52 protein-coding genes and 1 pseudogene (2 of these 53 cut by a window edge) are annotated in these 57397 nt (G+C 62.8%); 21 read left to right on the plus strand and 32 right to left on the minus strand.

Going from position 1 to position 57397, the window contains the following annotated elements:
• Window positions 1–566: the final stretch of a pyridoxal phosphate-dependent aminotransferase gene (locus tag H5V43_RS09515; protein WP_025549720.1), read on the plus strand. 604 nt of this gene lie to the left of the window's left edge; only the last 566 of its 1170 coding nucleotides appear in the window; its start codon lies beyond the left edge, outside the window; the stop codon is at window positions 564–566.
• A gap of 288 nt (window positions 567–854) precedes the next feature.
• On the opposite strand, the gene H5V43_RS09520 is transcribed toward H5V43_RS09515, so the two are convergent.
• From H5V43_RS09520 to H5V43_RS09540, 5 genes are read right to left on the minus strand one after another with little or no spacing between them, the layout of a single operon-like run.
• Window positions 855–1322, minus strand: a complete 468-nt coding sequence (locus tag H5V43_RS09520; protein ID WP_025552103.1) for an SRPBCC domain-containing protein — start codon at window positions 1320–1322, stop codon at window positions 855–857.
• Entirely contained in the window at window positions 1319–1810 is a 492-nt protein-coding gene (locus H5V43_RS09525; protein WP_025552101.1) for a VOC family protein, read from the minus strand. Before H5V43_RS09525 ends, H5V43_RS09520 begins: the two co-directional genes overlap by 4 nt.
• Window positions 1811–1821: 11 nt before the next feature.
• Window positions 1822–2625: a VOC family protein gene (locus H5V43_RS09530; RefSeq protein WP_025552099.1), complete on the minus strand. Its 804-nt coding sequence runs from the start codon at window positions 2623–2625 to the stop codon at window positions 1822–1824.
• 38 nt (window positions 2626–2663) lie between these two features.
• The gene (locus tag H5V43_RS09535; RefSeq protein ID WP_025552097.1) at window positions 2664–3026 is read right to left on the minus strand and encodes a DUF1428 domain-containing protein; all 363 of its coding nucleotides are present in this window, start codon (window positions 3024–3026) and stop codon (window positions 2664–2666) included.
• A gap of 28 nt (window positions 3027–3054) precedes the next feature.
• Window positions 3055–3495: a VOC family protein gene (locus H5V43_RS09540; RefSeq protein ID WP_025552095.1), complete on the minus strand. Its 441-nt coding sequence runs from the start codon at window positions 3493–3495 to the stop codon at window positions 3055–3057.
• A gap of 125 nt (window positions 3496–3620) precedes the next feature.
• Between H5V43_RS09540 and H5V43_RS09545 the strand changes: the two genes are divergently transcribed.
• Window positions 3621–4292, plus strand: a complete 672-nt coding sequence (locus tag H5V43_RS09545) for a winged helix-turn-helix transcriptional regulator (RefSeq protein WP_025552093.1) — start codon at window positions 3621–3623, stop codon at window positions 4290–4292.
• 48 nt (window positions 4293–4340) lie between these two features.
• Here the strand turns inward: H5V43_RS09545 and H5V43_RS09550 are convergent, their stop codons facing one another.
• The gene (locus H5V43_RS09550; protein ID WP_025552092.1) at window positions 4341–5081 is read right to left on the minus strand and encodes an SDR family oxidoreductase; all 741 of its coding nucleotides are present in this window, start codon (window positions 5079–5081) and stop codon (window positions 4341–4343) included.
• A 99-nt stretch (window positions 5082–5180) separates the two neighbouring features.
• Here H5V43_RS09550 and H5V43_RS09555 point away from each other — a divergent pair, with 99 nt between their 5' ends.
• Window positions 5181–5615 carry a winged helix-turn-helix transcriptional regulator gene (locus tag H5V43_RS09555; RefSeq protein WP_025552091.1) on the plus strand — a complete coding sequence of 145 codons (435 nt, stop codon included), beginning with the start codon at window positions 5181–5183 and terminating at the stop codon, window positions 5613–5615.
• A 4-nt stretch (window positions 5616–5619) separates the two neighbouring features.
• Here the strand turns inward: H5V43_RS09555 and H5V43_RS09560 are convergent, their stop codons facing one another.
• The 3 genes from H5V43_RS09560 to H5V43_RS09570 form a co-directional block, all read right to left on the minus strand.
• Window positions 5620–6459, minus strand: coding sequence for a hypothetical protein (locus tag H5V43_RS09560; RefSeq protein ID WP_025552089.1), 840 nt, complete (start codon window positions 6457–6459; stop codon window positions 5620–5622).
• A 254-nt stretch (window positions 6460–6713) separates the two neighbouring features.
• Window positions 6714–7724 (minus strand): NAD(P)H-dependent flavin oxidoreductase, encoded by a 1011-nt coding sequence (locus H5V43_RS09565; protein WP_025552087.1) that lies wholly within the window; start codon window positions 7722–7724, stop codon window positions 6714–6716.
• A 130-nt stretch (window positions 7725–7854) separates the two neighbouring features.
• Window positions 7855–9120 (minus strand): aspartate kinase, encoded by a 1266-nt coding sequence (locus H5V43_RS09570; protein ID WP_025551431.1) that lies wholly within the window; start codon window positions 9118–9120, stop codon window positions 7855–7857.
• Window positions 9121–9300: 180 nt separating this feature from the next.
• Here H5V43_RS09570 and H5V43_RS09575 point away from each other — a divergent pair, with 180 nt between their 5' ends.
• The 3 genes and pseudogenes from H5V43_RS09575 (at window position 9301) to H5V43_RS09585 (ending at window position 10896) form a co-directional block, all read left to right on the plus strand.
• Window positions 9301–9528 carry a hypothetical protein gene (locus H5V43_RS09575; protein WP_044660055.1) on the plus strand — a complete coding sequence of 76 codons (228 nt, stop codon included), beginning with the start codon at window positions 9301–9303 and terminating at the stop codon, window positions 9526–9528.
• Window positions 9529–9560: 32 nt separating this feature from the next.
• Window positions 9561–10298, plus strand: coding sequence for a bifunctional 2-polyprenyl-6-hydroxyphenol methylase/3-demethylubiquinol 3-O-methyltransferase UbiG (gene ubiG, locus H5V43_RS09580; RefSeq protein ID WP_025551427.1), 738 nt, complete (start codon window positions 9561–9563; stop codon window positions 10296–10298).
• Between the two features lie 5 nt (window positions 10299–10303).
• A pseudogene (locus tag H5V43_RS09585) lies at window positions 10304–10896 on the plus strand (YdeI/OmpD-associated family protein).
• A gap of 114 nt (window positions 10897–11010) precedes the next feature.
• Here H5V43_RS09585 and H5V43_RS09590 read toward each other — a convergent pair.
• Together H5V43_RS09590 and H5V43_RS09595 are read right to left on the minus strand one after the other, a co-directional pair.
• Entirely contained in the window at window positions 11011–11721 is a 711-nt protein-coding gene (locus H5V43_RS09590; RefSeq protein ID WP_244968609.1) for a hypothetical protein, read from the minus strand.
• A 202-nt stretch (window positions 11722–11923) separates the two neighbouring features.
• On the minus strand, window positions 11924–12739 hold the full coding sequence (locus H5V43_RS09595) for an HpcH/HpaI aldolase/citrate lyase family protein (RefSeq protein ID WP_025551425.1): 816 nt from the start codon (window positions 12737–12739) through the stop codon (window positions 11924–11926).
• Between the two features lie 80 nt (window positions 12740–12819).
• Here H5V43_RS09595 and H5V43_RS09600 point away from each other — a divergent pair, with 80 nt between their 5' ends.
• Both H5V43_RS09600 and H5V43_RS09605 read left to right on the plus strand, forming a co-directional pair.
• Complete coding sequence (locus tag H5V43_RS09600) at window positions 12820–13791, plus strand: SPFH domain-containing protein (protein WP_025551423.1); 972 nt, start codon at window positions 12820–12822, stop codon at window positions 13789–13791.
• Window positions 13788–14234, plus strand: coding sequence for an NfeD family protein (locus H5V43_RS09605; RefSeq protein WP_025551422.1), 447 nt, complete (start codon window positions 13788–13790; stop codon window positions 14232–14234). Before H5V43_RS09600 ends, H5V43_RS09605 begins: the two co-directional genes overlap by 4 nt.
• Window positions 14235–14552: 318 nt before the next feature.
• On the opposite strand, the gene H5V43_RS09610 is transcribed toward H5V43_RS09605, so the two are convergent.
• The 5 genes from H5V43_RS09610 to kce (H5V43_RS09630) form a co-directional block, all read right to left on the minus strand.
• Window positions 14553–15314 (minus strand): SDR family NAD(P)-dependent oxidoreductase, encoded by a 762-nt coding sequence (locus H5V43_RS09610; RefSeq protein WP_025551421.1) that lies wholly within the window; start codon window positions 15312–15314, stop codon window positions 14553–14555.
• A 14-nt stretch (window positions 15315–15328) separates the two neighbouring features.
• Window positions 15329–16513, minus strand: coding sequence for an acetyl-CoA C-acyltransferase (locus H5V43_RS09615; protein WP_099186029.1), 1185 nt, complete (start codon window positions 16511–16513; stop codon window positions 15329–15331).
• Window positions 16514–16623: 110 nt separating this feature from the next.
• Window positions 16624–17919, minus strand: a complete 1296-nt coding sequence (locus tag H5V43_RS09620) for a pyruvate dehydrogenase complex dihydrolipoamide acetyltransferase (RefSeq protein WP_099186030.1) — start codon at window positions 17917–17919, stop codon at window positions 16624–16626.
• Between the two features lies 1 nt (window position 17920).
• Window positions 17921–20260, minus strand: a complete 2340-nt coding sequence (locus H5V43_RS09625; RefSeq protein ID WP_025551420.1) for a transketolase — start codon at window positions 20258–20260, stop codon at window positions 17921–17923.
• 86 nt (window positions 20261–20346) lie between these two features.
• Complete coding sequence (gene kce, locus H5V43_RS09630; RefSeq protein WP_037483882.1) at window positions 20347–21273, minus strand: 3,5-dioxohexanoate:acetyl-CoA acetone transferase; 927 nt, start codon at window positions 21271–21273, stop codon at window positions 20347–20349.
• Between the two features lie 391 nt (window positions 21274–21664).
• On the opposite strand from kce (H5V43_RS09630), the gene H5V43_RS09635 reads away from it, so the two are divergent.
• The 5 genes from H5V43_RS09635 (at window position 21665) to H5V43_RS09655 (ending at window position 28255) form a co-directional block, all read left to right on the plus strand.
• Window positions 21665–22258, plus strand: a complete 594-nt coding sequence (locus tag H5V43_RS09635; protein WP_025551417.1) for a VOC family protein — start codon at window positions 21665–21667, stop codon at window positions 22256–22258.
• Window positions 22259–22648: 390 nt separating this feature from the next.
• Entirely contained in the window at window positions 22649–23590 is a 942-nt protein-coding gene (locus H5V43_RS09640) for an IS110 family RNA-guided transposase (RefSeq protein WP_099186995.1), read from the plus strand.
• A 201-nt stretch (window positions 23591–23791) separates the two neighbouring features.
• Window positions 23792–26209 (plus strand): TonB-dependent receptor, encoded by a 2418-nt coding sequence (locus H5V43_RS09645; RefSeq protein WP_025552259.1) that lies wholly within the window; start codon window positions 23792–23794, stop codon window positions 26207–26209.
• A gap of 116 nt (window positions 26210–26325) precedes the next feature.
• Window positions 26326–27807 (plus strand): amidohydrolase family protein, encoded by a 1482-nt coding sequence (locus tag H5V43_RS09650; RefSeq protein ID WP_157846868.1) that lies wholly within the window; start codon window positions 26326–26328, stop codon window positions 27805–27807.
• Window positions 27808–27874: 67 nt separating this feature from the next.
• Complete coding sequence (locus tag H5V43_RS09655; RefSeq protein WP_025550317.1) at window positions 27875–28255, plus strand: nuclear transport factor 2 family protein; 381 nt, start codon at window positions 27875–27877, stop codon at window positions 28253–28255.
• Window positions 28256–28297: 42 nt separating this feature from the next.
• On the opposite strand, the gene H5V43_RS09660 is transcribed toward H5V43_RS09655, so the two are convergent.
• Together H5V43_RS09660 and H5V43_RS09665 are read right to left on the minus strand one after the other, a co-directional pair.
• Entirely contained in the window at window positions 28298–29299 is a 1002-nt protein-coding gene (locus tag H5V43_RS09660) for a zinc-dependent alcohol dehydrogenase family protein (RefSeq protein WP_025550315.1), read from the minus strand.
• Between the two features lie 94 nt (window positions 29300–29393).
• Window positions 29394–30155 carry an SDR family NAD(P)-dependent oxidoreductase gene (locus tag H5V43_RS09665; RefSeq protein WP_025550313.1) on the minus strand — a complete coding sequence of 254 codons (762 nt, stop codon included), beginning with the start codon at window positions 30153–30155 and terminating at the stop codon, window positions 29394–29396.
• Between the two features lie 370 nt (window positions 30156–30525).
• Between H5V43_RS09665 and H5V43_RS09670 the strand changes: the two genes are divergently transcribed.
• Window positions 30526–30918, plus strand: a complete 393-nt coding sequence (locus tag H5V43_RS09670) for a nuclear transport factor 2 family protein (protein WP_052816751.1) — start codon at window positions 30526–30528, stop codon at window positions 30916–30918.
• Here the strand turns inward: H5V43_RS09670 and H5V43_RS09675 are convergent.
• The 5 genes from H5V43_RS09675 to H5V43_RS09695 all read right to left on the minus strand — a co-directional run bounded on the left by H5V43_RS09675 (window position 30883) and on the right by H5V43_RS09695 (window position 38329).
• Window positions 30883–31878 (minus strand): LysR family transcriptional regulator, encoded by a 996-nt coding sequence (locus H5V43_RS09675; protein ID WP_061939446.1) that lies wholly within the window; start codon window positions 31876–31878, stop codon window positions 30883–30885. The two genes, H5V43_RS09670 and H5V43_RS09675, sit on opposite strands and share 36 nt — an antisense overlap.
• 260 nt (window positions 31879–32138) lie before the next feature.
• Entirely contained in the window at window positions 32139–33302 is a 1164-nt protein-coding gene (locus H5V43_RS09680; RefSeq protein WP_061939444.1) for an acetyl-CoA acetyltransferase, read from the minus strand.
• 107 nt (window positions 33303–33409) lie between these two features.
• The gene (locus H5V43_RS09685; protein ID WP_025550306.1) at window positions 33410–35641 is read right to left on the minus strand and encodes a TonB-dependent receptor; all 2232 of its coding nucleotides are present in this window, start codon (window positions 35639–35641) and stop codon (window positions 33410–33412) included.
• A gap of 197 nt (window positions 35642–35838) precedes the next feature.
• A complete protein-coding gene (locus H5V43_RS09690) occupies window positions 35839–36657 on the minus strand; it encodes an alpha/beta fold hydrolase (RefSeq protein WP_025550304.1) in 819 nt (272 codons plus the stop codon).
• A gap of 34 nt (window positions 36658–36691) precedes the next feature.
• A complete protein-coding gene (locus H5V43_RS09695) occupies window positions 36692–38329 on the minus strand; it encodes an FAD-dependent monooxygenase (protein ID WP_025550302.1) in 1638 nt (545 codons plus the stop codon).
• A gap of 248 nt (window positions 38330–38577) precedes the next feature.
• Here H5V43_RS09695 and H5V43_RS09700 point away from each other — a divergent pair, with 248 nt between their 5' ends.
• Window positions 38578–39183, plus strand: coding sequence for a VOC family protein (locus tag H5V43_RS09700; RefSeq protein WP_099186033.1), 606 nt, complete (start codon window positions 38578–38580; stop codon window positions 39181–39183).
• A gap of 69 nt (window positions 39184–39252) precedes the next feature.
• On the opposite strand, the gene H5V43_RS09705 is transcribed toward H5V43_RS09700, so the two are convergent.
• Entirely contained in the window at window positions 39253–40218 is a 966-nt protein-coding gene (locus H5V43_RS09705) for a LysR substrate-binding domain-containing protein (protein WP_025550298.1), read from the minus strand.
• 371 nt (window positions 40219–40589) lie between these two features.
• On the opposite strand from H5V43_RS09705, the gene kce (H5V43_RS09710) reads away from it, so the two are divergent.
• The 3 genes from kce (H5V43_RS09710) (at window position 40590) to dld (ending at window position 44178) form a co-directional block, all read left to right on the plus strand.
• Complete coding sequence (kce, locus tag H5V43_RS09710; protein ID WP_025550296.1) at window positions 40590–41522, plus strand: 3,5-dioxohexanoate:acetyl-CoA acetone transferase; 933 nt, start codon at window positions 40590–40592, stop codon at window positions 41520–41522.
• Between the two features lie 75 nt (window positions 41523–41597).
• Window positions 41598–42377: an SDR family NAD(P)-dependent oxidoreductase gene (locus tag H5V43_RS09715; protein WP_037483385.1), complete on the plus strand. Its 780-nt coding sequence runs from the start codon at window positions 41598–41600 to the stop codon at window positions 42375–42377.
• A 94-nt stretch (window positions 42378–42471) separates the two neighbouring features.
• Window positions 42472–44178: a D-lactate dehydrogenase gene (gene dld / locus H5V43_RS09720; RefSeq protein ID WP_099186035.1), complete on the plus strand. Its 1707-nt coding sequence runs from the start codon at window positions 42472–42474 to the stop codon at window positions 44176–44178.
• Between the two features lie 68 nt (window positions 44179–44246).
• Here the strand turns inward: dld and lldD are convergent, their stop codons facing one another.
• Together lldD and H5V43_RS09730 are read right to left on the minus strand one after the other, a co-directional pair.
• Window positions 44247–45410, minus strand: a complete 1164-nt coding sequence (lldD, locus tag H5V43_RS09725; protein WP_037483382.1) for an FMN-dependent L-lactate dehydrogenase LldD — start codon at window positions 45408–45410, stop codon at window positions 44247–44249.
• A 190-nt stretch (window positions 45411–45600) separates the two neighbouring features.
• Window positions 45601–47841, minus strand: coding sequence for a TonB-dependent receptor (locus H5V43_RS09730; RefSeq protein WP_025550290.1), 2241 nt, complete (start codon window positions 47839–47841; stop codon window positions 45601–45603).
• Between the two features lie 247 nt (window positions 47842–48088).
• On the opposite strand from H5V43_RS09730, the gene H5V43_RS09735 reads away from it, so the two are divergent.
• A complete protein-coding gene (locus H5V43_RS09735; protein ID WP_193666646.1) occupies window positions 48089–49213 on the plus strand; it encodes an amidohydrolase family protein in 1125 nt (374 codons plus the stop codon).
• Window positions 49214–49479: 266 nt separating this feature from the next.
• On the opposite strand, the gene H5V43_RS09740 is transcribed toward H5V43_RS09735, so the two are convergent.
• The 6 genes from H5V43_RS09740 to H5V43_RS09765 form a co-directional block, all read right to left on the minus strand.
• Complete coding sequence (locus tag H5V43_RS09740; RefSeq protein WP_025550349.1) at window positions 49480–50397, minus strand: LysR substrate-binding domain-containing protein; 918 nt, start codon at window positions 50395–50397, stop codon at window positions 49480–49482.
• Window positions 50398–50494: 97 nt separating this feature from the next.
• Window positions 50495–51907: an MFS transporter gene (locus H5V43_RS09745; RefSeq protein ID WP_128830811.1), complete on the minus strand. Its 1413-nt coding sequence runs from the start codon at window positions 51905–51907 to the stop codon at window positions 50495–50497.
• The gene (locus tag H5V43_RS09750; RefSeq protein WP_025550345.1) at window positions 51820–53490 is read right to left on the minus strand and encodes an FAD-dependent oxidoreductase; all 1671 of its coding nucleotides are present in this window, start codon (window positions 53488–53490) and stop codon (window positions 51820–51822) included. The genes H5V43_RS09745 and H5V43_RS09750 overlap by 88 nt, the downstream gene beginning before the upstream one ends.
• 292 nt (window positions 53491–53782) lie before the next feature.
• A complete protein-coding gene (locus H5V43_RS09755; RefSeq protein ID WP_025550343.1) occupies window positions 53783–54637 on the minus strand; it encodes a fumarylacetoacetate hydrolase family protein in 855 nt (284 codons plus the stop codon).
• A gap of 194 nt (window positions 54638–54831) precedes the next feature.
• A complete protein-coding gene (locus tag H5V43_RS09760) occupies window positions 54832–55074 on the minus strand; it encodes a hypothetical protein (RefSeq protein ID WP_025550341.1) in 243 nt (80 codons plus the stop codon).
• A gap of 28 nt (window positions 55075–55102) precedes the next feature.
• Complete coding sequence (locus tag H5V43_RS09765) at window positions 55103–55414, minus strand: hypothetical protein (RefSeq protein ID WP_025550339.1); 312 nt, start codon at window positions 55412–55414, stop codon at window positions 55103–55105.
• A gap of 832 nt (window positions 55415–56246) precedes the next feature.
• Here H5V43_RS09765 and H5V43_RS09770 point away from each other — a divergent pair.
• Together H5V43_RS09770 and H5V43_RS09775 are read left to right on the plus strand one after the other, a co-directional pair.
• A complete protein-coding gene (locus tag H5V43_RS09770; protein WP_128830810.1) occupies window positions 56247–56783 on the plus strand; it encodes a hypothetical protein in 537 nt (178 codons plus the stop codon).
• Between the two features lie 131 nt (window positions 56784–56914).
• A protein-coding gene (locus H5V43_RS09775; protein WP_146001615.1) for a hypothetical protein crosses the window boundary here: on the plus strand, window positions 56915–57397 show its 5' portion. It continues 90 nt past the right edge of the window; 483 of the gene's 573 nt are visible here — the first part of the coding sequence; it begins with the start codon at window positions 56915–56917; its stop codon lies beyond the right edge, outside the window.

Here is a 57397-nt window from a genome sequence, read left to right on the forward strand (position 1 = left end):
GGCTGCTGGCGAACAAGCCCAAGGATTCGTTCCTGCTGGTCGACGAAGCCTATATCCACTGGTTCGACGGCCCGAACGCCGCGAAGCTGGTGGCGGGTCGCAAGGACCTGATCGTCATGCGCACCTTCTCCAAGCTGTTCGGCATGGCGGGCGTGCGCCTCGGCCTGACCTTCGCGGACCCCGAAGTGCAGAAGCGCATCAGCCTGTTCGGCCCGACGGCGGGCGGTCTGTCGATCACCGCCATGGCCTGCGGCAATGCGGTCTATCCCGAAGCCGGCCTCATCAAGGCACGCCGCGCGGAAATGATCGCGAACCGCGAGGAAACCATCGCCTGGCTCACCAAGAAGGGCATAGAGGTGCACCCCGGCAGCGAGGCCAATATGTTCATGGTCGACTGGAAGACCAAGCCGGCCAAGGAGATGCAGGCCGCCCTGATCGCCACGCCGGAAAAGGTGCAGATCGGGCGCAACTGGCCGATCTGGCCCACCGTCTCGCGCGTGACAGTGGGTTCAGCCGACGACATGGCGAAGTTCCGCGCCGCGGTGGACAAGGTGTACAAGGCCTGATTTCCTTCCCCCGGGTCGCACAAAGGGCGTCCGGTATATCCGGGCGCCCTTCTTTCCATCCTTGGGCAATCCAAGGCATTTCCATCCCGTAGCCGGGAGGGCGATGTCCGCTCTGCGGCCCGACCTAGAGCCAATCGACATTCAGAAGATGACGAACCGAGCCGAAGGCCACCGAAGGTAAAATGGTGATTTTCCGTGACCCGGAGCGCAGCCTGCTCAAAGTAGGTGAGCACCGGAAGCACGGAAAAGCGTCATTTGCAGGCCGTCAGGGCTGAATGTCGATTGGCTCTAAGCCATGCCCGCCGAAGTCTCGCACAAAGCCCTGAACTGCTCGGCCATCTGGTCCCAGCCGGGGTGGAATCCCATCTCCTCATGCTTCGCCATCGCTCCGGCATCCCAATGCCGGGCCGTCGCGGTGAAGCGCGTCCCCTCCCCCTCCACGGCAAAGCTCCAGATCGCCGTCATGAAGGGCGTTTGCGGTATCCAGCCGGAGGCATAGGCGTCGGTCGTCACCACCTTCTCCTGCGGCACCACCTCCAGCACGATGCCTTCCATCGGCCCCGTGTCCTCGCCATTCGGGCCGAACATCCGCACCGCGCTCCGCCCGCCGGGCCGCAGATCCTCCTCGATCACCTCGGCGCGCCAGGGCTTCGGGCAGAACCATTGGTCCTTGAGGTCCGTCCATACCTTCCACACGATTTCGCGCGGGGCGGCGATGTGACAGGTCACCGATAGTTCGAATTCCGCCGCGCTCATGCCGGCCTCCCCTCGAAAGCCGCCTTCATCCGAGCGGTATCCAGCTTCTGCATGGTCATCATCTCGTTCATCATCCGCTGGATGCCCGGTCGGTCGCCGGTCTTGTAAAGGTCCATGATCTCCTGCGTCACCAGCTGCCAGGACAGGCCATATTTGTCCTTCAGCCAGCCGCACGGGCCCGGTGAACCGCCGTCGGCGGTCAGGGCATCGAAATAACGATCGATCTCCGCCTGATCCCGACAGGCGACGGACAGCGAGACCGCCTCTGTGAAAGGAAATTTCGGCCCCCCGTTCAGCGCCTGATAGCTTTCCCCGAACAGGGTGAATTCCACCAGCAGCACGTCCCCGCCCTTGAACGGACTGGGGCTGGGATTATCGTCGGGATAGCGGCTGATGAAATCCACCGATCCCCCGAACAGGGAGGTGTAGAAGCGCGCGGCCTCCTCCGCCTGCCCGTTATACCACAGGCAGGGTGAAATCTTCGACATGGTTCCTCTCCTTATGCCGTGCCGGATCGCATGCCCACCAGCGCGAACATCGCGCCCTGGGGGTCGGTCGCCTGGATGATCCAGGCCCCGCCCGGCACCTCCATCGGGCCGTTCAGCACGGTTCCGCCGCCGGCGTTCACCTTCTCCGTCGCGATGTCGATGTCCGGCACGACGAAGTAGAAGAGCCAGACCGGCACCGGCACCTCCGGGGGACGGGCCATGATGCCGCCCGTCATGCTCTGGAAATCGGTGCCGCCGGTCTGGGAGACGAGCTGATAGCTGCCCATTTCCCCCATATCCATCGCCTCGCCCTTCGCCCAGCCGAACTGCCCGGTGTAGAAGGCCAGGTCGGCGTCGAAAGCGCCGCTGTAAAGTTCATGCCAGCCGACATGACCGTTCGCCATTGGTGGCGCGGGCTCCATCCCGTCGGGACTGGACCCCTTGAGCAGCATGAACGCCGCCCCGCCCGGATCGCTCATCACCGCGAAGCGCCCGACGCCCGGAATGTCCTCCGGCGCGCGCTTCACGCTGCCGCCCGCCCCGGCCAGCCGCTTCGCATCCGCATCCACATCGGCCGAACCGACATAGCCACCCCACCAGGGCGACATGCCGCGATCCTTCGCTTCGGCCGGAATGGACATGATCCCGCCCATCGGCCCGGCGCTGCCCGACACGACATGATAGGGATCATCGGTCCGCTCCCCGCCAAAGGGTTGCGCGGTCCAGCCGACGATGTCGCCATAGAAGGCGATCGCCGCCTGCGGATCGCTGGTCATCAGTTCATACCAGAAGAATTTGCCGTTCAGGTCGGTCATTTCCAGCCTCCCTCAAGCCCAGTTTTCGATCCCCGCCCTCAGGCCCTTGCGTCGAGCAGCACCTCGAACCCGCCATAGATCAGCCGCGCACCGGCGAAAGGCATGTCTTCCCCTTCCTTCGGCTCCATCCGCGGATCGTTCATGACCTTCTCCGCCCCTGCATCGCGAGTCGCCTTGTCGGGCCATTCGATCCAGGAAAAGACGACCTCCTCATCCTCCTCCGCGATCACGGCGGTGCGGAAATCGTTGACCTTGCCTAGCTTGACGTCGTTCGCCCAGCATTCCACGACCCGCAGCGCGCCATGTTCGATGAAGATCGGCGCGGCATAGGCCGCCACTTCCCTGTACCGCTCCTTGTTGCCCTTGGGCACGGGGATCACGAAACCGTCCATATAGCTCATCGTTTCTCTCCTTAAGGAAAGGCGGAGTTCAGGCAGCGGCTTCCTTGTTCACCGCCAGCGCCGCTTCCATATCCATCCACGCCACTTCCCAGATATGGCCGTCCAGGTCGGCAAAGCTGCGGCCGTACATGAAGCCATGGTCCTGCCGGGGATTGGGCTCCGCACCGCCCGCCGCCAACGCCTTCTCCGTCGTCCGGTCGACATCGGCGCGGCTCGCCTCGCTAAGGGCAAGCAGCACCTGCGCCGTTTCATGCGCGTCCGGAATGCGACGCGGCGTGAAGCCGGCAAACCGCTCCCGCGTCAGCAGCATCACGTGGATATTGTCGGAAAAGCTCAGCATCTGCGCGCTGTCGTCCGCAAAATCATTGTTCCGGACCGCGCCCACCGCCTCGTAAAAGGCGATCGAGGCAGCCAGGTCCTTCACCGGCAGGTTGACGAAAATCATTTTCGGAGCGGGGGCGTTCGGCATCACACATCTCCTTGGGATCATCCTGGCCTGTGGCCTTTTCCCGACTCACCGGCTTGAACTTTATGCACTGGCAGATTATATTATACAACCTATAAGTTAGGAAAAATAACCAAGGACTTCCTCTCGTGAAAAAGCGGGCCTATCAGGATGGTTGTGCAACGGCCCATGCGCTGGACCTGATCGGGGATCGCTGGGCCATGCTGATCATGCGGGAATTGATGCTCGGTCCCAAGCGTTTCACCGATTTGCGCGCCAGCCTGCCCGGAATCAGCGCCAATGTGCTGACGCAAAGGCTAGAGGAGCTGGAAGCGGCCAGCATCCTCATCCGCCGCCGCCTGCCCCCGCCCGCCGCCAGCCAGATTTATGAGCTGACGGAATGGGGCCGCGAGTCGGAGATATTGTTCCAGGTGCTGGGACGCTGGGCATCCCGCTCTCCCACGATGCAGCCCGGCATGCCGATGAGCAATGCGTCGGTGATCCTGTCGATGCGCACGATGATCGACCGCGACCGCATAGGCGATCTGGACGCCACCATCGGCCTGCGCTTCGGGGAGGAGGAGTTCCGCCTGACCCTGAAGGATGGCGATTTCACCGCCGTGCGCGGCGAAGCGGGCGGTGCGGACGCGATCTTCTCCGGCGACCAAAATGGGCTGGCCGCCGTGATCTATGGCGGCCTGACGTTCGAGGACGTGGCCGACTCGCTTCAGGTGGAGGGGGACATGGCCCTTGCGGCACGCTTCGTCCGGCTCTTCCCCTTGCCGCCCAAGGCGCCTTCGACGGCCACGCCAGCGTCATGAGGCCCCATAATCCTCCCCATGCCGGGCATGGGGAGGATTCATCTCCGCTCAATGCCCGGCGTTCAAAATCCCGAACACCTGCTCAAACTCCCCGCGCCGCTCCGCTTCGCGCAGGAACTTCACCCGTTCGACGCAGATTTCCTCCAGCGGCGGCTGCTGCGCCAGCAGCCCCATGACTTCCGCTATGAATTCGTCCAGCGGCATCATCTGCGGATTTTCCGCATGGCCGGGCATCAGGTCGGTCTGCACTCCCGGCGGCGCCAGTTCGATCACCTCGACATTGCTGCCCCTGAGCTGATGCCGCATCGACTGCGACCAGCTATGGAGCGCCGCCTTGGTTGCGCTGTAGGTGGGAGTGGCCGCCAGCGGGACGAAGGCCAGACCCGACGTCACCGTCATCAGCGTCGCCGCCTCCAGCCCCAGCAGATGCGGCAGCAACGCATGGGTCAGGCGGATCGGCCCCAACAGGTTCGTGGCGACGGTGGCCTCCGCTATGGCAAGGTCGATCCGCTCCTCCACAACCATGATCCCGGCATTATGGATCACGACATTGAGCGCGGGGAAGTCCGCGACCAGCTTTCCGGCGAAGGCCGCGATCGCCGCCGCGTCCTCCATGTCGACGGTCAGGGCTGCCATGCCCGGATGCTCCGCCGCCACGGCGTCCAGCGCCGCCTGCCGCCGCCCGGCGATGATGACCTGATTGCCGGCCGCATGGAATTCATGCGCCAGCGCCGCGCCGATGCCGGAACCGCCGCCGGTGATGAGGATGGTGTTGCCGCTCTTACGCATGGTCTTCTCCTTTTGCGATGGTGTGACCGGCAATCTAGAGCTACACTCTCTTTTTGAAAGAAGGCACCGAAAAGTGCCATACGCACCAAGAGGTGAGAAATGGAAAATCCGTTGCAAAAACGTTTTGCCCCGGCTGAAATCGCCGAAGCGGAAGCCTTTATCGACACCAATCCCGAAGCGCCGCTGGACCCGCGGATCGAACGACTCGTCAACGATCTGATCGGCCGCGTCGCGGATAAATGGACGCTGCTGGTCCTCGAACTGCTGGAGGAAAGGGGCACGCTCCGCTTCACCCGCATTGCCGAACAGGTGGAAGGCATCAGCCAGAAGATGCTGACCCAGACATTGCGTCAGATGGAGCGCGACGGCCTCGTCATCCGCACCGTCCATCCCGTGGTGCCGCCGCGCGTCGAATATGCGCTGACGCCGCTCGGCAACAGTCTCAGCGCCGCTTTTTGCGGCGTCTGGGTCTGGGCGGAGCGCAATCTGGAAGCGGTGGAGGAAGCCCGCCGCCGTTTCGACACGCGCGACTGAGGGATTATTGCGCGGGAATGAAGGTTTCCCGCATGGGCGTCAGCGGGAATGTCGGCACCTCGACCCGCACCGGAGCGCCGGGCACCAGGGCCGACGGTTGCGTCCCCGGCGCACCGGGCGCAAAACCGGCCGCGATCTCCCTGGGTGGGGTCGGCGGCGGCGGCAGCGGCGTTGGCGACACCACCACGCTCACCGTCCCGCCGAAGCGCGACTGCCATTCGGCCAGCCGCCGCAGATAATCGGCATAGGCGGCGTAGAATTCCTGGAACGGCTTTTCCAATTGGGTGAGCGCTTCGGGCGCATAGGCCAGCAGCTGGTTCGACGGCATGGCCAGTATCTTCGCCCCCACCTCTATGGCCACGGGGCAGAAGCTCTTCGTCACCGGCGGCAGTGCAAAGAAATTATAGACGACGGTGTTGAGCAGTTCCCGCGCCTTCAGCCCGCCCTGACCGTAAGCGACATAATAATTACGGTCGACCGCCGCGTTCGCTTCGCGCAGGGCCGCCTCATGCACATGCAATATCCGGTTATACTGGATGCGCGCCGGTTCGTTCACGCCATGACAGGAAAGCGCCGCGACGTTCAGCGCCATGCGCACGTGCCACAGCGCCGTATTGGCCGTCACGCCGCGATTGGGCGTCAGATATTTGCCGTCCTCGCCCACTTCCGGAATGCCCATTTCCTCGACCGCCCCCATCGGCGGCAGGGGCTTTATCGTCGGCACCACCGGGGGTGGCGGCGTGGGCGGCGCCTTCCTCTCGGGCGTGGAACAGCCTGCGATCAGCGCGAGCGCGGTGACAGATGCAAACTCACAGAAACGGCGAACGACGGTACGCGGCGGCACCCTGGCATCCCTTTGATCATTATCCGGACGTCACAACTCATCGCAGAGCGAAGCGTTCCTGACGACCAAAGCGGGCTCGGCTCGTCCGGGGAGGGATTCGGTTCGTCCCATTTGTCCTGCGACGCGCACCTGCGAAGACAATGCGATATGCCCGGGGCGCGCTGCTTTAAATCGGACGCCGGTCGCGCGCTTCGATTTTCTGTTGCCGCATCCTTTGAAGCAGAAAACCGGTTCCCGCTTTTCTGCACGATACCCTAGATGCGCCGTTCCAGCGCCGCCGCCGCTTCGTCCATCAATTGCGCGATGATGTCGGCCACCGGCTCCTCCTTCGACACCATGCCCACCGACTGCCCGGCCATCAGCGAACCGCCCTCGACATCGCCGTCGATCACAGCGCGGCGAAGCGCACCCGCCCAATAATGTTCGATCTGAAGCTGCGCCTCGCCCATGTCGACCGCGCCGCTGTCGAGCAGATTGGCGACCTCCCGCTGCTTGGCCGTAAAGGCCTCGGTTCCCGCGTTTTTCAGCGCCCGCACGGGGATGACCGGCAGGCGCGGGTCGATCTGCACGCTGGCGATCGCATCGCGGGCCGATGCACGGAAAAAGGCCTTCTTGAAGTTCGGATGGGCGATGCTCTCGACCGCGCAGGCAAAGCGGGTGCCCAGCTGCACGCCCGCCGCGCCCATTTCCAGATAGCCGGCGATCAGTTCGCCACGCCCGATGCCGCCGGCGACGAAGACGGGAAGCTGCGACGCCATTTCCGGCAGGATTTCCTGCGCCAGCACGCTGGTCGACACCGGGCCGATATGTCCGCCCGCCTCCATGCCCTCGATCACCAGCGCATCCACGCCGGAACGCGCCAGCTTCTTGGCCAGCGCCAGCGCGGGAGCGAAGCAGATCAGCTTCGCGCCCTTCTCCTTGATCGCCTCGATACTGCCCTTGGGCGGCAGGCCGCCGGCGAGGACGACATGGCCGACCTCATGTTTCGCGCAAACCTCGATCAGCTCGAAAAGCTGCGGGTGCATGGTGATGAGGTTGACGCCGAAGGGCTTGCCCGTCAGCGCCTTGGTCGCCGCGATTTCCCTGTCGAGCAGCTCGGGAGTCATGGCACCGCAGGCGATCACGCCGAAGCCGCCCGCATTGGAGATGGCCGCAACCAGATTGCGCTCCGACACCCAGCTCATCGCCCCGCAGAGGATCGCAACCTCGCAGCCCAGAAATTCAGTGCCGCGAGCCATCAGGGAAGCGAGTTTGGCGTTGGTCATGTTCAAGCCCTTAGAATCATAAAGCCCCTCCCCTTCAGGGGAGGGGTTGGGGTGGGGGTTCTCCCCACGCGCTATTTTGTGGGGCGTTCCCCACCCCCGGCCCCTCCCCTGAAGGGGAGGGGAGAAAAGGTCAAGCGACCGGTGCGTCCAGGCCATAGGCCGTGTGCAGCACACGCACCGCCAGTTCGGTCTCATCCTCGTCGATCAGCACCGAAACCTTGATCTCGCTGGTCGAGATGGCGAGGATATTGATGCCGCGATCGGCCAGCGACTTGAACATGGTGCTGGCGACGCCCGCATGGCTCTTCATGCCGACGCCGACGACCGACACCTTCGCCACCTTCGTATCCGGGATCACCCGGTTGAAGCCGATCACGTCCTTCTGGCTTTCCAGCACGTCCAGCGCCCGTGCAAGATCCGCGCCCGGCACGGTGAAGGTCACGTCCGTCTCGCCCTTGTCGCGGCCGACATTCTGGATGATCATGTCCACGTTGATCGCGGCGTCGGCCAGCGGCCCGAAGATGTGCGCCACCGCGCCCGGACGGTCCGGCACGCGGGTCAGGGTGATCTTCGCCTCATTCTTGTCATGGGCGATGCCGGTGATGAGCTGACGTTCCATCTTGTCTTCCTTGAGCTTGGCTTCCAGTTCCTCTTCGCTGACGATCAGCGTGCCGGGGAGGTCGTCCTGGGTGGGATCATCGAAGGAGGAAAGCACCTGCACGACCACGCCTTCCTTCATGGCGAGGCCGACCGAGCGGGTCTGGAGCACCTTGGCGCCGACCGAAGCCAGTTCCAGCATTTCCTCATAGGTAACGAGGTCGAGCTTGCGCGCCCGCGCCACGATGCGGGGATCGGTGGTGTAGACGCCGTCGACGTCGGTATAGATGTCGCAGCGGTCCGCCTTCACCGCCGCCGCGACGGCAACGGCCGAGGTATCGGACCCGCCGCGGCCGAGGGTGGAGATGCGGCCATCCTCCATCATGCCCTGAAAGCCGGGGATGACCGCCACCGTGCCCGACCGCATCGACGCCAGCAGGTCGATCGTGTCGATGTCCCCGATGCGCGCCTTGGCATGGGCTTCGTTGGTGCGGATCGGAAGCTGCCAGCCGAGCCAGCTCCGCGCATCCACGCCCATCGCCTTCAGCGTCATGGCGAGCAGGCCGCTCGTCACCTGTTCGCCGGAAGCAACGACGACATCATATTCCGCCGGATCGTAGAGCGGCGAGGCTTCCTTGCAGAAACCCACCAGCCGGTCGGTCTCCCCCGCCATGGCGGATACGACGACGGCGACCTCATGCCCCTGTTCGACGACATGTTTGACCCGTGCGGCGACGTTGCGAATTCGCTCCATCCCCGCCATGGAGGTGCCGCCGAATTTCATCACGATGCGCGCCATTTGCCTGTCGAACCCGCCTGCTGAAAAGAAATAAAATGCCCCGGAGGGGCGCGAAAACGGCGCTCCTATTAGCAGCAGCGGCGAATATGGCAAGCAAAGCGACAGAGTAGCGGGAGCAGCGGAAGGAACCGACCCGCCTGCCGGTCATTGCCCGTCCGGGGACCAGGAACGGAGGATGCGATGGAAAGCAGCTTATGGGCGATGGTGACGATCGGCGGGCCGATCCTGCTCGGGATCGTGCTGATTTTCGTGATGCTCAGCAACCGCAGGCACCGGACGCCGGAAGAGATGCGCCGCACCGAGGATGCGACGCGGGACCTCTACCGTCGCCTCGACCAGGAGGACAAGGCGCGCGAATTCGGATCGGCGGCGCCGGGCAATGCAAGACAGGCCGAAAAACAGCCATAGCCTGCACCCCCGGACACTGGTAGCAGGATGCCATGGAGAATATTGCGTCCAGCACCATCGACCCGCGTGAAGCCGCCCATTTCGGCACCATGGCCGCCGACTGGTGGAATCCCCATGGCAGCAGCGCCATGCTGCACAAGCTCAATCCGGTCCGGCTGCGCTATATTCGCGATGCCGTCGACCGGCATTGGCCGGGGCGGAGCCATGATTTCCGCCCGCTCGCGGGCCGGCGCGCCCTGGACGTCGGCTGCGGCGCCGGCCTGCTGGCCGAACCGCTGGCGCGCCTGGGCGCTAGCCTGACCGCGCTGGACGCGGCGGAGGAGAATATCGCCGTGGCGCGCAACCATGCCGCGGGGCAAGGCCTCGCCATCGACTATCGCGCCACGCCGGTGGAACGACTGGAGGAAACAGGTTTCGACCTCGTCACCTGCATGGAGGTGATCGAACATGTGGCGGACCCGGCAGCCTTCGTCGCCGCGCTGGCGGAAAAGATGGCCCCGGACGGCCTGCTGATCCTTTCTACGCCCAACCGCACCCCCCTCTCCCGCCTTGCCATGATCACCATCGGGGAAAGCATCGGCGGCATCCCCAAGGGCACGCATGACTGGCACAAATTCCTCAATCCCGAGGAACTTGCGAAGCTGCTGGAGAATGCGGGACTGGAGGTGATCGACAGCAGCGGGCTCAGCTTCTCACCGGCCAGGGGCTTCATCCTTTCGCCCAACAAGGCGATCAACTATCTGCTGACCGCCCAGCACCGGCAGGGCTGATGGCGATGGCGGTCGATCCCCGCATCGACGCCTACATCGCCGGGCAGGCCGATTTCGCTCAGCCGATCCTCCGCCATTTGCGCGGTCTGATCCACGCGGCATCGCCCGACATTGCGGAAACCGTCAAATGGGGCATGCCCTTCTTCACCTATCGGGACAAAAACCTCTGCAACATGGCCGGCTTCCAGCGGCATGTCGCCTTCGGCTTCTGGCATGACAAGGTTGCGCCGGACGGCAGCCGTGGCGAAGCCATGGGCCAGTTCGGCCGGATTCGACGCCTGCACGATCTGCCGGACGATGCCATGATCGCAGCTCTTTTGAGGAAAGCCATGGCGTTGATAGAGGCCGGCGACGAGCCACGCAGCGGCGTGAAGAGGCCTCGCGCACCGCTTCCCCTGCATCCCGCTTTCTCAGCGGCCCTCAACGCCGATCCTGCCGCCGCGGCAACATGGGCAGGCTTCCCGCCCGGCAAGATTCGCGACTATTGCGAGTGATCAACGATGCGCGAACGGATGCCACCCGCGACAGGCGCATCGCACAGGCGGTCGAATGGATCGCGGCGGGCAAGGGCCGCAACTGGAAATATGAAAAACGCTGAGAAGCGGTGGGCCGGGGATGGAGACTGGAGGAACGCAGCGGGGACTGAAAAAGCGTTCCGGGGCTCGCATTTCCCCGTGCCGCGCTCCCCAAAGGCGCGGCACCCATGACACCCTCAACTCACCGGCTTCGCCACAGCCACCATCGTCGGCTGGGCATCCGACACGGCATCCTTCGGCGCCACATCGCCAGCCGGAGTCTTGAGGCTCGCAGCAGCCGATTGTAGCGCAATGGCCGCCGCCTCCAGCGCTGCGACCGCCGATTGCGGCGTGACTGCGGGCGGTGCCGCTTCCGCCACGGCAACCGGCGTCGCGGGTTCCGCTACCGGCGGCGGCGCGGCCAAAGGCGCCGCAGCAGCCGTCTTCAGTTCACAGACATCGCCCACGCCAGCCGGCTTTTCCGAAAAATTCCGCGCCAACACAGGCAGTTCGTCCTGACCGGCGTTGGTGGCCAACGTCATCAGCGTGTCGGCCATTTGACAGAAACCCGCCGATTGCACGCCATCCGTATGACTGTTGGCCATTTTCGTGATGAAGTCGTCATAGGCACGTTGCCCGTCGGCAATGCCGTTTTCACGCATGAAACGCAGTTTCAATGCATTATTATATTTGTCCGCATTTCCCATCCTCTCATAGAATTTATCGTATTTCGCGGTGATTTCGCTATTGGTCGATCGGCATTTCAGCGATCCCAGCATCAACATGATCTGAAGATCTCTGACACGCGCCGCCTCTATTTCATAAGGCTGCCAGCACTGTACCTCCCCCGCGGACGCAGCGCCGCCGAAAAAGAGCGCAACGATACAACTGGCGGCACGCGCCGCCATCCTCAACCTGGACATGATGGACCTCGCAGAATCTCCGACCCCGCAAATCAAACATTAACATTTTGCCATAAAAATGCCATTAATTTTTATTTGACAGTGACATTTATGACGCATCCGGAAACATCGCGGATTCACGTCCTTTCCCTGATTTTATGACCGTTGCACCGGGTTATCCATGCGGATATTTCAGTTCCGGCATTGGCTATGCCGTCACGGCGTCGGCCCGCGCGATCAGCGCCCTCGCCTCCTCGACATGCATGCTTTCGATCATTCGCCCCTCGAACCGCTCGGCCCCGCCCGTCGCCGCCTCGACCAGCCGCCGTGCATCGGCGACGGCCTGGGGGTCGGGACCGAACACCTGATTGGCGACCGGCACCTGGCTCGGATGGATCAGCGTCTTGCCGTCGAAGCCCAGCGCATGCCCCGCCGCGCACTCGCTTTCGAAACCCGCTTCATCGTCCAGCCGGTTGAAGACGCCATCGAACACGGCGATCCCCGCCGCTCGCGCCGCCAGGATGACGGATTGCAGGGACAGGGCCAGTCCTTCCCGCCCGGCCGACGGCGGTATCCCCAAATCCTGCCGCAGATCGTTATTCCCCATGAACAGCCCCGCGCAGCCCTCCGCCGCCGCGATCGCCTGCGCCGCCAGCACGCCCGTCGCGCTCTCGATCATCGCGATCACCGGCTTGTGGCAGACGCTGAACACATCCTTCACCTGGCGGGGATTTTCCACCTTGGGCAGCACCACATAATCCGCGGCCGATGCCTTGAGCGCGACCATCTCCCGCCCATGAGAGGGCGCGCCCTCGACATTGATGCGCACTGCCGAGAGACGACTGCCAAATCCCTCCGCAACCGCTTCGACCGCAGTGGCCAGCGCTTCTTCCTTGCGGCCGTCGGGCACCGCATCCTCCAGATCCAGTATCACCATGTCGCAGGACAGCGTCCGTGCCTTGGCAATGGCGCGCGGGTTGGACGCGGGAAGAAACAGCAGCGATCGGGCGTGGCGCAACAACATGATGGAACTCCTATCACTTTGCCTTTTCCCATTCATGATTTCGCGTCATAGTCCAAGCGGATTTCGGGGGAGAGGCAGAGATGCTGGCGACATTCGCGCTGACGGTGACATTATTGGTGCTGTTCTACCTGGCGGTGAGCGTCAAGGTCGTGCGCCAGGGCTATCAATATACCATCGAACGCTTCGGCCGCTTCACCGAAGTCGCGCGCCCCGGCCTGAATTTCTACCCCGCCTTCTTCTACGCCGTCGGGCGGAAGATCAACATGATGGAACAGGTGGTCGACATTCCGGGGCAGGAGATCATCACCAAGGACAACGCCATGGTCTCGGTCGACGGCGTCGTGTTCTTCCAGGTGCTGGACGCGGCCAAGGCGGCCTATGAAGTGTCGGAACTCTATGTCGCGATCATGCAGCTCGCGACCACCAACCTGCGCACGGTCATGGGGTCGATGGACCTGGACGAAACCCTGTCCAAGCGCGACGAGATCAACGCCCGCCTGCTCTCGGTGGTCGACCACGCCACCAATGCATGGGGCATCAAGATCACCCGCGTGGAACTCAAGGACATCCGCCCGCCCGCCGACATCGTCAACGCCATGGGCCGCCAGATGAAGGCCGAACGCGAGAAGCGCGCCCTGATCCTCGAATCGGAGGGGCTGCGCGCATCGGAAATCCTGAAGGCCGAAGGGCAGAAGCAAAGCCAGATCCTGGAAGCGGAGGGCCGCCGCGAAGCCGCCTTCCGCGACGCCGAAGCCCGCGAGCGCGAGGCGGAGGCCGAAGCCAAGGCAACGCAGATGGTTTCCGAAGCCATCGCCAGCGGCAACGCGCAGGCGATCAACTATTTCGTCGCCCAGAAATATGTCGAGGCGGTGAGCCAGTTCGCCACCTCCCCCAACGCCAAGACGATCCTTTTCCCGGTGGAGGCGACTCAGCTGATCGGCACATTGGGCGGCATCGGCGCGCTGGCCAGGGAGGCTCTGGGAGACGCCGCGCCTCCACCGCCGCCCCCTGCCCCGTCGCGGCGCGGTCCGTTCGGACAGGGGCAGGCATGACCGACTGGCTCGCCATGCTGGACGACCATTGGGGCTGGCTGGTCTTCGCCGCGCTGCTCGCCATGGGTGAAGTGGTGATACCGGGCGTATTCCTGATCTGGGTCGCGCTGGCGGCCGCGCTGACCGGTCTGGTCGCCCTCGCCTTTCCGGTCTCCATCCCGCTTCAGTTGCTGCTTTTCGCGGGCCTTTGCCTGCTGTCGGTCTGGGGCGGGCGACGCTGGTACACCGCAAATCCGGTGGACTCGCAAGACCCGCTCCTCAACGACCGCACCGCCCGGCTGGTGGGAGAGGTCGTCACCGTCGTCGAACCCATCGACAATGGCCGGGGCCGGGTGAAGGTGGGCGACAGCGTCTGGTCGTGCAGAGGCCCTGACTCGCCAGTCGGTGCAAGAATGAGAGTGACGGGCGCGGAAGCTGCGGTGCTGACCGTGGAACCGGCTTGATGGCGATAACCCAAGTTGCGGATCGCATCGAGGATGTTCTGAAGGCGAACCATCCCGGCGGTTGAGATCACCAAAGACAAGCTTGGTCGCCGCGCGGGAAACAGATGTTCAGCCACGAAGCCCCAAGATGAAGCGCTTCTCTCTTCCCAACAACCGACCTCTGAAAAGCCATCGCTCCACGCCGTTCAGGCGGATCTCCGACAGAGGACGACAATATCGACAGCAAGCCGCAGTCGCCCGAACTGCTTCGGCATTTGGCGCCGTTGCGGAAAAGCGCTCGATCATCTCTGCCTTGACATTCGGGCCGCCGCTGCGCGCCTATTTGGGGGCCATCCTGATCGCTCCGTCCAGGCGAATGACCTCTCCGTTCAACATCGGGTTGGTTATGATGCTTTCGACCAATTGCGCATATTCGCCGGGCTGCCCCAACCGGCTGGGGAACGGCACCTGCTTTCCGAGGGAGTCCTGGGCCTCCTGGGGCAGCCCAGCAAGCAGCGGCGTCCAGAAGATGCCCGGTGCGATCGCCATGACCCTTATGCCATAACGCGCAAGCTCTCGCGCTATCGGCAGTGTCATTCCAACGATTCCACTCTTCGACGCGGCATAGCCGGCTTGACCGATCTGCCCATCATAGGCGGCAACCGACGCCGTGTTGACGATGACACCGCGCTCCTCGCCAACAGGTTCGGCGGTGTGAAGCCGCGCGGCGAAGGCAGAGAGCACATTGAACGAACCTATGAGATTGATCGTCACGATCCTGGAGAAGTCGGCAAGCGGCATCGGACTGCCGTCGCGATCTATCACCTTGCGCGGCGTGGCGATGCCGGCGCAATTGACCAGGATGCGAGCGACGCCGTGCCGCGCCTCAGCTTCCGCGATCGCCGCGTGAACGGCGACTTCGTCCGTCACATCCACAGCCAGGAAATGTCCTCCCAACTCCTCAGCCTGTGCGGAACCGAGCTTTGAATTGAGGTCGAAGATCGTGACCCTGGCTCCTAAGCGGGCAAGGCGCAGTGCCGTGCCAGCCCCGAGCCCCGATGCGCCTCCCGTGACGATTGCCGCAACGCCATCGATGTTCATCGCTTGTCTCTCCCTCAAATCAGTTCAATTGCCATTGCGGTCGCTTCGCCGCCGCCGATGCACAGGGCCGCGACGCCGCGCCGACCGCCCCGGCGTTGAAGCGCCGCCAGCAAGGTTGCCAGAATGCGCGCGCCCGACGCGCCGATCGGATGGCCCAGCGCTGTCGCTCCGCCATTTACATTGAGGCGGTCATCGGGGATTGCCAGGTCGCGCGCCGCGATCATCGCTACCGCGGCAAAGGCTTCGTTCACCTCGAACAGGTCGACATCCTCAACCGACCAGCCTGTTCTGCCGAGCAACGTCCGGATGGCGTGAACGGGAGCGGTGGTGAAGAGCGCGGGAGCATGCGCATGCGCCGCGGACCCGCTCAAGCGCGCTATTACCGGCATTTTGAGCCGCTCGGCAACGCTCCGCCGAGTCAATATAATGGCCGCCGCGCCATCGGAGATCGATGCCGAACTCGCCGCAGTGATCGTGCCGTTTGACGCGAATGCAGGCTTTAACGTCGGTATTTTCTCCGGCCGCGCCCTCCCCGGCTGCTCGTCCGTTGCGATGAATTGCGAGCCTGACCGCGTCCTTACAGGCACCGGCACGATTTCTTCGGCGAAGGCGCCCGTTTCGATTGCGGCCCGCGCCCGCTCCAGCGACCGAAGCGCATAGGCATCCTGCATCTCGCGCGTGAACTGATAGGCATCCGCCGTATCCTGCGCGAACGCGCCCATCGGCTTGCCCACGCTATAGGCATCCTCGAGACCGTCCATCATCATTGTGTCGATGACGCGGTCATGTCCGATCCGAGCGCCAGAGCGATGTTTGGGAAGGGCATAGGGCGCATTGGTCATGCTTTCCATGCCTCCGGCGACGATGACGTCGGCGGCGCCCGCTCGCAGCGCTTCGGCCGCCATGATGATTGCCTGCATGCCAGAGCCGCACATTTTGTTCACTGTCGTGGCCTGAACGCTCTCCGGAAGCCCGGCGCCGAGAGCGGCCTGTCGCGCCGGCGCCTGGCCGAGCGCCGCCGGCAGCACGCATCCCATGTAGATGCGGTCGATTGCTTCGCCCGGCACCTTGGCGCGTTCGACTGCCGCACGGACGGCGATAGCGCCAAGCTCCGTTGCGGCGACCGATGAAAACGCGCCTTGAAACCCGCCCATCGGAGTGCGGGCATAACTGGCAATCACGATAGGGTCGGTCTGCATAAATTTCCTTCAGCTTCAGGCGGATATGTCCGCTCCTGCTCCACGGATCTGGACAGCGCCTTCCTCGAATGATTTGAGGAAGAACAAGCGCCCCCCGGCACTTGTCATGATCAACTGCACAGCAGGATCGGCGTTTCGACAAGGCCGCGGAATGACTGCATGAACCGGGCCGCCAGGGCGCCGTCGATTGCGCGATGATCGAAGCTCGCCGTCGTCGCCATGATCGTCGCGAGCCCCACGGCACCATCGACCTTCCACGGCTGCTCCACCCCTGCGGCCGTGCCCAGAATGAGAGCCTGGGGCGGATTGATCACCGGAAACATCTCGTCGATCCCGAACATGCCGAGATTGGAGATCGAGCAGGTGCCGCCCTGATATTCCTCGGGCAGCAGCTTGCCATCGCGCGCCTTCGCGGCGAGCGCCTTCGTCTGCGTCGCTATGGCGGAAAGCGACAGCGCCTCAGCGCCCTTGATCACCGGAGTGATGAGGCCGCCGTCGATCGCAACCGCCATCGATATGTCGACGCGCGCGAAGCGATGCAGCTCCTCGCCGCCGAACTGGACGTTCGCGTCCGGCACTTCGACGAGCGCGAGCGCCAGGGCCTTGATCAGCATGTCGTTGACGCTGAGCTTGATGCTGCGCGGCGCGAGAGAGGCGTTCAATTCTCTGCGCAGCTTCAACAGCGGATCGATGTTGCAGCGTGCCGTCAGGTAGAAGTGCGGCACCGTCTGCTTGGATTCGGTGAGGCGCCGCGCGATGGTCTTTCGCATCGAACTGAGCTTGACCGTCTCGACAGGAACGCCGGAAGGCGGTGGGGCGATGGTCGCGACAGGGGACGGCACGGCGTCGATCGACCGTGCGACCGGGTCGTGGCGCGGGGTGACCAATGGCCCGATGCCAAGATCGGCGCGAACGATGCGGCCGTTGGGGCCGGTACCGGTGATGCCGCCAAGGTCAATGCCCTTCGCCTCCGCAATGCGCAATGCAAGCGGGCTAACCTTCACCCGCTCGGCGGGCGACACACGGGTGCGCGGCGCCGGCACCCTTGGCGCGGGCTTTGGCCGGACCGACTCTGGAGCGGATGGAGCGGGCGCTTGCGCGGCCTCGACAGGTCGGGCGATCGTCGGCTCGGCGCCGGCCAGCACCGGCCTGGGCGCGGTCTCGCCATTCTCCGCCATGACGGCAATGACCGTGCCGACCGCAACGTCTGCCGTTCCTTCGGGAACCACGAGGTTCGTTATCCTCCCCTCGTCCACGGCTTCGAATTCCATCGTGGCCTTGTCGGTCTCGATCTCGGCGAGGAGATCGCCGGCCTTCACCAGATCGCCCTCGGCGACCAGCCATTTTGCCAGCGTGCCCTTTTCCATCGTCGGCGACAGCGCCGGCATCTTCAGTTCGATGGCCATGTCAGTTTCCCAGGAAAAGTTCGGCGGCGGCTTCGATGATGGCGTCGCTGTCCAGCCGATAGGCGTGATAGAGATCGGGCAGGTCCCCGGTCTGGCCGAAACGGTCGGTCCCGAGCGGGCTCACCCGCATGCCCTTGACGCCGCCGAGCCAGGACAGCGCGGCGGGCGATCCGTCGAGCACCGTCACCAGGCCCGCGCCCGGTGCCAGCGCGGATAGCAACGTCTCAGCATGGCAGGGCGCGGCCGTTTCATCGGTCCAGCGCGCGGCGCGACGGGCCGACCAGCCGCGATGGAGCAGGTCAGGTGAGGTGACATTGAGCAGGCCGAGACCCGGAATGTCGTCGACAAGCTTTTCCCACGCCGCCAACGCTTCGGGCGCGACGACGCCGGTGAAGGCAATCGCGGCTTCAGCCCCTTCGGAAGGACGACGCAGCCAGTAACCGCCCTTCAACAGGTCGGCTTGCCAGCTGACGTCATCGCGTGCGACCTGCGGGATCGATCGGGTCGTCAGGCGCAGATAGACAGAGCTGCCGTCGGGCTGCTGCATATGGTCGAAGGCATAAGCCATCATCATGGCCAGCTCGTCGGCATAGGCCGGCTCGAAATAGGTGAGATTGGGCTGACCCATGCCGATCAGCGGGGTGTTGATCGACTGGTGCGCGCCGCCTTCCGCTGCCAGCGTAATCCCCGACGGCGTGCCCACCAGGAGGAAGCGGGAGTCCGAATAGCAGCCATAGTTCAGCGCATCGAGACCGCGGGCGATGAACGGGTCGTAGACAGTGCCGACCGGCAGCAGCCGTGTACCGAAATGCGGTGCGGCAAGGCCCAGCGAGGCCAGCATGAGGAAGAAGTTGTTCTCTGCAATGCCCAGCTCGATATGCTGACCCGCCGCATGCTGCGCCCATTTCTGTGCCGAGGGAATCTTCGCCTTGTGGAACACGTCGGCCAGCTCCTGCCGGCGAAACAGGCCGCGCTGGTTGACGAAGGCGCCGAGATTGGTGGTCTGGGTGACGTCAGGCGCGGTGGTGACAATGCGATCGGCCAGCTCCTCGCCCGATTTGGCGAGGTCGAGCAGGATGCGTCCGAAAGCGGCCTGGGTGGATTGTTCGGCGCCCTCGGGCGCGCGGATCGCCGGAACGGCGACTGCGGGCGCCAGCGGTTCCGTCTTGACCTTCGCGATCGGACTGTCGGCGATGAAAGCCTTCAGCTCTGTTGCGGCATTGTCGCCAAGGCCGCCCCAGGGTTCCCACTCCTCGCCTTCCCTGATGCCCAGGCCGGTGCGGAACTGCTCCATCTGGGCCGGGTTCATCATGCCCGAGTGATTGTCCTTGTGGCCCGCGAGCGGCAACCCGTGGCCCTTGACCGTATAGGCGATGAACAGGGTCGGCCGGTCGTCCTGCGCGCTGTCGAATGCGTCGACCAGCGTTTCGATGCAATGGCCGCCCAGATTGGTCATGAGCCGCGCCAGAGCCTCATCGTCATAGCTGTCGAGCAGCTTCCGGGCGTTTGGTTTCTGGCCAATATCGGCCATCAGCCTTTCGCGCCAGGCAGCGCCGCCCTGATAGGTGAGCGCCGCGAACTCGGCATTGGGGCAGCTGTCGATCCATTCTTCAAGCGCCCTGCCGCCGGGGCGCGCAAAGGCAGCGAGCTGCATCTTGCCATATTTGAGGGTGACAACGCGCCAGCCACATGTCTCGAAGATATCGTCGAAGCGCCGGAACATGCGATCCGCCGTGGTCGCATCCAGCGACTGGCGGTTATAGTCGACGATCCACCAGCAGTTGCGCAGATCGTGCTTGTAACCCTCGATCAGGCATTCGTAGATATTGCCCTCGTCGAGTTCGGCATCGCCCATCAGCGCGATCATGCGGCCCGCATCCTCCTCCCGCACCTGGCCGTGCGCGATAAGATAGTCCTGGACGAGTGAAGAGAAAGCCGTGACCGCGACGCCCAGGCCGACCGAGCCCGTGGAGAAGTCGACGGGGATAGTGTCCTTGGTACGGGAAGGATAGCTTTGCACACCCCCCAGACCGCGGAATTTCTGCATGCGATCGAGGGTCTGGTTGCCGAGCAGGTAATGGATGGCATGCAGTACCGGCCCCGCATGCGGCTTGACCGCCACTTTGTCCTGCGGACGAAGGGCATGGAAGTAGAGCGCCGCCATGATCGCGGTCATCGACGAACAACTGGCCTGATGGCCGCCGACCTTCAGGCCATCGCGTTTGGGCCGAAGATGATTGGCGTTGTGAATCATCCAGGAGGAAAGCCACAATAATCGCGTATCGAGATGCTCGAGCGCGTTGACGATGTCGCGTCGCGACTGGCTGCTCGCGGCTTCCATGCACTTGATCCTTCGAATTCGATCGGCGGTCGATAAATTGAGGAGGGCCGCCGCGGGTGTCACACCCTCCGCGGCTTCTTGCGCGATCAGATCAGCGTCCGGTCGGCGCCCTTCAGGCCCAGCATTTCGCGCGCTTCGGCGGGTGTCGCGGGCTCATGGCCGAGTTCGGCCAGGATGCGCTTGATCTTCTCGACCTGCTGGGCGTTCGATGCGGCGAGTTCGCCACGTCCGATATAAAGACTGTCCTCAAGCCCGACGCGAACATGCCCGCCCAGCAGCGCCGCCTGGGTTATGAACGGCATCTGGTGGCGGCCCGCCGCCAGCACCGACCATTTATAGCTCTCCTTGCCGAAAAGCCGGTCCGCGGTTTCCTTCATGAACACGAGGTTTTCGAGGTGCGCGCCCACTCCACCCAGGATTCCGAAGACCATCTGGACGAAGAATGGCGGCTTGATCAGGCCACGATCGATGAAATGCGCCAGCGTGTAGAGATGCGAAAGGTCATAGCATTCATGCTCATATTTGGTGCCCATGCCGCCCAGCGTCTCGAACATATAGGCGATGTCACGGAAGCTGTTGCGGAAGACATAATCGTCCGAATTGGCAATATAGTCCTTTTCCCACGGATATTTCCATTCCGTGATCTTGCCCGCCACGGGAAATAGCGCGAAGTTCATGCTCCCCATGTTGAGCGAGCATATCTCGGGCTGGAACCGGAGCGCGGCCGCGATGCGCTCCTGGACGGGCATGGTCAGACTGCCGCCGGTGGTAAGGTTGATAACCGCGTCGGTGCGCTGCTTGATCACCGGCAGGAAACGCGCGAACACCTCCGGATCGCCGGTCGGGTGGCCATCCTCGGGCCGACGTGCGTGCAGGTGGATGATCGCGGCCCCTGCTTCGGCGGCGGCAATCGACTCCTCAGCGATCTGTTCGGGGGTAATCGGCAGCGCATCGGACATGGTCGGCGTATGGATGCCTCCCGTGATTGCGCATGAAATGATGACTTTGGCCATGAAGCTCTCCATTAATAGGCCACCGCGCAAACCTCTCGGATCGCTTGGATTATTGCCTCGCCTAGCGGACGGCATGAGCCTCCCAATAGGCGCGCGCCCATGGCATGGGCAGATGGCGCATCCCGCCCTGAGATGCGTGGCAGGCATCGCTCAGGTGCTTCGATTGCGCTTGCTGCGGATGTGCGGATGACAGGCAGCCGATAGGTGCCAGCTATCGCCGGCAAGTTTCTGCCATATCGGTTTTATAGCTTTGGGCGACTAAACTCCCGCGATGCGGAGCGCGCAATCCTGCGGGTTTGTCCGGCGAAGGGCGGCACCCGAAGGAAACAAGGCGCGCAAATGATGGGCGGCGTGGCCGTCCCGACGGAAAAGAGAGACTAAGGAGAAGACAATGCAGATGCTTGATGAACGCCGATCCGAGATCGCGGCGAAAATTGTTCCGCCTTCGAAACTCGCTCATTTTGTTCTCCGCACGTCCCGCTTCGCGGAGATGGTGGATTGGTACAAGCTCGTGATGCATGCGACGGCCGCCTACGAAAATCCGGGCTTGTCTTTCCTGTCCTACGATGAAGAGCATCATCGCATCGCGATCGTGGCCGTTCCCGATCTGCACGACCAGGACGGTTCCGATGTCGGCCTGCATCATATCGCCTTCACCTATGACTCGCTTCACGACCTGCTGGAAAATTATCAGCGCCTGAAAGACCTTGGGATCGCGCCTGCATGGGCGATCAATCATGGCCCCACCACCTCGCTCTACTATCGCGACCCGGACGGCAATCATCTCGAATTCCAGGTCGAGAATTTCGTGACTGTCGAAGAATCGACGAAGTTCTTCTTTACGGAAGAGTTCAACGTCAATCCCATCGGCGTCGAGTTCGACCCGGACATGTTGCGTCAGCGGATGCTTGCGGGTGAGGACGAGACGGAACTCAAACGGCGTCCTGCAAGCGGACCGGTGGGACTGGACGCAGTCAAGATTTGACGAGGCCGGGATTCCATCGGGAACCGCGTGCCGGGCCTGAACAGGGGAACAGGGTCGAGGGATTCCGTCGGCCCAGGGTTCCTAGAGCAGATTCCGATCCGATTGCATCGGCTCGACTGCTCTAAGTTTTTGTTTTGTCGCGTTTTCCGAGTCAGCAGATGATTCCATCTGCTTGGAAAACGCTTGTCTTATGACATTGCGGTCCGTTTGGGTCATGCTGGATTGCCCGGGCCGGGGTGGCCACCCCGGCCCGGGCGGAAGGGGACGGATCGTGAAAGCGCCGGTCGTTGTGGGACCGGGTTAGAGTAGGATCGCCCCTTTCTTTTCGTGTCGGCCCGAACGGATACCGGGGTTTTGGACCCGGATGACAAGCATGGGACAGCGGAAAAGATGAGCGACAATCTACCACAGACGATCGGCATCGACATCTCCAAAGCGAGCCTCGATTGCTATGCTCACCCCATCGGCGTCGAGCGCCAGTTCACCAACACGGCCAAGGGCCACAAGGCACTGATCGCCTGGCTGCGACAATGGCCGGTCGAGCGGATCGCCTATGAGGCAACGGGCACCTATCATCGGGCGCTGGAGGCGGCTCTGGCCGACTGGCCCTGCGTGAAGCTCAACCCGGAGCGCGCCCGGCGCTTCGCCCAGGCGACTGGCATTCTGGCCAAGACCGATCGCATCGATGCCATGTTGCTGGCCCGTATGGCGGCCACCTTGCAGCCGCCGGTCAGACCCGCTCGAAGCGCACAGCAGGCGCAGATAGCGGAGCTCATCAATGCCCGAGACGGCCTCGTGCGCGATCGCACCGCGCTCAAGAATCGCGAGAAGAACCTCACCATCGCCTTCCTCAAGCGCCAGTGCCGGCAGCGGCTCGAGCAGATCGAACGGCATATCGAGGCGCTCGATACCGAGATCGCCAACCTGATCGCCGCCGATGCCGCGCTCGCCCGCCGGCATGAGATCCTCACCAGCATCGCCGGCGTCGGAACGCTGACCGCCAACCAGCTCATCGCCACCATGCCCGAACTCGGCAGCCTCGAGAACAAGCAGGCCGCATCCCTCGCCGGTCTCGCCCCCGTCGCTCGACAGTCCGGACAATGGAAAGGCAAGACCTTCATCCGTGGCGGACGCGCCAACGTGCGGCAGGCTCTCTATATGCCGGCCCTCGTCGCCGCCCGGTACAATCCCGATCTCAAGGCAAAATATCAGCAGCTCGTTACTGCCGGGAAGCCCGCCAAGATCGCCATCACCGCCGTCATGCGAAAGCTCGTCGTCACCGCGAACGCCATGCTCAAAGCCGATCGATGCTGGACGCAATCTCCAGCTTGATCATCACGGATACTCTAGCAACTTGCGGCTGGCGCACGCGCGGCGCCGGCTGCTTCATCCGCTTCATCGAACCGACGGCCCTGATGCCCGCTGCCTATCATGGGACAGAAACCGCCATCGTTTCCTTGAATAGCTAATCTTCAATAATACAACAAAGCCGGTGAATGTCGGCAGATCATAGATAAATGTCGGGAGGAAAAGATGCGTGTATGGCTGGTGACGACCGTTGCGTCCGTTTGTTTGATGCCGGGGATCGCCCTCTCGCAAGGCGCGCCGGCGGGGTCGGCCGTGCAGGAACCCGCATCGGCGGAGGAATCCACCGCCAATGGAACGGGCCTGGAAGAAATCATCGTAACCGCCCAGCGCCGGGTCGAAAGCTCGCAGCGCGCGGCGGTTGCGATAAATGTCGTCGACGGCGCCGCATTGCTGAAGGCCGGCGTGACGCAGGCGGATCGGCTCAACGAACAGGTTCCTGCGCTCTCCATCCAGCCGACGAGCACCGGCAATCTGATTTTCATCCGGGGCGTCGGCAATTTCACGCTTACCCAGAACAGCGATCCGGCCTCTGCATTCAACTATGACGGCGTTTATGTGGGCCGCCCGACCGGCACGGTTGGCGTTTTCTACGATCTCGAACGGGTCGAGGTGTTGAAAGGTCCGCAAGGAACGCTGTACGGCCGCAACGCGACGGGCGGCGCGATCAACGTCATCCCCGTGCAGCCGAAGCCTGGCGATTTTTCCGGCCATGGCTCCCTGAGCTATGGCAATTACGATGCCCTCATCGCGGAAGCAGCGGTCAACATACCCATGGGCGATGACGGGGCTCTCCGCATATCGGGCATGCGCTCGAAGCGGGATGGCTATAATCGCGATGGAACATCTGACGAGGATATTACCGCATTGCGCGTGCAGTTGAAGGCACGCCTGACGCCCAACCTGACCGTTCGCCTCGCCGCCGACCATGCGGATCTGGGCGGCGTGGGTACGAGCGTCGGTTACGACGGGCACTATGTCTATAATCCTCTGGCCGGCCGATACGCCTTTGCGCCGGCGAGCGTGCCTGCCTCCGATGGCGTGCTCACGCCTTTGGCGCAGGCCTATCGCGTCACCGTCAACGCCGGCCCGGCAGGCCGCAAGTTGGACCCGCTGGCCATCGCGCCCTATCAGAATAATCGGTTTTACGGCGCCAACGGGCTGATCGAGTGGACGACGCCCATCGGCACGCTCTCGGTCATTCCCGCATGGCGCTACAACAAGCTCGATTATCTGGCGACCAGCGGCGCCTTCGGGGCGCTCCAGCGCGAGACCGATGAGCAATACAGCCTTGAGGCACGTTTCGCCGGCAACCGCGTCGGCAGCATCGACTATACGATAGGCGCGCTTTACTATCATGAGGACATCTCTGCCGATGTCGCGCTGAGCACCTCGGCTTCGGCAGCATTCTCCAACGCGCGCTACGTCACGGAATCGATCGCGCCCTTCGGCCGGTTGACACTCCATCTGAACGACCGTGTCAGACTTGTCGGCGGTATCCGCTATACCGAGGATCGCAAGCGGTTCGCCGGCACGAGCATCTCAGGCGCGATCGTCTGCCAGCTACGGGTCGCGGGCGTGCCCACCTGTCCCAACGCTCCGCTCTTTCCCGTTGTGGAGACGCCGGCGCAGTTTCCCTTCGCCTTCCCCGCGGCGGGATCACCGCCGGTGCCGCTTCGCGTTGGCGGCGTGCCGACAGGGGCCCTCCTCATCCGCGGCGACCGAAACGACGATCAGCACCTGACCAACCGCCGCGTGACATATCGCGGCGCGGTCGAGTTCGATCTGGCTCCGCAATCGATGCTCTATGCGAGCGTGGAAACCGGCTATCGGTCGGGCGGCTTTTCAGCCGCCACCGGTTTCGAGACATATGATCCCGAATTTATCACGGCCTATACGATCGGATCGAAGAACCGGTTTTTCGACAACCGGGTGCAGCTCAACATCGAGGGTTTCTGGTGGGAATATAAGGACCAGCAGGTGTCGTCCGTCCGTCCCGACCTTGCAGGACGCATCACCAATATCACCCAGAATATCGGGCAGTCGCGCATTCGCGGTATAGAGGTCGAGGCGCGGGTATTGGCCACTCCGACGACTTTGATCAGTGGCGACGTCCAGTATCTTGACAGCCGCAACAAGTCGTTCACTTATGTAAACCAGAATAGCGGCGTGCCGCCATTGACCGGCTGCATCGCCACTCTGGATACCGCGGCGAACCGTTATAATGTGGATTGCGCGGGCAAGCCGGGCTTCAACTCGCCGAAATGGACGCTGAACATCGCTGCCCAACAGACAATTCATGTCGGCGATTTCGACATCGTCGCCAGTGCCGATACGCAGTATCGCAGTTCCCGGTATCTGGGTTTCCTCTATCTCCCCGAACAGCGCGCCTCGGGCGTCTGGCGCAGCAATGCGCAGTTGAGCTTCGGTCCGGCGAACGGAAACTGGTCGATCGCTGCGTTCGTTCGCAACATCGAGAATAACCGCACCCCGGTCTTCTCCTCGACGCAACCCATCGCCAACATCCTCGTATCGACCCGCGCCGCGCCGCGCACTTATGGCGCCCGCGCCGCAGTGAAATTCTAGAGCAGATTCCGATCCGATTGCATCGGCTCGACTGCTCTAAGTTTTTGTTTTGTCGCGTTTTCCGAGTCAGCAGATGATTCCATCTGCTTGGAAAACGCTCTAGCTGGGAAATGTCCGTGCATAAGAGAAACCAAGTCAAATCCTTCGCAACGGCCTTGCTGTCGATAGTCGCCGCCGCGCCGCTGGCCGCCGCGCCGTCCGTGGACATGGTGCGCCAGGGCGTGGTCCTTGACGGCGTGACCGTCATCGATACACGCACCGGCGCGGCAAGACCCAACAGCGCCGTGTGGATACAGGGCGAACGGATCGTCAAGGTTGCGCCGGCGCACAGCTTCAAGGTCGCTCGAACCGCGCGCCGCGTGTCGCTGCCGGGCAGGTTTGTCGTGCCTGGCTACAACGACATGCATGCGCACAACCTGAATAGCGCAAGTCCCGCAACGAGCCTGCCGCTCATGCTGGCGAGCGGAATTACGGGGTTCCGCCAGATGGCAGGCTCTCCGGAATTGCTGGCGGCGCGTGCATCGGGGAAGCCTATCCTGCCGCCAGAATCCCCGGCCCTGTTGGCTATGCCCGGTGCGATACTCATCCCCGGAGCAAGCGCCACTGCCGAGTGGATGCGGGCCGAAGTCCGCCGGCAGAAGCAACAGGGCGCCGATTTCATCAAGATAGCGGATGCCGGCCGCGAAGCCTATCTGGCGGCGATTGACGAAGCGCGTCTCAACGGGCTTCCGATCGCAGGCCATCTTGTCCCGTCGGTCACGATCAGGGAGGCCGCCGGGCATGGGATGACGTCGGTTGAGCATCTTGGCCCAGGCATCAGCGTCTTGCTGAGTTGCTCGCGTGACGAGGACGCGCTGCGGCGAATTCTGTCTTCGGCACCGGAACCGGCGGAGGCTCCGGCGAATGCCGCGCCGGAGGAGTGGAAGCGGCTTTTGGCCAATCCCATGGCGCAGCTTCCGCCGCCCGCCATCAGGCTGATCGCGCGGACGGTAGCGACGTTCGACGAAGCGAAATGCCGCACGCTCGCCCGCGATCTCGCGGCCGGGGCCATGTGGCAGGTCCCGACTCTGGCGCGACTGGAAGCGATGGAGATAGGCGACGGCCCATCCCTGCGCGACAATCCGGACAATAAATATGTGCCCGCGGAATCACGCGCGCTCTGGAACTTGGTCGGTGATGCGTTCAGCCGCCGAATGGCCGCGGGCGACCGGGAGACGCTTCGGAATCTGTTCGAACTCCAGTTGAAGGTGACGAAGCTGTTCGACGAAGCGGGCGTCAAGATGCTGGCCGGAACGGACTTCGGCGGAGGGTGGCTGCCCCCTGCTTCATTGCATCATGAGTTCGACCTGCTCGCGCGAGCCGGCATTCCTCCCTTGCGCATCTTGCAGATGACGACGATCGACGCGGCGCGCTTTCTCGGACGGGAACGGACGATGGGCGCGGTGGAGCCGGGGATGGCCGCCGATCTGGTCGTCCTCAATGCCAATCCGCTGGCGGCGGCTGGAAACCTTCACGGCATTGCCGCCGTGATGCGCGCCGGACGCCTCTACATGCGTGCGGAGCTCGATGCACTGAAGCGGCGGTCGACGCCGCGATGAGGGACTTTTCCGGCAGTCGCGGCGCCAGTGCGCTTCTCTGAACCGGGCAAGCATAAAGGACGAGCATATGAATCACTCGGTCGAGGACGTCATCCGGGAGTTGGAGAATCGGAGGATCGCCGCTCTCGTGTCAACGGATCTGGCTGCCCTCAACAATCTCCTTGCCGATGATCTCGTGCATGTGCACGGAAACGGGAAAATCGACGATAAGGAAGAGTATCTGCAAGGTGTGGCCAGCAAATATCGTTACCATTCCATCCAGCGAGGCGATCTCAACATACGCGTTTTCGGGAATGTGGCGATCGTAGTAGGTCGTCTGTCGCAAACGGTCTCGTTTCAGGGAGACGACAAGCGGATCGACATGAATGCAGTGGTCACCCAGACGTGGACCCGCGACGCGGACAACTGGAGGCAAAATAGCTGCCATACCGGTGTTGTTTCAACCTGAGATATGCCGCCGGTTCGTTGAACCGACAGCATCTTTCGTAATTCACGCCGGGCCGAAATCCAGCACGATCTTTCCGACGACATCTCCCCGTTGCAGGGCCTCCATCGCCGCGCCGGCCTCCTCCCAAGGCAGGACGCGGCCGACGACGGGATGGATACTGTGCTGAACAAGCGCACGGTTCATCGCCTCGAACATCTCTCTCGAACCGACGGTGACGCCGCGAATCCGGGCATTCCTGCCATAGATGTGCCGCACATCGATCGGCTCGACCGCGCCGCTCAACATGCCGACCACGGAGATCGCGCCGCCCAGCCGAATGGCCTTCAGGCTCTCCGTAAACGTGCCGGCTCCGCCCACCTCCACGACGAGGTCTACGCCGCGGCCGTCCGTCATCGAAAGCGCAGGGGCGCTCCATTGGGGATCGTCTCGATAGTTGATGCCGCCATCGGCGCCCAGCGCACGCATCTGCTGCAATTTGGCGTCGGACGAGCTGGTCGCCAGAACCGCCGCGCCAGCCATCTTCGCGAATTGCAGGGCGAAGAGGGAGACGCCTCCCGTGCCCTGGACGAGCACGACCGATCCCGGCTTCGCCGCGCCGGAGTGCATGACGGCGTTCCAGGCCGTCAAGGCCGCACAGGGCAAGGTTGCCGCCTCTGCCGCCGAAAGATGCGATGGAGCCGCAACCAGCGCCTGCTCGGCCGCCGTGAACATCGTCTGCCCAACGCCGTCACGCGCGGCCCCAAGCGGGCGGCGGCTTTCAGGAGAGAGTGCGCCAGCGATCCATTCCGGGAAAAAGAGCGAGCAGACGCGATCCCCCGGCCGCCATCGCGTGACGCCGTCGCCGACCGCCTCCACGATCCCGCAGGCATCCGAGAACGGGATATAGGCCCGGCCCGGTCGATCGATCGACTTTCCCGAGATCATGGCAATATCGCGATAGTTCAGCGCGACGGCCGCTGTTCGCACCCGCACTTCATGCGCGGCGAGCGGCGGCAAAGCGACATCGGTCATGAAGAGCCGGGCTTCGCCATCTTCGACGCACACTGTCAGAGCTCTTCCCTGGCTGCTTCCCGGCATGAATATTCTCCCGATGATGATGGCGCGGTTCGGTCGGGCCGCCGCGTTGGCCGGTCCCGGTTCAGCGGGGACCGAGGCGTACCGCGCCGTCGAGGCGGACCGTCTCTCCGTTCAGCATGGGGTTGCTCGCGATCGCGAGCACGAATTGCGCATATTCCCTCGGCTGGCCCAGGCGGCGCGGATGGGGCACCTGTGCCGCAAGGCTGCTCTGTACCTGCGGACTGAAACCCTCCACCATCGGGGTCAGAAATACGCCGGGAGCGATGGACACGACGCGGATGCGATGCTCCGCCAGATCGCGCGCCAGCGATAGGGTCATGCCCGCGACGCCCGCCTTGGACGCGGTATAGGCCGCCGTCCCGATCTGCCCGTCGAACGCGGCGATGGACGCCGTGTTGACGATGAGTCCCTTGTCCTCATCGGCGATGTCGGCCGCGATCAGGCGCGCGGCGAATTTCGAACTTGTGTTGAACGTGCCGACAAGGTTGACGTCGATGGTCCTGCGGAACCGATCCAAGTCGTGCGCCAGCCCGTCCCGGTCCACCGTGCGCGCCGGAAGCGCCACGCCCGCGCAATTCACCAGCAGGCGCGCGGTACCGTCACGGGCCGCCGCCGCCTCCATTGCCCGCGCGACGCTGAGATCGTCGGATACATCGACCTGATGGAAAGACGCGCCGATTTCAGCCGCACGGGAGACCCCTTGATCTTCATTGAGGTCGAAGATCGCGACTTTGGCCCCCTGCTCCCGGAGCGTCCGCGCGGTCGCCAGGCCAAGCCCCGATGCGCCCCCGGTCACGATAGCGGGCAATCCCTGCAGATCCATCGCCTTTATTCCTCCCCAATTCGTTCGCATCCTGTCCGCTTCATCAGCGGCAAACCGGGCGAATACCGATGGTGCTGACGGCGCGTGACGGGACCGGGTGTCGCCGGGACCGGACGGCGCCAGCCCCGCCTGTTACCGCCAACGCTTAAATGGCCTTGGCCAAGCCACAAAATCGCTGTGGGTGATGCGGCACATAAATATCGATGATGGATCTGTCGGCCGCGCGGCAACTCGGATCGATCGCGCTCCCCTCGATAGGATACCGCTTGTATCGCGGTAACTGATAATGCCTATCAGCGCCGCCGATTGGCCCGCCGTTCCATGTTCCAATAGAGTGCCGGCATTTCAGAACTCGTGGTGCATGAAGGCAATGATGTCCGATACGAACGATGCAGAGGTGCAGGCGGTATATGATGCCGAGCGTCGCCGGCGCGAAGCCTTGGTGACGCGCGACCATGACGCGCTGACCCGGCTTCTGTCGCCCACCTTGTCCCACACGCATACGCCAGGACATAGCGAGACACTGGAAGAGTATCTGCGCTTCGTCAGGGAAGATGTCCTCTTCCTCGACATAAGGCGGGACAAGCTGGCCGTTCGGCTCTTCGGCACGGTCGCGGTCATGACGGGTTCGATGGACAGTGTGATTCAGATACGGGCGAACGACCAGACCGTCTCGTTGCGCGCCCAGGTCCTGCAGGTCTGGGTCCAGCAGGACGGACAGTGGCGGCTAGAGGCGTTTCAAGCGACCGCGATTGCCTCCTGACGCGGCAGCGCCTGGCGTTTCCCGCTGCCTCGCTTCTCGCCTGCTGCGGATGTCCGCGCTGATTTCCTGGAGCAGCCCCCGCAGCCAGACATGGCCCGGATCGCTGTTGTTGCGAGCATGCCAGAATGCCGCCTCCGTGATCGGATCGACGGCGAATGGCGGCTCCATGATGCGCAGATGGAGCATCGGCGCGAGCATCGCCGCCAATTCATAGGGCGCGATGGCGATCATGTCGGTTCCGGGGAGCTGGAAAAGCTGGCTGGTGAAGCTGCCGATCATGACGCGGTCATGGGTGGCGACCCCCGCGAGCCGATGAGCGACATCGGGCACGGTGGGAATGTCATGGTTGGAGCTTGCATGGGGAAAGCGCGTATATTCGGCCAGCGTCAACGGCGACGACACCGGATGATCGGCGGAGACGACGCAGACGAAACGGTCCTCGATCAGCGGCATCCGGTTCATCGCCTGAAACTGATCGTCGTCGGCGAAGACCCTCTGATCGTCGAGGGTGATCTGCATGTCGAGGTCGCCAAGTTGAAGCGGATCGAAATCCTTGGTGAACCGCTCAGCCACCGCAATCCTGACGTTGGGCGCCTCGATGCTGATCCGCTGCATCAGGCCTGGCAGGATCGTATGGGTGCAATAATCCGACATGGCGAAGCGGAACGTGCGCTGCGACGTTCGCGGATGGAAGCTGGGGCCGACCTGCAGCAGCCGCTCAATGACCAGGATCGCCTCATGGACCGGATCGACCAACGCCTGCCCCTGCGGCGTCAGTTCCATCCCACGGCCGACGCGAATAAGCAGCGGATCCTGGAAAATCTCCCGCAGCCGCTGCAGGGATCCGCTCGCCGCCGGCTGGGTCACGAAGAGCCTGCGGGCCGCCCGCGTCACGCTTTTCTCCTGCAACAGCACGTCCAGGGCGCGTAGCAGGTTGATGTCGAACTGGGTCAGCTCCATCCTATCCCCTCCAGCCGGAATCCTGTTGCTGGCGGTTCAGGTCCCGATCGAAATCCCTTCAGCGCACCCCGCCGCGATTCCCATGCTGGAAGGCCTGGGCGCGGACGGTAGGCCGCCGAATAGGCATTCGATCATGGCGCGCGCCGAAAGGGTGCAAGCGTGGTTTTGGCCGTGGCCGACGACTCCAGAGCCCAGATGCCCAAAGCCCCAAAGCCCGGGAGGATGCCAGCGGAGAAGCCGTTTGCGCGGATGCGTGACGACTACTTCCGCGCTTCCAGGATGCTGACATAGTTGACGACCGCCGAGCCGCCCATGTTGAACAGCCCGACGAGGTCGGCGCCGGGAAGCTGGAAATCGCCCGCCTCGCCCTGCAACTGCATGGCCGCCAGAACATGCATGGATACGCCCGTCGCGCCGATCGGGTGGCCCTTGGCCTTCAGGCCGCCTGAGGGATTGACGGGCAGCTTGCCGTCCTTTTCGGTCCAGCCTTCCAGGATCGCCCGCTCGCCCTGTCCCTGGGGAGTGAGCCCCATGGCCTCATAGGCGAGCAGTTCGGCCGTGGTGAAGCAATCATGCGTCTCGACCAGGCTGAGATCGTCAAGGCCGACGCCCGCATCGGCCAGCGCCTGCCGCCAGGCACGGCTCGGTCCGGGCATGGCGATGATGTCGCGTCTGGACACGGGCAGGAAATCGCTGACGTGCACGGCGCTCCGAAACGCGATCGCCTTCGCCGCGGCGGCGGCCGTATCGGCGTCGGCCAGCACCAGCGCGGCGGCTCCGTCGGAGATCATGGAGCAATCGGTCCGCCGCAGGCGGCCCGCAACGAGCGGGTTCCTGTCGTTGCCGCGACAGAATTCATAGCCAAGATCCTTCCGCACATGGGCGTAGGGATTGGCGACGCCGTTGCGGTGGTTCTTGGCGGCGATGCGGGCAAGCACGTCCGACTTGTCGCCGTAGCGCTGGAAATAGGCGTCCGTGATGCCCGCGAACACACCGGCGAAGCCGCCCTGCGTTTCGCCTTCCTCCGGCAGATAGGATGCCTTGATCAGGCAATCGCCGACCGCCGCGCTGCCGAGCTCTGTCATCTTTTCCGCCCCGATCACCAGCACGCGCCGCGCCGCGCCTGCCGCGATCGCATTCCGGGCCTGGTAGACGGCGGCGCTGCCGGTCGCGCAGGCATTCTCGACCCGCGTCGCAGGCTTGAAGCGGAGATCGTCGCTGATGGCCAGTGGCAGCGAGGATACGAACTCCTGCCGCGTCATGCCGGCATTCATGGTCCCGACGAAAATCGCGTCGATGTCGCCGGGCTCCAGACCTGCATCGGCGATCGCGCTGGCCCCAGCCTCGACAATCAGACTCTCGATCGTCTCATTGGCAAGATTTCCGAATTTCGAGTGCGACCAGCCGATGATATATGCGGTCATGCTTAGTCCTTTATAGCTGTTGAGCGAACATAGCGGCTTGGCCATATCCCGTGAAATCACTGAGGCTGATACCGTCCATAAGCCTGGATGACCTTCGCGGGGCCATGTCAGAAGTTCCATTCCAGCGATCCGCCGAATATACGCGGCGGATTGGTATAGTCGCCGATGTAGGAAATCCCGGCGACGGTCGAAAACTGGCTGACGACGGCCTTGTTCAATATGTTGTTGATGTAGAGACGCGCCGTGAGCGCCTTGCTGGGCGAGGTCCAGGCAATGGAGGCGTTCAGGAAATGGTAGCTGTCCTGCCGCAACCGGTTGTCCGCTTCCGCCATGAAACCGCTATTGTAGCTGTCCGTCGCATTGAGCGCGAATTCGCCGACCGAACTGGGGATCCTGTAGGTTGCGCCGAAAGTATAGGTGAGCTTGGGCGAATAGGGAATGGTGTTCCCGCTCGCGTCGCCGGGGAAGCCGGAGTTCGGCTGGCCGTTCGGCAGAGGCGTCGTGAACGTCGCCCCCGGAAAGGACTTGAACCTGGCATGCAGCAAATTGGCGCCGGCGTTCAGCGTCAGATTGTCGCCCACCTTCGCCGTGAGTTCGGCATCGAGGCCGTAAAGTTCCGCCGACGCGCCATTGACGATGATCAGGACGGTCGAGAACGCCGGAACCTGGATATTCTTGTAATTATAGTAGAAGCCGGAAACATTCAGCCGAACCCGGCGCTGGAACAATTCGCTTTTCAGGCCCCCTTCGTAGGAGTCGAGCTGTTCCGGCAGGTACACGGGATTGATCGGCGTACTGATATTGTACCCGCCGCTCTTCACGCCGCGATTATAGGACACGAAGCCCGTGACGTTCGGCGCGAAATCATGATCGAGCGCCAGACGCCAGGTCGGCTTCCTGAAGCTGCTCTTCTCGCCGGCAATATCCGCCACCGTCACCGTGCCTCCGCCCGGCAGCGTGAAGACATCGGTGCCGTGGAATTTCGTCCACTGCCAGGTGTAGCGGAAGCCGGCCGTGAACCGCGTCGAATCCGTGATCCTGTAGGTCGCCTGCGCATAGGCCGCAGCCGAATCCACCCGCTGCGTTCCATCGACATTCTCTCCGTCGAAGGGAAAGATCGTCGGTCCGACCGCCGGATCGCCCGCGACCTGCAGACCGAGGTTGGCGGCGAATCCCGGGCGGAAGAAAAGCGCCTGCTTCCGATTGGCCTTGTTGTAGAAATAATAGAAGCCCGTCTGCCATGTCAGGCGCCCGGAGTCGGACGAAGCGAGCTGGATCTCTTGCGTCACCTGCTCGGAATGATCGGTGGAATTAATGTCCAGAACGGGGGTCGTCGTCACCGATGGCGACAGGCGGAAGAAGTTCCTCGACTTGCGATATGCGCTGATCATCGTCAGTTTCAGGTCGCCAAGGTCCTGGTCGAGCGTGACCGAGACTCCACCGCCGCTATAGTCATTCTGGGCGTCGACATAGCTTTTGGTGTCCCATGGCCGCGTCGGCTGGGGGGTGGGAAATGCGATGCCCGTTCCCGGCAGCGCGCGGAAGTTCATGGCCATGGGCCCGTGGCGATCCGAATAGTCGGCCGACAGGCGGATGACGGTCGTGTCGCTGAGATCGGCCTCCACCTTTCCGCGCACGCCGGCGATATGATCCGCCTTGTAGGTGTCGTGCCCGGTGAAGACATTGCGTCCCCAGCCCTGCCCTTGATGGCTGAACGTTCCGGCAAGGCTTGCCCGAACCGTTTCCGACAGGGGTCCCGCCACGAAACCGTCGGCTCTCAGCGTTTCATACTCGTCGAAGCCGATCCGGGCGCGGCCGCCGAATGTCACGCTCGGCTCCCGCGTGGTGATCTGAAGGACGCCGCCTGTCGCATTGCGCCCGAAAAGCGTGCCCTGCGGTCCCTTGATCACGGATACCTGTTCGATGTCGAACAGATCCATATTCACGTCGGCCGGATTGGCGTAATAGACGCCATCGACATAGGTAGCGACCGGACTTTCCAGACCGGCGGCAGCGAAACCGCTGCCCACGCCGCGTACATAGGGGGTCACGTTCCCGCCGATATTCAGCAGTTGCAGCCCGGGCAGCGCGGCGGCAAGACCCTGGGTGCTCTGTATGCCGGAATTGGTAAGCTGCTGAGGAGTGACGGCGGCGATGGCGATCGGGACTTTCTGCAGGCTTTCCGACCGCTTCTGTGCCGTCACGATGATCTCCTCCAGTCCTCCGGACTGCGCGCTCGCGTCAGCGGTCGCGGAGCCGGGCGCCTGCTGCGCCCAAAGCGGTTGCGCGACTACAAGTGCGGCGAGACAAACGCCTGCGGTCAAATATCGGTGCGCCATATTCTCCTCCCCATTTTTGTTCGTTGGTTATCGATCGGGACCCAGGCCGCCCAAGCTGGACACTGTCCCGGCGCCGACAGGCTAGCGTTTTACCGGACATCGAAGAGACGAGAAAAACCTCGTCGCGATGCATTCCGGTCATCATATCCGGGCGGGCCAGGGCGCCGCGCGGATTGCTTCACCGGCGAAGGCGCGGCCTAGACCTTGGCATGCTTGCGCAGAAAGCCTTCGAGCGCGAGCGATGTCGCCTCCGGTTGGTCGACATTCACATGATGCCCGGCATTCTTGATGATCACCAATTCGCTGTCGGGAATCACCGAAGCAAGCTGCGCGCCGAGCGTCGGGCGATTTTCGAATTCTGCCCAGACGATCAATGTCGGACATCGGATGGCGCCCAGCTCCTCGTCGCTCAGCAACTTGTAGGTGAGCGGGACATTCGGAAGATATTTCACATAGCCGCGCTTATGGGACAGGATAAGGTCGACTTCTTCTTTGAATCGGTCCGGCGCGCGGGTCGGAAATTGGGGGTCGTGGAACATCCGCCTCACGAAATCTTCGACTGCCGTCCGTCGGGCCGTTTCGTCCGGCTCGTCGGCCAGCAGCGCCGCGAAGTCGGCCACCACCTTCGCGGCGGGCGGCGGCGGCCCGCCCGGGCCCGCGCACATGTTCACCAGGCCGCGGACCTTGTCCGGATAGGCCAGCGCTGCCCGCATGGACACCGCGCCGCCCTGCGAAACCCCGCACAGAAATGCGCGGTCCTCGCCCAGCGCCTCGATCATGGCGGGCAGGAGGGGGACGAGGTCCTCAACCGTCCATCCCCCGGCGATCGCTCCGGATTCCCCATGGCCCGGCCAGTCGAACGCGACACATCGAAAGTGCCGGCTGAGGTGCAGCAATTGCGGCATCATGAGTTGCTTGCCAGCGAAGGTGCCGTGCATCAGCAGGACCAGCGGCCCCTCGCCCGCCTCGATGCAGGCGAGGGAAACCCCGTTGATGGTGAGATTGAACTTCTTCATCGTGATCGGTCTTCCTGAAGGGTGCGCGATCCGGTTAAGCGAAGCTGAGGGCGCCGCGGACCGTGTTGATCAGCCAGTCACAATCGTCGGGTAGCGCGTCGCCTCTCCACGCGACATGCTGGTCGGGACGGATGAGGATAAGCCTGCGCTCGTAGAGATCGCGCGCATCCTGGCGATCCAGTTCGAAGACCCTGAAAGGAACGCCGTAGCGCGCTGCGGCCTCTTCCAGCGCCCGGGTCGATACGGACGGACCAAGCTTCAGAAGGCAGAAACCATCGCCGAAATGGTCGAAGAGCGAGCTGCCGTCATCCAGCCAGATGTGCGGCGCCCGGCATCCCGGCACGGCCATCGGCGTATATTCCGCATAATCCATGCGCGGCGCCTCGCGAACGTCCCGCACGATAATGGGCGATGAATAATAATGATAGCCGAGCTGGGCGCCGAGGCTTCGGAATTCCTGCATCTTCTCGGCGACCAGCAGCTCGCAGACTTCCTTTCGGGCCGCCTCGCCACGCTCGGAATCCTCCTCCATATGAGGCCGGATCAACTCGCTTCCGAGAAGCTTTTGATTATAGGCCGACCCGTCGATGATGAAGCGCTCCACCTCCCTGCGCTCAAGAGAATAGGTGCCCAGCAGCATCGGACCGCCCCATCCCTGAAGCACGGCCGCCAGCTTCCAGCCCAGGTCCGCCGCGTCGCCGATGCCCATGTTCATGCCGAACCCGCCGAAAGGCGAGGTCAGGTGGGCGGCATCGCCGGCCACCAGCACGCGGCCGAAATTATAGGTCGGCAACATGCGCGAGTGGCTGGACCATGCGCGTCCGGTCGCCTCGGTGATTTCAAATTCGGTTCCGATGCTGGCGAAGAGCATCTTCGAAAAATCGTCGAAGCTCAGCGGATCGATGCCTGGGGGAATCGGAGAGGAAAGATAGACCCAATGGTCATTCTCGCTTTGCGGCAGCACGACGTCGGCATAGCCGTCCTCGTTGAGGAAAAAGGTGAAGGAGGACAGTCGCGTCTTTTCGAACAGATGGGTCAGTTCCGGCGCCCGGAAGTGCCAGGACATGCTTTGAGCCAGCGTCTCGCCGCACAGGGCCGCATTGAGCTTGGTCCGCAGCCTCGACCGGGCGCCGTCGCACAGCACAAGATATTCGGCCGTCGCGGTCCTTGGCCCGTTCGGACCGTTGCAGCGCACGGAGACCCCGCCTTCGTCCTGCGAGAAGTCGATGACCTCCGTCTCGAACAGCGCGGTGACCGTCGGCTTTTCGAGCAGGCATTCGTGCAGCGTCTTCTCGATCGCCTGGTTCGGGGCCCATTCCGGCACTTCCGCGGAGATGGGCAAGCGCTCCTTCCACTCGCAGGCGCCTTCGATGTTGAGCAGGACCTGGCCGTTCGCCCGGGTGACGAATGTCACGTCACGATGATATTTGGCGGGTACCGGATCGTTGGCGCGCAGCCGCTCGGCCACGCCGAGCCGCCGGAAATGCTCCATGGTCCGCGCGTTCGACAGATTCGTCTTCGCCGTGTGATAATGCCCTTCGGGACTTGCTTCGCACATCAGCACCCGCAGGCCCCGATGGGCCAGTTCGAGCGCCATGGTCATTCCGACTGAACCGCCGCCGGCGATGATCACCTGATATTGCTCGCCGTCGCGGGATTCACTGACAGTCATGTAAGATCTCTCCTGAGTGTTGCCGGCTAACCGTGCTTCTGATGGCCGGACACTATCGCGATGCCGCCCCTTTCCGAGATGAGATGTGTATCATTGCGATGCACGCTGCTTATCGGGCCCGACGCCGAAGATCGTCCGGTCAGGCGCATAGGGTGGGCGCTGCATGGCAGTTATCATCGCGCGAAATTTGAAATCTTGCCCACCCGGGGGGCGCATGGGAACCTTGTTCCAATTTCTGGAGGTGAACCATGTCAATGCCCGCCATCGCTGCCGCGATCGAAGATATAAAACATCAGCCGGTGGTATCGCCCACGCACTTCGCGCACGTTGTTTTCCGTACATCGCAGATCAAGGCGATGTCCGACTGGTACAAGACCGCGCTGAACGCGCACGCTGCTTTCGAAACGGAAATGCTGGTCTTCCTCACCTATGACGAAGAACATCATCGCGTTGCGATCCTCAACGTGGAGGGATTGGCCGAACAGCCGGACGGTGTCGTCGGCCTTCAGCATATCGCTTATTCCTACAAGTCGCTGCACGAACTGCTGGGCAATTATGTCCGCCTCCGCGAAAAGGGGATTGTGCCGAAATGGTCGGTCAATCATGGCCCGACCACATCGCTCTACTATTCGGACCCCGACGGAAACCAGGTCGAATTCCAGGTCGACAATTACGACAGCCTGGAAGAGGCGACGGCGTTCTTCTACAGCGAAGCCTTTGCCGTCAACCCCATCGGCGTGCCCTTCGATCCCGATGCGCTGTACGAGCGCCTGCTGGCCGGAGAAGACGAACGGCAGCTCAAGCTTCGGCCGCCGAGCGGCCCGGCAGGCCCCGAAATCATCGGCATCCGCTGAGCCGGCGGCCTGGCCGCGAAAGCAAGGCAAAGCGGCGGCGGTCCTCAGGAACGACCGCCGCCGCCGCCGTCATTCCGCGAGGATCGGATCGGGTACCGGCAACGTCATCGGCGCCATCGGCACTTTCCTGTCCATGGAATAGTTCATGGCCGCGTTGCGCGCGAGATCGTAGAGATGCTGAGCTACGGGCGTCAGCGGCAGGTCGCTGCGCCGCACGATGCAGAGCGGAGGGCAGGCCAATGTGACGTCCGCGACCGGAATCGGCTGAACGAAGGATTTGATCAGCGGCGATTCCAGCCATTGCATGGGCAGGAAGCTCAAGAGATCGCTGTCGGCGATCGCCAGCATCGTCATCACCGTGGACGTGGTATGCAGGACGATTTCGGGCCGCGGCAGACCTGCCCGCTCAAAAATCTCCTCGAACGCCGTTTCATCCGGGCGGTTCGCGAGTGATGGCCTGATCCACTGAGCCGAACGCAGTTCCCTGATGCTCCTTGCATTGGCGAGCGGATGACCGGCGCGGGCGATAATCACCCGTTGATTGTCTGCGATCCGTTCCACCGAGAGCGAGGTGGACGACAGTTCATGGTCGTAGGCCCCCAGGTAAAAATCGATCTCGCCGGATTTGATGCTGCGTTCCACCGGCTGGAAGAAATCCTGGCGCATGCGCAGCAGAGCTTTCGGATATTTCCGGCGGAAGCTCCGCAATATCCGCGAGGTAAGCGCGATGGCCGCTCCCGGAGACATGGCCATCGACGCCTGTCCGACGAAATTGCCCTTGAGCTGATCGACCTCGTCGCGTGCGCGCCGCATCTCCGACTGGATGACTTCGGCGCGTTTCAGAAATGCGTGGCCGATCGGCGTCAGGCGGACGCCGTTCACATGCCGCTCGAAAAGCGGCGCGCCCAGATCGTTTTCGATGTCTCTGATGCTTCTCGATATGGCGGGCTGCGTGATGCCGAGCAGCCGGCCCGCCGCCCTCAGGCTTCCTGTCTCCGCCACGGCGGAAACATCCCTGATATGATGCAACTTCATCCTGTTCCCTCTCGCTTATGTTGGGGTCTTGCCGCCCCCTTCAGTTCCGATCATGCTGCCTTGGCCTCGCCGGCATGCATTCGACATTCGCAGCGAAATCCCAATCGATGCCTGAAATGCATAGCTCCCTCGAACTTACAATCACCTCAAGCTGGCCGCCGCCCGCTAAACAAGCCTCCTGATCGATGCCCCTGCACCGCCCCTATGACTTACGACGTCATACGGTGAAGCAGGCATCGAGAATGGTGATGGAAAACATAAACGAGGCTGATCAGATCAAGGCGCGCGACCGACCCTGGACCGCGCGTCACGCAGGATGGATCGCCGTTCGAAGACAGATTGTACCACCTATCGTCCCCTGGAGATGTCGGATGCCACAGAAGGTTATCATTACCTGCGCGATTACCGGTTCGATTCACACGCCTTCCATGTCGCCGCACCTGCCGGTGACGCCGGATGAAATCGCCACTCAGGCGATCGAGGCCGCGGCGGCCGGCGCGTCCGTGGTCCATCTCCACGCGCGCAACCCGGAAACCGGCGAACCAAGCCAGGACGTCGACATCTATCGCCAGTTCCTGCCCCGGATCGTCGACGCATGCGACGTGGTGATCAACATCACGACGGGCGGCTCTCCCATCCTGTCGCTTGAGGATCGGCTGCGGCCCTGCCTGGAGTTCCAGCCGGAGATCGCATCCCTCAACATGGGATCGATGAACTTCGGCCTGTTCGACATGCTGAAGCGGTTCAAGGACTTCAAGCATGACTGGGAGGAACCGTATCTCCGCAATTCCGACAATTATGTCTTCAAGAACAGCTTCCGCGATATCGCCGGCATTCTGCGCGCCTGCAGCGAGACCGGCACGCGCTTCGAGATCGAATGCTATGATGTCTCGCATCTCTATAATGCGCTCTTCTTCCTTGAGCAGGGTCTGCTGAAGCCGCCGATCTTCATCCAGACCGTCTTCGGTGCGCGGGGCGGCATCGGCACGCATTACGAAGATGTCATCACCATGCGCCGGACAGCGGATCGCCTGTTCGGCAATGCCTATACATGGTCCGTTCTCGGCGTGGGCCGGAACCAGATTCCGATCGCCACGCACGCCGCCTCCATTGGCGGCAATGTGCGGGTCGGTCTCGAAGACTCGCTTTGGGACGGCCCCGGCAAATTCGCCACCAGCAACGCCGTTCAGGTCCAGCGCATCCGCACCATATTGGAAGCCATGTCGCTTGAGGTGGCGACGCCGGACGAAGCCCGGGCCATGCTGCAGCTCAAGGGCCGCGATGCGATGAGGATCGCCGCTTGACAGAGGAGACAGGACGGGCCGGAAAGGCTTTGCGGAGCTGCGCCCGGCCCGGTCCTCCAGGGAGAGGATCTTGTGGTGTCGGCTTTGACCCTTGAGAACAGGCGCATTCTGGTAACCGGAGGCGCCAGCGGGATCGGCCTTGCGGGCGCGAAAATCTTCCGTGCGCTTGGCGCGGAGGTGGTGCTGGCCGACCGGGACGCCGGAATGCTCGATACGGTGGCCGACGGGATCGGCGCGGCGGCCAACGTGGCCGGCGACGTGACCTCGGAAGCGGATTGCGATGCCATGATCGCGACGGTGCAGCGCGTTTGCGGCGGTCTTGACGCGCTATTCCACAGCGCCGGCGTCAGCGACAATGTGCGGTCGGTGGTGGAGACCGACATCGACGGATGGCAGCGCATTCTCGACATCAACGTGCGCGGCACCTTCCTCATATGCCGCGCGGCGGGCCGGGTCATGATCCCTCAAGGGCATGGCGCAATCGTCAACATCTCGTCGGTGGTCGGCCTTGGCGGAATTCCGCGGCGCCCCGCCTACAGCCCGGCCAAGGCCGCCGTCGCCCACATGACCCGCAACCTGGCGTCCGAATGGGGCCATCATGGCATTCGGGTCAACGCGATCGCGCCCGGCTACATCCTGACGCCGATGGTCGATCGCCTTGTGAAGGACGGCGCGTTCGATACGGACCGGATCGCGCGCCGGACGCCCATGGCGCGGCTTGGCGAGCCCGAAGAAATCGCCAATGTCGCCGCGTTCCTGTTGTCCGACATGGCGAGTTACATGACGGGCGCCGTGGTGCCGGTGGATGGCGGCTGGACAGCCTATGGCGGCGCCGGCGACGTTCAAAGCTGCTGAGGCGATCAGTCGTGGATCGGCGCCCCGATGCTGTTACGAGGCCGATCCGCCGCCACCTTGGTCCGCTTCGTTTCTTCCATCAGGCAAGTTCGGCATGCATTTGAATTCGGATCCGGCGGACCTGCCCGGAAAGCTCGTCCGGATCGTCGGCAGGCGACACCTCCTGACCGACGAAGCGCATATGCGCCCCTACACCCAAGGCTATCGATATCCCGGTGGCGGGGCGTCGGCCGTGGCGCTGCCGGGCACCCTCGTCGAGCTGTGGCGTTGTTTGCAGGCCGTGGTCGAGGCCAAGGGCATCGTGATCATGCAGGCTGCAAACACGGGACTGACAGGCGGGTCCACGCCGCATGTCGCCGGCTATGACGGGCGCCCGGTCGTGATCATCGGAACGCGCAGGCTGTCCGGCATTCACCTGCTGGAAGGAGGACGGCAGATCGTCGCCCTGCCGGGCGCCACGCTCTACGACCTGGAGGCGCTGCTGAAACCGCTGGGGCGCGAGCCGCATTCGGTCATCGGATCGTCCTGCATCGGCGCTTCCGTGATCGGCGGCGTCTGCAACAGTTCGGGCGGCGCGCTCTTGCGACGCGGACCGGCCTACACGGAATATGCGCTTTATGCCCGTTTGCGGGAGGACGGGCAGCTATGCCTCGTGAACGATCTGGGGTTGGAACTTGGCGACGATGCCGAAGAGATGCTGGGCCGGCTGGAGAGCGGTCGCTTCGACGATGGGCCGCCGGCCGGCAATATCCGGGCCGCCTCGGACACCGACTATGATCGGCGGGTAAGAAAGATCGATGATCCTTCTCCCGCCCGCTACAATGCCGATCCGGGGCGACTCCATGGCGCATCCGGCTCCGCCGGTCGCGTCGCGGTGTTCGCCGTGCGGCTCGACACCTTCCGGAGGGACGATCGAAACCGGACATTCTACGTCGCGACCAACGACGCAGCCGTCTTCACCCGATTGCGACGCGCCGTGCTGGGGACCTTTTCACACCTTCCCGTCTCCGCCGAATATCTGAGCCGTGAGACGATCCTGATGTCGGAACGCTATGGTCGCGACAGCTTTTTCGCGATCAAATATCTCGGCACCCGGCGGCTGCCCCGCCTGTTCGCCTTTAAAAGGGGGCTGGACCGCGCGGCGAGATGGCTCGGGACCGGTTCGGAGGCCACCGGCGACCGGATGCTGCAGCGCCTGGGCAATCTCCTGCCCAGCCCGCTTCCGCCGACCTTGCGGCACTATCGCGACCGATATGAACATCATCTTGTCATCCGGGTTGCCGACGACGGCATCGAGGAAATGCGCGCCTATCTGGAGGGAGTGGAGCGAGAGGGCGAAACGACCGGTTGGCGCGAATGCACCGATGCGGAGGCGGAACGCGCCTTTCTCCTGCGGTTCGTGGCGGCAGGCGCGGCGATCCGATACGCTTCGCTGAAGGACGGCGCCGTCGGCGGGCTCGTGGCGCTTGACGTGGCGCTCCCGCGCAACTGCACGGACTGGGTCGAGCAATTGCCCGACGACATAGGCTCGCAACTGGTGGCGCGAGCCACCTATGCGCATTTTTTCTGCCACGTCTTCCACCGCGACTATCTGGTGCGGCCCGGGTGCGATGTCGAAGCCGTGAAACAGCGCCTGCTGGATCGGCTCGCAGCGCAGGGAGCGGAATATCCCGCCGAGCATAATGTCGGCCATCATTATGCGGCCAAGCCCGAACTCGCCAGCTTCTACATGACGCTGGACCCGTGCAACAGCTTCAACCCGGGCATCGGAAAGACCTCGCGCAAAGCGGGATGGGCATAGCATCGGCCTGTCGAGGCGTTGGACGTCAGCGGGCAGACACCGGTCGCACCCCGCGGCCGGGCGATCGTTTACAGGTCATCCACAAGGATGTGGCGGCCGATGGCGCCGATGTCCGGGCTGCCCGTCAGCGCCATGGCGACCCTCATTTCCGCCTCGATAAGCTGCAGCACATGCGCAACCCCCGCCTGCCCGCCTGCCGCGAGCGCATAGGCCCAGGCGCGGCCGAGAAGCACCCCCTTTGCGCCGAGCGCCAACATGCGGACGACGTCCAGTCCCGATCGTACGCCGCCGTCGACCAGGACAGTCATGCGATCTCCGACAGCTTCGGCAATAGGAGGGAGCGCCCGCGCCGTAGAGGGCACCCCGTCCAGCTGACGGCCGCCATGATTGGACACGACAATGCCGTCCGCGCCGACGCGCGCCGCCATTTTCGCATCCTCCCTGTCCAGGATGCCCTTGATGATGAAGGGGCCGTCCCAAATTTCCCGGATGAAATCGAGGTCGCGCCAGCTGACGCTCGGATCAAAATTGGCGCGCATCCAGGCGAGGAAATCCTCGAGCCCCGTTTTCTTGCCCAGCACCGGCGCGATATTGCCAAGCTGATGCGGACGCCCGAGCAGGCCGACGTCCCACGCCCAGCGCGGGTGCCGCGCCGCCTGGCCAAGCCGCCGGATCGCGCCAGCCTTGCCCGCCGCCCCGGCCAGGCCGGAATGATAGTCCCGATACCGGGAGCCGGGCACCGGCATGTCGACGGTAAATATGAGGGCGGAGCAGCCGAGTGCTTTCGCTTTCTGCAACAAGGCGCGCATGAAGCCGCGATCGCGGATCATATAGAGTTGAAACCAAAAAGGCGCATTCACACCCCCGGCAACCTCCTCCAGCGGGCATGCCGAAACGGTCGACAGACAGAAGGGGATTCCCGCCGCCTCCGCGGCGCGCGCGGCCTGCACCTCCCCACGGCGCGCATTCATGCCGGCCAGGCCGATGGGCGCGAGCGCCACCGGCAGCGCGAGATGCTGCCCGAACAGCGTCGTGGTGAGATCGAGCCGCGACACATCGGTGAGCACGCGTTGCCGCAGCGCTGTCGCCGCGAGATCGGCCAGGTTGCGCTCAAGCGTCACCTCGGCATAGGAGCCGCCGTCGATATATTCGAACAGGAATGGTGGCAGACGGCGACGGGCAAGTTCCCGATAGTCGAGGGCGGAGGCGGCCTTGCGTATTTTGCGGGTCATAATGGGATATTCCGTTACCGCCTGTTCGTCGGCGACGCCACTGTCTCCAACCAGGCACATGCCCTTCCGCTACCAGCATGCCTTTCCCGCGAGCCCGAGAAGCCTGGGAAGCGCGGTCCGAAGGGTTCACGCTTAACCCGCCTCTTCGAATGCCGGAACTGGACAATGGCGCACGCCCGCCTTGCCGCGGTCAGAAATTCTTGGTCAGTCTGGCGCCAAATGTGCGCGGATTGCCTACAAAGCAGCGCAGGCCTGTTCCCGTGGTGGGGTTGCGCAAGCCCAGCGGCGCATCGAACACCTGCACGGCGATGTTGGTGCAATAGCGCTTGTCCGCGAGATTGTCGCCGAACAGAGCGATCGACCAATTGTCGTCGCGGCCGAACAGCGTGGCGCGGGCGCTGAGCAAGGAATAACCCGGCTGGACCGTGTACGGGTTTCCGTCGATCGTCGTGCCCGCATAATATTTGGTCGTATAGGATATGTCGCCTCGCAGGCTGATCCGCATGTCTCCGCCGACCGGCGCGGAATATTCGACGCCGCTCGTGCCCGCGAGCTTGGGCGAGAAGGTCAATGGAAAGCCGCTCAGATCGTGCGTGGCTGGCGTGAAGCCGGGAATGTTGGGCGCGTTGGGATAGGATTTGAACTTTGAGTCGAGATAGGCGATCCCGGTGTTCAACTGAAGACCTTCGACCGGCCTGACGGTCAGTTCGGCCTCGATGCCTTGCTGGCGCAAGGAACCGACATTCTGCACGACCGGCGTGATTCCGAAGAGCGCGCGCTCCTGGAAATCGTCCACGTCCATCCTGAACGCGGTGGCGTTGAATGTCAGGACGCGATCACGGGTCTGGAACTTGAAACCCAATTCATAATCCTTGACGATCTCCGGATTGAAGACCCGAAGCTGGCCCAGGGCGGCATTTGAGTTGCCGGAGTTGAACCCGCCGGACTTGAACCCGGTCGAATAGGTTGCGAAGAGCATCAATTCCCTGCTTGGACGCCAGGCGAGATTCGCCCTGTAAGTCCAACGGCCTTCGGCGTAAGACAATTTCGTCGTTTCGTTGGTCTGAATCGAAGCCGCCGCGGGATTGAAATTCCTGCCTATGAAGCTTCCGTCCTTGTCATCATGGGTGTAGCGCGCGCCCAGCGTCAGATCGAGCGACGGCACGATCTTGAAGCTTCCCTGAAGATAGCCGGCGAAACTCGACGTCCTCTGGTTGAAGACGAACAATGCCGCCGGATTCCGAGGGTTCGCAAGGCAGGCCGCCGTCGCGGTCGAAGGCGCGACAATCCTGCAGAAGTCCGGCGACAGGTTGAAATTATAATTGATCCGCAAGTCTTCATGATAATAATAAACGCCGCTGACGAAGCTGAAACGGCCGCCCAGCAGATCTGTGGGGGAACTCAGCTGCAACTCGTGCGCGTTGCTCTTGCTTCGCCAGAAATTGTCGCGGGCGAGCAACAGGATGGGAAGGAAGGATCCGTCGCCATCCTGTTCGAGATTGTTCCAGTCTCGATAGCTGTCGGTCAACTTCACGGCGAAATCGCCCAGCTCCAGATCGAATTGGCTGGAAACGCCCCAATGCTTCGAATCCACATGATTGCCGGCTGTGTACTGGTTGGTGGTGCGATCGTCCCGGTCGAGATCGGAAGGCGCGCCGATCCGCGCCGTCAGTGCCGCCAGCGTCGCCGGCGTCAGACTCTTGGCGATCAGGGGCGTATATTGCCATCCCCCGCCCCGCGTGAGCGTATAGTCGCCACGGCCCGTCCAGGTCAGCTTATCCGACAATCTCGCGCGCAGCGTCGCGCGCCCCGCGAAATTGTCGACACCGCTTCTGCCGCCAGTCCCCGTGGTCTTCCAATAGCCGTCGAAAAGCTGCGCGAGACCGGCAACGCGAAGCGCGACGTCCTGGCCGAGCGGCACGTTGATCGCGCCGTCCAGCCGGTACCGGTCGCCGGTGCCGGCCTCTACGCCGACATTCCCTTCGAACCGGTCGCTCGGCGCCTTGGTGCGGATGTTCAGCGCGCCCACGGACGCGTTACGGCCAAAGAGCGTCCCCTGCGGGCCGGACAATATCTCAATGGCGTCGAGGTCGAGAAGCGCCCCGTACATCGCGCCCGGGCGTGCGATATAGACCCCGTCGACGAAGGTGGCCACGCTGGGTTCGATGGCGCTGTTCCCGAGCGAACCGAGTCCGCGGATCGACAGGCGCACCCCTGATGTCCCCGGTCCATTGCCTCCCTTCAATGTTGGCGCGATGCGCGGCAGATCCTGCAGCGTCTGAATATTGGCTTTCGCCAGGCGTCCGCTGTCGAGGTTCGTAATGGCGATGGGTACGTCCTGCAGCCGCTCCGATCGGCGTTGCGCCGTGACGATGATCTCGCCTGCGTCGGCGACCGCATTCCCTGTAGCCGAATCGACTTGCTGGGCCAAAACAGCGCCTGGCGTAAGGCAGGCCAAAGCGGCACTCGTAAGATAGAAACTGCTGCGCATCTCATCCTCCCCTCGCGCGCGGCATCCTGTCCGGGCGCGGTGTTTGGACGGTTCAATAGGCAGTGTTGCTCGCGACGGGACGATTGCTTTTTGCGGGTTTAGATAGGCGGCAGGCATCGGGCGCCGCAGAGCGACATCTTTCACCCATTGCGGCTGATGGCAAAAGGTCTTCCAAAGGAGAGACTTGATGACGCAACTGGATCGACGCACCGTGATAGCGGGAGCCCTGGCGGGACCGATCATCAGCGCCGAGGGCGTGCGGGCGCAACCGTCCGGAACGCCTCTGATTGCCACGGAAGAAGCCTATGCGACGCCGGAGCTTATGGCCGCGTTGGACGCCGGACCTCCCGGAATGACTGAAGCTGAGAAGACCTATACCGCTCTCTTGCGCAGCGGAACCGGCGCCGGAGCGTCGGAGCTCAATCGCAAGCTGTGCAGCGTGGAGGCGCGCCTTGCGGAAATGGACGCGAACGGCGTCGATATGCACCTGTTGAGCATCACGATTCCGGGTCCGCAAGCCTTCCCGCCAAAGGAAGGCGCGCGCGTCGCCCGTTCCCTGAACGATGGCCTTGCCGCGATCATTCGCGCCCATCCCACGCGCTTTGCAGGGCTGGCGGCGATAGCGCCTCAGGACCCGCAGGCATCGGTCGCGGAGATCGAACGCGCTCGGAAGGATCTGGCGCTCAACGGCGTGATCATCAACTCGCACAGCTTTGGCGAATATTTGGACGAGCCGAAATTTAGACCCATTCTCGCCGCGCTCGAAGCGCAGGACATGCCACTCTACCTGCATCCGCGTTCTCCGTCGCAGGCGATGATCGGACCCTATGAGAATTACGGGTTGAGCGGCGCCCTGTGGGGATATGGCGCCGATGGCAGCCTGCACCTGCTTCGCATGATATTCGGGGGCGTGTTCGATGAGTTCCCCCGGCTGAAGGTGGTGCTGGGGCATATGGGAGAAGGAATCCCCTATTATTTCACGCGCATCGACAATCGTTATCGCAATCTCATGGCGCGAGGAGGGGAGAAGCTGGGCCTCAAGCCGCTGAGGCAACTTCCCAGCCAATATTTCAAATCGAATGTCTACATCACGACAAGCGGAACCTTCTCCCACAAGGTGCTGGCCTACTGTCTGGACATTTTGGGTGCGGAGCGAATCCTTTTCGCAATCGACTATCCTTATGAGCGCAGCGATGAAGCCGTGCGGTTCATCCGCTCGGCTCCGCTGTCGCCAATCGATGCAGAGCATATCTGCTTCCGCAATGCGCAGACATTGTTCCGTATAAGGAACCCGGCGCTGCCCAAGATTTGAGCCTGCGCGGGTTCCCTTCGTGCACCCTGGGCCGCGTGTACAAATTAGGAATGCCGGGAAATGGCCAATTCAGGACCTTCCCCTCCCGCAGGCGCGAGGGGGTTAGGGGGGGGCGCGAGCGTAGCGAGCTTCTGACTTAGCCGTTGAAAATTAACGCTGATGTCGCGCCAGCCCACCCCCTAGCCCCCTCCCGCCTGCGGGAGGGGGAATGTCCTGATTCCACCCGGATCACTCAGTCCCGCGGGTCTTGAATTTATCCACGTCGCCTAGAGCCCCAAATTGCGCCGGTGGTAATTATGCCCTGCCTTGCGGGTCAGGTCGCAGAGCCTTTCGGCAAGCGGAGTCAGCGGCACGTCCGCGCGACGGACGATACAGATCGGCGCCGCATAGAGGCTGTCAACGAGGCCGATCGTCTGCAAACCTTCCCTGCTGGGCGCAAAATCGAGCCACTGCATCGGGAGCACCGTCAAGAGATCCGAATTGGCGACCGCAAGCAACGTCATCAGCGCGGACTGGCAGTGGACGACAACCTCCGGCTCCGTCAGGCCCGCATTTTCGAACATCGTCTCAAACTCGACTTCGCCATATTGGGTCGAGAAGGAAGGGCGGACCCACTGGGCATCGCGCAGTTCCGCGAGCCTTGTCGCGTTAGCCAATGGATGACCCTTTCGCGCGACGACCATTCGCTTGTTGTCGAAAATCTTTTCCACCAGCAAGGTGGCGGCGGACAGATGCTCGTCCAGCGGCCCTACGTAAAAGTCGATTTCACCGGTGAGGATGTCATGTTCGATCGGCTGGAAGAGGCTTTCGGTGAGTTTCAGCAGGGCACGGGGATAGCTTGCCCGAAACGGTCCGAGAATGGACGGCATCAGCGCCAGGCCGGACGCGGAGGACAATGCCACCGAAACTTCCCCGACGAAATTGCCCTTGGCCTGCTCCAACTCCTCATGCGCGCGCCGAAGTTCGGACTGCATCGCCAGCGCGCGGCGCACGAAGAGCTTGCCGAGGGGGGTCGGCGAAACGCCATTGGCATGGCGCGTGAAAAGCGAGACGCCAAGCTCATTCTCCGTATCGCGTATGCTTCGCGTGATGGTGGGCTGGGTGATGCCCAGCCGGCGGCTGGCCGCGCGCAGGCTTCCGGCTTCGGCGACGGCGACGACGTCGCGGAGATGACTAAGCTTCATGCATATCCTCCAGCAATGCCTGATTCGATCATAATGTCAGGCTGCAATAGGTGGGAGGCATCGTATGCGCGGGGGTTGCGGCGTTCAAGCGTTCATGTCAGGCGTAGTCGCGCTGCCTGATGCGCAGAAGCAGGACAGCCGCGAGCAGGGCCGGCATCGCCATGACCAGGGAGACCATTGCGCGCTCATGTCCGAGCGAGAACAGCAATCCGCCCAGCGCGGGTCCGAGTGCGCTCCCGAACCGTCCAACCCCGATGACGAAGCCGATGCCTGAGGCACGCGCCGAGGGAGGAAAGTTTCGCGAGAGAATGGCGTACAGGTTGACCATGCCGCCTATGGTGCTGGCGCCGACGAGGACGGACATGGCGACGAGGACCGGCAAATCCATGGGGACCACGCCGAAGAGCACGATGGCCAGGCCGGTCAACGTGACCGCGGCGATCACGACCCGCTTGAGCCCAAGCCTTGGCACGAGAAACGCAAAGGCGGAACCGCCCAGCACGCCGCTGACGCTCATCGCCGTGGCGGCCAGCGCCGCCTGAGAGACGGTGTGCCCCGCGCCGGTAATCAGCGACGGCACCCAGCTCTGGATATAATAAAGGGAAAGCGTAAACAGGAAAAAGATGGCCGCGGCGGCGACCGTTGCAGGGAGTTCGGCTGGGGTCAGCAGCAGGCGGATCGACCGACGCCGCGCCCGGGGGCGAATGGCGTCGGGTGCGACGCTAGCCGGCTGGCCGCACCGATTGAGCAAATGGTTCAGCCGCGTCTGCGTCGCCGGCCCGCCCCTCGACAGAATGCCGACGATCGACTCGGGCAGCCAGAGCAGGACGATCGCCAGCATGACCATGCCAAGACCGCTCGCTACCAGGAAAAGCGCCCGCCAGCCCAATAGCGGGATCATCCACGCCGCCAGAATGCCGCTCACGATCGCGCCGGCGGGCAGGCCGAGATTGACGATGGCCACCGAAATGTCCCGCCGCTTCGCATTGGCATATTCGGCCGCAAGCGGGTTGATGACTGCCGCCATCGTGCCGACGCCCAGGCCGGTAATCAGACGCGACCCGATAAGGTCGAAGAGATTGCCCGCGAGCGCTGTCCAAAGCGTGCCGCCGATCATCATCAGCAAGCTGAACAGCAGCGGGCGGCGCCGCCCATAGATGTCGGCGAGCGGCGAGAGAAAGAGCGATCCCAGCGCCATGCCGGCCAGTGCCGCCGCCAGAACAAGCCCGATGGCGGCCTTGCCGATCGCCATCTCTCGACCGATGACCGGCGCTGCGAAAGTGATCGCGAACAGATCCAGTCCGTCGAGCGCGCACATCGCGGTCAGCGCGAGGATGGAGAGCTTTTGCACCCGATGCATCGGAGCATCGAGAAACGCCTGCCAGAAGCCGGGCAACGCGTCGGGAGAATCCGATAAGTCGTTCACTCCGCACTTGCCCCGGCGGCTGCCGCGTCGTCGGACGCCGGGGATAGGCCGGCGGCATGGGCGAGCACGTCGCCCGCCGGCCATATGTCACCCCGCCAGGCGACATGCTGGTCGGGCCGTATCAAGGCCAGCCGCCGTTCATAGAGCGCGGCCACCCTGGGCTCGTCGATTGTCACGATCTTGAGAGGAATGCCGGATTTCGCGGCGTCATTCTCCGCCTCGCGCGTATCCGCGCCTCCGAAGGCGATAAGGGTGAAGCCGGCGCCAAAATGATCATAAAGCGACGAGCCGTCAGAGAGCCATGCATGCGGAGCCAGGCTGCCGGGCGCGGCGCTTGGCGTATAATCGAGCGACAGTCGCCAATCGGCTCCCGTGCCGTCGTCCCGGATGACCGGCGATCGCCAATAACGAAGGCCAAGCACGACACCGAGCGTGTAAAATTCCCTTGGCTTGGTCTGCGCGATCAGGTCGGACACCTCACGCCGGACGGCATCGCCATCCGGGCCCTCATCCTCTATCCCGCTGCGGAATAGATTGCCCGGTTGAGTGCCGTGATTGCCTTCGGCTTCGTCCAACACGATTTCGTGGATCAGTCGCCGTTCGGCCTCATAGCTGTCCAGCAGGGCTGGACCGCCCCATCCTTGCAGCGCGGCCGCAAGCTTCCACCCCAGGTCGACGCCGTCCGCGACCCCCATGTTCATCCCGAAGCCGCCATAAGGCGGATGAAGATGGCAGGCATCGCCCGCCAGGAAGACGCGCCCGTCGCGATATTTGTCGGCAAGAAGGCGGCTGGCGACCCACAGGTCGGAACTCAGAATTCGGTAAGGCAGGTCGATCCCGGTCGAACGCTTGATGAGGTCGAGCGCCTCCTCATCGGTAAACATTTTTTCCGGCGGCAGACTCAAAGGCATGAAAAACCACAGATCGCCTTCATCCATGGGACCGATCACGCTCGGCACATCCGGATTGACCTGCCAATACATGATTCCTGGCCCGTGCCGATGCGCGTCGGCGAGACCCGGGGCGCTGAAGATGATATTGTAGTTGCGCGAGAGGCCGTACCGCCCTTCCATCTTCGCCCCGATCGCCTCACGCACGGTACTGCGCGCGCCGTCGGCTCCGACCAGATAGTCCGCTTCGATCACATGCTCCTCGCCCGTATCGACGGCTTTGACGGTCACCCGGACCGCCATGTCGTTCTGCTCGAAGGAGATGAATTCGCAACCATGCGCCATGGTGACGCAATCGATGGCGAGAAGGCGTTCCCTGAGGACGGACTCGAGCTTGTATTGCGGGATCCATTGCCCATGCTCGGAATAGCGCTCGTCACGCTGCGGCGAACCCTGCATCGCATTTTCGAAGCGGGCCAGCGGATAGCCGTTCAGCCGGGTAACGAAATGCACATCCGTGGGGTAGTCGATGCCGAACGGCGAAGCCTGGGCGAGGGCATCGGCAAGTCCCCAGCGACGCAACAGCTCACGCGTCCGGACATGCGTGGTCTTGGCGCGGGGGGCGTGCCCGCCCCTCGACTCCCGCTCGATGAGCAGACAGTCGATGGAGCGCATGCCAAGTTCGAGTGCGGTGGCGAGGCCCGTTGGACCGCCACCGACAATGACGACACGAGGGCGCTGGGCGGAGAGATCAGGGGAAGGGTTTTTCGTTTTCATGAACCGACGCTACCGCGTCCGATGACGCATCGAGATATGGCAGAAGATAAAGAGTGATGCCTGGGAACTATCGAGCGGAATGCCCTTATGCCGGACGGGGAATATTTCGGCCGACAACGCTTGGTCTGCACCGTCAGAAGCTCATCAATGGCCCAGGCAAAGCGTTGCAGCGGTTGCCATGGCAAACCGCTGCGCTGGCCTGAATTGCTGACCTGCCGCATGTTGGAGGATTGAGCCGGTCCCGCTTGCAATCCTTGCCGGTTGCGCCGTCTGCCGACGGCACCGTCCCATGCTATGGGGCGGACACGACATTCTCGATAGCGCCGATCTTGTCGACCTCGCATCGTACGACATCGCCCGGCTTAAGGAAGCGGGGCGGGTCCATCGCGACACCAACCCCCTCTGGCGTGCCGGTCGCGAGAATATCGCCCGGCTCCAGCGTAAAGGCCGTCGAGAGATAGGCGATCTGTTCCCAGATATTGTAAATGAGTTCGTTGCTATTGCTGTCCTGCCGAACCTCACCGTTGACCAGGCACCGGATGCGCAAGTCGTGCGGGTCGGCTATTTCATCGGCCGTGACGATCCAGGGGCCTATCGGTCCGTGGGTATCGAAGGACTTCCCGACCGTGAAGGTCGGCGAATGAAACTGCCAGTCTCGCGCAGAGACATCGTTTACGACGACATAGCCGAACACGTGCGACCGGGCCGCACTCGCGGCGACACCCTTGGCGGCCGTCCCGACGATCACTCCCAATTCGACTTCATAATCCAGCTTTTCCGTAACACCCGGATCGATCGGATCAAATGGCCCGGAAAGGCAGGTCGTCTGCTTGTTGAACCACAATTGCTGCTTGGGGGCCGGAATGCCGTGGCGCTCGCCCTCTTCCGCATGCTTGCGATAGTTCATGCCGATCGCAAGAAATTTGCCGGGCCGTTCGATTGGGCAGACGAGTTGCGCATCGGACAGGGGGATGGAGGGCGTTCTGGACGCGACAAATGCAGCAATATGGCCCAGCGCCGTCTCGCCGCCGGCGACGATTGAAAGCATCGTGGGGTAGTCGTGCAGCTCCGCCAGCGGGACGATGCCATCATCCTTCAGCACGCCCAGGCCGATGCCGTTTGCCGATCTGTACCGTAATAATTTCATGTCGAACCTCTCTCATATCTGGGGCCGTACAAGGGCCTGCCATTGTCCCCTTCGTGAAGGCGCAGCGTCGTCCGTGCTTCTTCCCTTTCGACATCGACTAAGGCACCGCTTCACGGTCTCATGTCAGCCCGGCATCGGCGTTGCGGAGCGGAGCGGCTAGATAGAGGAATAGACCAGGTGATAGCCGTCATGCATCAGAGCAGGCGGTGAACAGCGCCGGCTTTGCCCCATGCTTCGACTCTTGAGCAGATGGGGCCGATATGAACCTTCTTCTCGATGGGCCGGAGGGCCAGCAGGGTTTCCAAAGGCTGGATATCCGAGATGAGACGCTTGCAAAGAACCGGGAAGTCCAGCTTAATAAACCATCGCCGTTCGAAAAGCGCAGGCTTGGCAAGCCCTTGGCTTTCCTGCTTCTCCAGCAACAATGGCTTGACCAAGCTGCTGCAAGAACCCTGCCCCCTCCGATCAATCCTCCGCTTCGCGCCGCGCCTCCAGTTCAGCCAGCTTTACCGGATCGTCGGATGCCAGTGCTTCTTCAAGATGGAAACCGCGCGATATATTGAACACCAGTTGTTGAGCTTCGCCGCTATATTCTGGAGCAATCACCGGGAATGCATCGACCAACTCCCGAAGAAATCCCTTGTCCAGGGCTTGAAGATCGTTTGCCAGATCCTCCATCATCTGAACCGCCATATCTGGGGCCAGCGCTTCGTCACCGGTCAGGTTTAGAAATAATATAAAGTTGGCGATGATACGCGCAATCTGTGTGACGATCATTGCTTCGCCACCCTCACCTGATATTGGTCACGTTCATCTTCCTGAGCAGCTTGAGAGCGGCGATCTTCTGCTTTTCGTTGGGAACCTCCCATGTTCCAATAAGGCGATGGTGCGCTAGGACTTCGGACTGCCGCAATAACTGAGCTCGCTGGCTTGGGAAGGTCCACAATAGCCAACTTCCGGTCAATCAACCAGTCACCCTGAATGCCGTCAAACTTCACCGGTCGTGCCGAGCCAAGCCATCCGGCATCGTTCGCATTAAAGTCGGCGCCTGGCCAGGCCGGGCCCCCGTCGCGGAATCTTTGTATCGTTTCGCCGGAGTGTCGCGACCGAGATTTTCCTTCACCCAGCCGATCTGCGGCGGGTCATAAGTGACGCGGGGAACTGCCGCGCGAAGGCGACGCAATGCGGAAACCTTGCCGAGGGCCACGCCCGGCGCGGTTGCCAGGGCGGCGCTGCCGGCGACCGATCCGGCCGCACGGCCGATCTCGCGCGCCGAAGCATTGGCGACCGCGTCGGCCGCACGGGAGGCCTGGACCAGAGCCGGCGTATCTTCGGCCGCTATCGCCGTATCCTTGGCACGATCCGGTAGACGGCCGGTTTACCTATGATCGTCAACAGCGCGATCAACGACAAGACGGTCAGATGCTGGCTGTTCCACACCGGGCCCGCTGCACCGCCGCAACTCATGAATTGAAACATGCAAAAATGGATTTAATTCTTTTAATATCAGTATCTTTTGCCCAGCCTTTGTTCATGATGCTGTCGCGAATCAATTTTAATTGACTCGCGGCGTTCGCACCTTGTGCGTCTGCATCTAACAGGAGGGTTCATGTTTTCCATTCGCAGTAAAATAGCGAAAGCGTTCAGCGCGTCAGTAGCCATGATTGTTTCGGCCATGATGCCAGCTGCTGCACAGGCTGCGCAGCTTCAAACGCCTCTTATTCCCACCAACAACGCTTCGATCGTGCTCAATTACAATGACAGCGTCGTATCGCGTGATGGAAGATTCCGGTTCATTTTTCAGGCTGATGGAAACCTGGTTCTTTACCAGGGCACTACCGCTCTTTGGGACTCCGGGACGACCCCTCACCCATATACCGTGACGCAGCCTGGCGGACCTTACACGGGCGGTGGGTTTACGACCAACTTTATAACCTATGCGTGCATTGCGCAGTTTCAAGCTGACGGCAACCTAGTTGTTCTGGGTGCTTCGGGGCTTGCAGCCGCCGGAAATCCATGCCCCGGCAGATCACCCGCCGGAATGACGGTTTTGTGGAGCAGCAACACATATCCTTACCCCGGTGCGCGTTTGGAGGTTCAAGATGACGGCAATGTAGTCATTTACGACGCATCCCTTCGGGCGTGATGGTCAACCAGGACCTGCTGCCGGTAAGTAAAGGTAACGACGGACTTCAACAGGTGAGTGGAAGCAGCGTAGTCGATTAAATCAGTCGGACGCTGCTTTCACCTTTTTGCGCTTCGATTGATGAGCGGAGGATGGGATTGCGGAAAAAGATGTTGCATTGGCCAGCAATTGCTGCAGCAATCATAGGGATAGGTTCAGTGTCATGGCTTCTGCTGGTGAACGGGCAACGGTTGGACACCAAGGATCAGTTTAATCCGATACTTATTCCCGCCGGCAACCCTTCAGCCGCCCCCTCCGATTCTGCGGGCGACATTCAGACCGTTCCGCAAGTATTGCCTCAATCACCCCCTCTCGCCAGTTCAACCATACCGATCGATCAGACAGAACAACCACGCGTTGCAGAGCAGACGCGAGATCCTGAATGGGCCGGCAAGACCGAAAGCGATATCGGAAGCGCGCTTCACACAATACCCGCACTCGCAAGTTCGACGCCACTGGATGTCAGATGCGGCGCGACTGTCTGTGAAGCACGAGGGAAGTTGAGAACTGACGCCTCCGCATATAACCGCGCCCAGGCCGCTGAGTATTTGCGTGGCAGTGGGTTTGTCGATGCT

Source organism: Sphingobium fuliginis, assembly GCF_015074805.1.
In the GTDB taxonomy this organism is placed as follows: Bacteria; Pseudomonadota; Alphaproteobacteria; order Sphingomonadales; family Sphingomonadaceae; genus Sphingobium; species Sphingobium fuliginis.

Coding starts and splice junctions, on each gene's coding strand:
- H5V43_RS09520 (WP_025552103.1), bottom strand. CDS start 1,322: ATGAGCGCGGCGGAATTCGAACTATCGGTGACCTGTCACATCGCCGCC.
- H5V43_RS09525 (WP_025552101.1), bottom strand. CDS start 1,810: ATGTCGAAGATTTCACCCTGCCTGTGGTATAACGGGCAGGCGGAGGAG.
- H5V43_RS09530 (WP_025552099.1), bottom strand. CDS start 2,625: ATGACCGACCTGAACGGCAAATTCTTCTGGTATGAACTGATGACCAGC.
- H5V43_RS09535 (WP_025552097.1), bottom strand. CDS start 3,026: ATGAGCTATATGGACGGTTTCGTGATCCCCGTGCCCAAGGGCAACAAG.
- H5V43_RS09540 (WP_025552095.1), bottom strand. CDS start 3,495: ATGCCGAACGCCCCCGCTCCGAAAATGATTTTCGTCAACCTGCCGGTG.
- H5V43_RS09550 (WP_025552092.1), bottom strand. CDS start 5,081: ATGCGTAAGAGCGGCAACACCATCCTCATCACCGGCGGCGGTTCCGGC.
- H5V43_RS09555 (WP_025552091.1), top strand. CDS start 5,181: ATGGAAAATCCGTTGCAAAAACGTTTTGCCCCGGCTGAAATCGCCGAA.
- H5V43_RS09565 (WP_025552087.1), bottom strand. CDS start 7,724: ATGACCAACGCCAAACTCGCTTCCCTGATGGCTCGCGGCACTGAATTT.
- H5V43_RS09570 (WP_025551431.1), bottom strand. CDS start 9,120: ATGGCGCGCATCGTGATGAAATTCGGCGGCACCTCCATGGCGGGGATG.
- H5V43_RS09575 (WP_044660055.1), top strand. CDS start 9,301: ATGGAAAGCAGCTTATGGGCGATGGTGACGATCGGCGGGCCGATCCTG.
- ubiG (WP_025551427.1), top strand. CDS start 9,561: ATGGAGAATATTGCGTCCAGCACCATCGACCCGCGTGAAGCCGCCCAT.
- H5V43_RS09590 (WP_244968609.1), bottom strand. CDS start 11,721: ATGGCGGCGCGTGCCGCCAGTTGTATCGTTGCGCTCTTTTTCGGCGGC.
- H5V43_RS09595 (WP_025551425.1), bottom strand. CDS start 12,739: ATGTTGTTGCGCCACGCCCGATCGCTGCTGTTTCTTCCCGCGTCCAAC.
- H5V43_RS09600 (WP_025551423.1), top strand. CDS start 12,820: ATGCTGGCGACATTCGCGCTGACGGTGACATTATTGGTGCTGTTCTAC.
- H5V43_RS09605 (WP_025551422.1), top strand. CDS start 13,788: ATGACCGACTGGCTCGCCATGCTGGACGACCATTGGGGCTGGCTGGTC.
- H5V43_RS09610 (WP_025551421.1), bottom strand. CDS start 15,314: ATGAACATCGATGGCGTTGCGGCAATCGTCACGGGAGGCGCATCGGGG.
- H5V43_RS09615 (WP_099186029.1), bottom strand. CDS start 16,513: ATGCAGACCGACCCTATCGTGATTGCCAGTTATGCCCGCACTCCGATG.
- H5V43_RS09620 (WP_099186030.1), bottom strand. CDS start 17,919: ATGGCCATCGAACTGAAGATGCCGGCGCTGTCGCCGACGATGGAAAAG.
- H5V43_RS09625 (WP_025551420.1), bottom strand. CDS start 20,260: ATGGAAGCCGCGAGCAGCCAGTCGCGACGCGACATCGTCAACGCGCTC.
- kce (WP_037483882.1), bottom strand. CDS start 21,273: ATGGCCAAAGTCATCATTTCATGCGCAATCACGGGAGGCATCCATACG.
- H5V43_RS09635 (WP_025551417.1), top strand. CDS start 21,665: ATGCAGATGCTTGATGAACGCCGATCCGAGATCGCGGCGAAAATTGTT.
- H5V43_RS09640 (WP_099186995.1), top strand. CDS start 22,649: ATGAGCGACAATCTACCACAGACGATCGGCATCGACATCTCCAAAGCG.
- H5V43_RS09645 (WP_025552259.1), top strand. CDS start 23,792: ATGCGTGTATGGCTGGTGACGACCGTTGCGTCCGTTTGTTTGATGCCG.
- H5V43_RS09655 (WP_025550317.1), top strand. CDS start 27,875: ATGAATCACTCGGTCGAGGACGTCATCCGGGAGTTGGAGAATCGGAGG.
- H5V43_RS09665 (WP_025550313.1), bottom strand. CDS start 30,155: ATGGATCTGCAGGGATTGCCCGCTATCGTGACCGGGGGCGCATCGGGG.
- H5V43_RS09670 (WP_052816751.1), top strand. CDS start 30,526: ATGATGTCCGATACGAACGATGCAGAGGTGCAGGCGGTATATGATGCC.
- H5V43_RS09675 (WP_061939446.1), bottom strand. CDS start 31,878: ATGGAGCTGACCCAGTTCGACATCAACCTGCTACGCGCCCTGGACGTG.
- H5V43_RS09680 (WP_061939444.1), bottom strand. CDS start 33,302: ATGACCGCATATATCATCGGCTGGTCGCACTCGAAATTCGGAAATCTT.
- H5V43_RS09685 (WP_025550306.1), bottom strand. CDS start 35,641: ATGGCGCACCGATATTTGACCGCAGGCGTTTGTCTCGCCGCACTTGTA.
- H5V43_RS09690 (WP_025550304.1), bottom strand. CDS start 36,657: ATGAAGAAGTTCAATCTCACCATCAACGGGGTTTCCCTCGCCTGCATC.
- H5V43_RS09695 (WP_025550302.1), bottom strand. CDS start 38,329: ATGACTGTCAGTGAATCCCGCGACGGCGAGCAATATCAGGTGATCATC.
- H5V43_RS09700 (WP_099186033.1), top strand. CDS start 38,578: ATGTCAATGCCCGCCATCGCTGCCGCGATCGAAGATATAAAACATCAG.
- H5V43_RS09705 (WP_025550298.1), bottom strand. CDS start 40,218: ATGAAGTTGCATCATATCAGGGATGTTTCCGCCGTGGCGGAGACAGGA.
- kce (WP_025550296.1), top strand. CDS start 40,590: ATGCCACAGAAGGTTATCATTACCTGCGCGATTACCGGTTCGATTCAC.
- dld (WP_099186035.1), top strand. CDS start 42,472: ATGCATTTGAATTCGGATCCGGCGGACCTGCCCGGAAAGCTCGTCCGG.
- lldD (WP_037483382.1), bottom strand. CDS start 45,410: ATGACCCGCAAAATACGCAAGGCCGCCTCCGCCCTCGACTATCGGGAA.
- H5V43_RS09735 (WP_193666646.1), top strand. CDS start 48,089: ATGACGCAACTGGATCGACGCACCGTGATAGCGGGAGCCCTGGCGGGA.
- H5V43_RS09740 (WP_025550349.1), bottom strand. CDS start 50,397: ATGAAGCTTAGTCATCTCCGCGACGTCGTCGCCGTCGCCGAAGCCGGA.
- H5V43_RS09745 (WP_128830811.1), bottom strand. CDS start 51,907: ATGGCCGGCGGGCGACGTGCTCGCCCATGCCGCCGGCCTATCCCCGGC.
- H5V43_RS09750 (WP_025550345.1), bottom strand. CDS start 53,490: ATGAAAACGAAAAACCCTTCCCCTGATCTCTCCGCCCAGCGCCCTCGT.
- H5V43_RS09755 (WP_025550343.1), bottom strand. CDS start 54,637: ATGAAATTATTACGGTACAGATCGGCAAACGGCATCGGCCTGGGCGTG.
- H5V43_RS09765 (WP_025550339.1), bottom strand. CDS start 55,414: ATGATCGTCACACAGATTGCGCGTATCATCGCCAACTTTATATTATTT.
- H5V43_RS09770 (WP_128830810.1), top strand. CDS start 56,247: ATGTTTTCCATTCGCAGTAAAATAGCGAAAGCGTTCAGCGCGTCAGTA.